This is a genomic window from Streptomyces sp. NPDC001002 (genome assembly GCF_053599215.1).
In genome coordinates, this window is record NZ_JBSFLV010000066.1 from 1 (window position 1) to 50,729 (window position 50,729).

50 protein-coding genes and 1 tRNA gene are annotated in these 50,729 nt (G+C 70.1%); 25 read left to right on the top strand and 26 right to left on the bottom strand.

What is annotated here, in order from left to right:
• Positions 1–129: 129 nt before the first annotated feature.
• From ACWDR3_RS27285 to ACWDR3_RS27320, 8 genes are all read right to left on the bottom strand, one after another.
• On the bottom strand, positions 130–1,017 hold the full coding sequence (locus ACWDR3_RS27285; protein ID WP_401719778.1) for a carbohydrate ABC transporter permease: 888 nt from the start codon (positions 1,015–1,017) through the stop codon (positions 130–132).
• On the bottom strand, positions 1,014–1,994 hold the full coding sequence (locus ACWDR3_RS27290) for a carbohydrate ABC transporter permease (protein WP_401719780.1): 981 nt from the start codon (positions 1,992–1,994) through the stop codon (positions 1,014–1,016). The genes ACWDR3_RS27285 and ACWDR3_RS27290 overlap by 4 nt, the downstream gene beginning before the upstream one ends.
• Before the next feature lie 8 nt (positions 1,995–2,002).
• Positions 2,003–3,319 (bottom strand): ABC transporter substrate-binding protein, encoded by a 1,317-nt coding sequence (locus ACWDR3_RS27295; protein WP_450355214.1) that lies wholly within the window; start codon positions 3,317–3,319, stop codon positions 2,003–2,005.
• 229 nt (positions 3,320–3,548) lie between these two features.
• Positions 3,549–5,333, bottom strand: a complete 1,785-nt coding sequence (locus tag ACWDR3_RS27300; RefSeq protein WP_450355215.1) for a copper resistance CopC/CopD family protein — start codon at positions 5,331–5,333, stop codon at positions 3,549–3,551.
• A gap of 323 nt (positions 5,334–5,656) precedes the next feature.
• The gene (locus ACWDR3_RS27305) at positions 5,657–6,421 is read right to left on the bottom strand and encodes an SDR family NAD(P)-dependent oxidoreductase (RefSeq protein WP_450355216.1); all 765 of its coding nucleotides are present in this window, start codon (positions 6,419–6,421) and stop codon (positions 5,657–5,659) included.
• Positions 6,418–6,891 carry a cupin domain-containing protein gene (locus ACWDR3_RS27310; RefSeq protein ID WP_450355217.1) on the bottom strand — a complete coding sequence of 158 codons (474 nt, stop codon included), beginning with the start codon at positions 6,889–6,891 and terminating at the stop codon, positions 6,418–6,420. Before ACWDR3_RS27310 ends, ACWDR3_RS27305 begins: the two co-directional genes overlap by 4 nt.
• Positions 6,888–7,502: a GNAT family N-acetyltransferase gene (locus tag ACWDR3_RS27315; protein WP_450355218.1), complete on the bottom strand. Its 615-nt coding sequence runs from the start codon at positions 7,500–7,502 to the stop codon at positions 6,888–6,890. The genes ACWDR3_RS27310 and ACWDR3_RS27315 overlap by 4 nt, the downstream gene beginning before the upstream one ends.
• A 38-nt stretch (positions 7,503–7,540) precedes the next feature.
• A complete protein-coding gene (locus ACWDR3_RS27320; RefSeq protein ID WP_450355219.1) occupies positions 7,541–9,934 on the bottom strand; it encodes a penicillin acylase family protein in 2,394 nt (797 codons plus the stop codon).
• Positions 9,935–10,011: 77 nt separating this feature from the next.
• On the opposite strand from ACWDR3_RS27320, the gene ACWDR3_RS27325 reads away from it, so the two are divergent.
• From ACWDR3_RS27325 to ACWDR3_RS27345, 5 genes are all read left to right on the top strand, one after another.
• A complete protein-coding gene (locus tag ACWDR3_RS27325) occupies positions 10,012–10,722 on the top strand; it encodes a siderophore-interacting protein (protein ID WP_450355220.1) in 711 nt (236 codons plus the stop codon).
• Positions 10,723–10,746: 24 nt separating this feature from the next.
• Positions 10,747–11,340: an HhH-GPD-type base excision DNA repair protein gene (locus ACWDR3_RS27330; RefSeq protein WP_450355221.1), complete on the top strand. Its 594-nt coding sequence runs from the start codon at positions 10,747–10,749 to the stop codon at positions 11,338–11,340.
• A gap of 85 nt (positions 11,341–11,425) precedes the next feature.
• The gene (locus ACWDR3_RS27335) at positions 11,426–12,091 is read left to right on the top strand and encodes an HdeD family acid-resistance protein (RefSeq protein ID WP_450355222.1); all 666 of its coding nucleotides are present in this window, start codon (positions 11,426–11,428) and stop codon (positions 12,089–12,091) included.
• A 74-nt stretch (positions 12,092–12,165) separates the two neighbouring features.
• Complete coding sequence (locus ACWDR3_RS27340) at positions 12,166–12,471, top strand: hypothetical protein (RefSeq protein WP_450355223.1); 306 nt, start codon at positions 12,166–12,168, stop codon at positions 12,469–12,471.
• A 57-nt stretch (positions 12,472–12,528) separates the two neighbouring features.
• Positions 12,529–12,663 carry a hypothetical protein gene (locus tag ACWDR3_RS27345; RefSeq protein ID WP_450355224.1) on the top strand — a complete coding sequence of 45 codons (135 nt, stop codon included), beginning with the start codon at positions 12,529–12,531 and terminating at the stop codon, positions 12,661–12,663.
• Positions 12,664–12,684: 21 nt separating this feature from the next.
• Here the strand turns inward: ACWDR3_RS27345 and ACWDR3_RS27350 are convergent, their stop codons facing one another.
• Positions 12,685–14,289 carry a helicase HerA-like domain-containing protein gene (locus ACWDR3_RS27350; RefSeq protein ID WP_450355225.1) on the bottom strand — a complete coding sequence of 535 codons (1,605 nt, stop codon included), beginning with the start codon at positions 14,287–14,289 and terminating at the stop codon, positions 12,685–12,687.
• Positions 14,290–14,394: 105 nt separating this feature from the next.
• On the opposite strand from ACWDR3_RS27350, the gene ACWDR3_RS27355 reads away from it, so the two are divergent.
• Positions 14,395–14,691, top strand: a complete 297-nt coding sequence (locus tag ACWDR3_RS27355; RefSeq protein WP_003999914.1) for a type II toxin-antitoxin system VapB family antitoxin — start codon at positions 14,395–14,397, stop codon at positions 14,689–14,691.
• A 112-nt stretch (positions 14,692–14,803) separates the two neighbouring features.
• Positions 14,804–15,460, top strand: a complete 657-nt coding sequence (locus tag ACWDR3_RS27360; RefSeq protein ID WP_450355226.1) for a LytR C-terminal domain-containing protein — start codon at positions 14,804–14,806, stop codon at positions 15,458–15,460.
• Between the two features lie 92 nt (positions 15,461–15,552).
• Here the strand turns inward: ACWDR3_RS27360 and upp are convergent, their stop codons facing one another.
• On the bottom strand, positions 15,553–16,188 hold the full coding sequence (gene upp, locus ACWDR3_RS27365) for a uracil phosphoribosyltransferase (protein ID WP_450355227.1): 636 nt from the start codon (positions 16,186–16,188) through the stop codon (positions 15,553–15,555).
• 96 nt (positions 16,189–16,284) lie between these two features.
• Here upp and ACWDR3_RS27370 point away from each other — a divergent pair, with 96 nt between their 5' ends.
• The 9 genes from ACWDR3_RS27370 (at position 16,285) to ACWDR3_RS27410 (ending at position 21,688) form a co-directional block, all read left to right on the top strand.
• Positions 16,285–16,503, top strand: a complete 219-nt coding sequence (locus tag ACWDR3_RS27370) for a hypothetical protein (RefSeq protein WP_401719812.1) — start codon at positions 16,285–16,287, stop codon at positions 16,501–16,503.
• Positions 16,504–16,805: 302 nt separating this feature from the next.
• Positions 16,806–17,339, top strand: coding sequence for a tRNA adenosine deaminase-associated protein (locus ACWDR3_RS27375; RefSeq protein ID WP_401719814.1), 534 nt, complete (start codon positions 16,806–16,808; stop codon positions 17,337–17,339).
• A gap of 56 nt (positions 17,340–17,395) precedes the next feature.
• Positions 17,396–17,821, top strand: coding sequence for a tRNA adenosine(34) deaminase TadA (tadA, locus tag ACWDR3_RS27380; protein ID WP_450355228.1), 426 nt, complete (start codon positions 17,396–17,398; stop codon positions 17,819–17,821).
• Between the two features lie 64 nt (positions 17,822–17,885).
• Positions 17,886–17,970 (top strand) — tRNA-Ser (locus ACWDR3_RS27385).
• Between the two features lie 191 nt (positions 17,971–18,161).
• Complete coding sequence (locus ACWDR3_RS27390) at positions 18,162–18,338, top strand: hypothetical protein (RefSeq protein ID WP_450355229.1); 177 nt, start codon at positions 18,162–18,164, stop codon at positions 18,336–18,338.
• 24 nt (positions 18,339–18,362) lie between these two features.
• Positions 18,363–18,656 carry a Dabb family protein gene (locus ACWDR3_RS27395; protein ID WP_450355230.1) on the top strand — a complete coding sequence of 98 codons (294 nt, stop codon included), beginning with the start codon at positions 18,363–18,365 and terminating at the stop codon, positions 18,654–18,656.
• A 194-nt stretch (positions 18,657–18,850) separates the two neighbouring features.
• The gene (locus ACWDR3_RS27400) at positions 18,851–19,684 is read left to right on the top strand and encodes an RNA polymerase sigma factor SigF (RefSeq protein ID WP_123999090.1); all 834 of its coding nucleotides are present in this window, start codon (positions 18,851–18,853) and stop codon (positions 19,682–19,684) included.
• Positions 19,685–19,988: 304 nt separating this feature from the next.
• A complete protein-coding gene (locus tag ACWDR3_RS27405; RefSeq protein WP_450355231.1) occupies positions 19,989–20,885 on the top strand; it encodes an RNA polymerase sigma factor SigF in 897 nt (298 codons plus the stop codon).
• An 80-nt stretch (positions 20,886–20,965) separates the two neighbouring features.
• On the top strand, positions 20,966–21,688 hold the full coding sequence (locus tag ACWDR3_RS27410) for a hypothetical protein (RefSeq protein WP_450355232.1): 723 nt from the start codon (positions 20,966–20,968) through the stop codon (positions 21,686–21,688).
• Between the two features lie 25 nt (positions 21,689–21,713).
• Here the strand turns inward: ACWDR3_RS27410 and ACWDR3_RS27415 are convergent, their stop codons facing one another.
• Positions 21,714–21,911 (bottom strand): hypothetical protein, encoded by a 198-nt coding sequence (locus tag ACWDR3_RS27415; RefSeq protein WP_401719837.1) that lies wholly within the window; start codon positions 21,909–21,911, stop codon positions 21,714–21,716.
• A gap of 205 nt (positions 21,912–22,116) precedes the next feature.
• Here ACWDR3_RS27415 and ACWDR3_RS27420 point away from each other — a divergent pair, with 205 nt between their 5' ends.
• From ACWDR3_RS27420 to ACWDR3_RS27435, 4 genes are all read left to right on the top strand, one after another.
• Entirely contained in the window at positions 22,117–22,614 is a 498-nt protein-coding gene (locus ACWDR3_RS27420) for a MarR family winged helix-turn-helix transcriptional regulator (protein WP_450355233.1), read from the top strand.
• A 13-nt stretch (positions 22,615–22,627) separates the two neighbouring features.
• On the top strand, positions 22,628–25,165 hold the full coding sequence (locus ACWDR3_RS27425; protein ID WP_450355234.1) for an MFS transporter: 2,538 nt from the start codon (positions 22,628–22,630) through the stop codon (positions 25,163–25,165).
• Between the two features lie 95 nt (positions 25,166–25,260).
• Positions 25,261–26,079: a YceI family protein gene (locus ACWDR3_RS27430; protein ID WP_450355235.1), complete on the top strand. Its 819-nt coding sequence runs from the start codon at positions 25,261–25,263 to the stop codon at positions 26,077–26,079.
• Positions 26,080–26,100: 21 nt separating this feature from the next.
• Positions 26,101–26,574, top strand: coding sequence for a PPOX class F420-dependent oxidoreductase (locus tag ACWDR3_RS27435; RefSeq protein ID WP_450355236.1), 474 nt, complete (start codon positions 26,101–26,103; stop codon positions 26,572–26,574).
• A gap of 82 nt (positions 26,575–26,656) precedes the next feature.
• Here ACWDR3_RS27435 and ACWDR3_RS27440 read toward each other — a convergent pair whose 3' ends face one another.
• From ACWDR3_RS27440 to ACWDR3_RS27465, 6 genes are read right to left on the bottom strand one after another with little or no spacing between them, the layout of a single operon-like run.
• On the bottom strand, positions 26,657–27,415 hold the full coding sequence (locus tag ACWDR3_RS27440; RefSeq protein WP_450355237.1) for a TetR/AcrR family transcriptional regulator: 759 nt from the start codon (positions 27,413–27,415) through the stop codon (positions 26,657–26,659).
• Positions 27,416–27,458: 43 nt separating this feature from the next.
• Complete coding sequence (locus ACWDR3_RS27445) at positions 27,459–28,850, bottom strand: MFS transporter (protein ID WP_450355238.1); 1,392 nt, start codon at positions 28,848–28,850, stop codon at positions 27,459–27,461.
• Between the two features lie 52 nt (positions 28,851–28,902).
• On the bottom strand, positions 28,903–31,110 hold the full coding sequence (locus ACWDR3_RS27450) for a glycosyltransferase family 39 protein (protein WP_450355239.1): 2,208 nt from the start codon (positions 31,108–31,110) through the stop codon (positions 28,903–28,905).
• Positions 31,107–32,594 carry a glycosyltransferase gene (locus ACWDR3_RS27455; protein WP_450355240.1) on the bottom strand — a complete coding sequence of 496 codons (1,488 nt, stop codon included), beginning with the start codon at positions 32,592–32,594 and terminating at the stop codon, positions 31,107–31,109. The genes ACWDR3_RS27450 and ACWDR3_RS27455 overlap by 4 nt, the downstream gene beginning before the upstream one ends.
• A gap of 14 nt (positions 32,595–32,608) precedes the next feature.
• Entirely contained in the window at positions 32,609–34,291 is a 1,683-nt protein-coding gene (locus tag ACWDR3_RS27460; RefSeq protein ID WP_450355241.1) for a sensor histidine kinase, read from the bottom strand.
• On the bottom strand, positions 34,288–35,028 hold the full coding sequence (locus ACWDR3_RS27465) for a response regulator transcription factor (protein WP_185146104.1): 741 nt from the start codon (positions 35,026–35,028) through the stop codon (positions 34,288–34,290). Before ACWDR3_RS27465 ends, ACWDR3_RS27460 begins: the two co-directional genes overlap by 4 nt.
• A 263-nt stretch (positions 35,029–35,291) precedes the next feature.
• Here ACWDR3_RS27465 and ACWDR3_RS27470 point away from each other — a divergent pair, with 263 nt between their 5' ends.
• Positions 35,292–36,704, top strand: coding sequence for an outer membrane protein assembly factor BamB family protein (locus tag ACWDR3_RS27470; protein ID WP_450355242.1), 1,413 nt, complete (start codon positions 35,292–35,294; stop codon positions 36,702–36,704).
• 24 nt (positions 36,705–36,728) lie between these two features.
• Here ACWDR3_RS27470 and ACWDR3_RS27475 read toward each other — a convergent pair whose 3' ends face one another.
• From ACWDR3_RS27475 to ACWDR3_RS27485, 3 genes are read right to left on the bottom strand one after another with little or no spacing between them, the layout of a single operon-like run.
• Positions 36,729–37,658, bottom strand: coding sequence for an amidohydrolase family protein (locus tag ACWDR3_RS27475; protein WP_450355243.1), 930 nt, complete (start codon positions 37,656–37,658; stop codon positions 36,729–36,731).
• Between the two features lie 22 nt (positions 37,659–37,680).
• Positions 37,681–38,568 carry a DUF2797 domain-containing protein gene (locus ACWDR3_RS27480; RefSeq protein ID WP_450355244.1) on the bottom strand — a complete coding sequence of 296 codons (888 nt, stop codon included), beginning with the start codon at positions 38,566–38,568 and terminating at the stop codon, positions 37,681–37,683.
• On the bottom strand, positions 38,568–38,933 hold the full coding sequence (locus ACWDR3_RS27485) for an HGxxPAAW family protein (RefSeq protein WP_450355245.1): 366 nt from the start codon (positions 38,931–38,933) through the stop codon (positions 38,568–38,570). Before ACWDR3_RS27485 ends, ACWDR3_RS27480 begins: the two co-directional genes overlap by 1 nt.
• Here ACWDR3_RS27485 and ACWDR3_RS27490 point away from each other — a divergent pair.
• Positions 38,872–39,345 carry a MarR family winged helix-turn-helix transcriptional regulator gene (locus tag ACWDR3_RS27490; protein WP_450355246.1) on the top strand — a complete coding sequence of 158 codons (474 nt, stop codon included), beginning with the start codon at positions 38,872–38,874 and terminating at the stop codon, positions 39,343–39,345. The genes ACWDR3_RS27485 and ACWDR3_RS27490 overlap by 62 nt on opposite strands.
• A gap of 187 nt (positions 39,346–39,532) precedes the next feature.
• Positions 39,533–40,048, top strand: coding sequence for a hypothetical protein (locus ACWDR3_RS27495; protein ID WP_450355247.1), 516 nt, complete (start codon positions 39,533–39,535; stop codon positions 40,046–40,048).
• A gap of 63 nt (positions 40,049–40,111) precedes the next feature.
• Here ACWDR3_RS27495 and ACWDR3_RS27500 read toward each other — a convergent pair whose 3' ends face one another.
• Positions 40,112–40,675, bottom strand: coding sequence for a hypothetical protein (locus ACWDR3_RS27500; RefSeq protein ID WP_450355248.1), 564 nt, complete (start codon positions 40,673–40,675; stop codon positions 40,112–40,114).
• Between the two features lie 147 nt (positions 40,676–40,822).
• Between ACWDR3_RS27500 and ACWDR3_RS27505 the strand changes: the two genes are divergently transcribed.
• On the top strand, positions 40,823–43,888 hold the full coding sequence (locus tag ACWDR3_RS27505; protein ID WP_450355249.1) for an FG-GAP-like repeat-containing protein: 3,066 nt from the start codon (positions 40,823–40,825) through the stop codon (positions 43,886–43,888).
• A 131-nt stretch (positions 43,889–44,019) separates the two neighbouring features.
• Here ACWDR3_RS27505 and ACWDR3_RS27510 read toward each other — a convergent pair whose 3' ends face one another.
• Genes ACWDR3_RS27510 through ACWDR3_RS27520 form a run of 3 tightly spaced genes read right to left on the bottom strand, consistent with a single transcriptional unit; the run spans position 44,020 to position 46,599 of the window.
• The gene (locus ACWDR3_RS27510; protein ID WP_450355250.1) at positions 44,020–45,051 is read right to left on the bottom strand and encodes an ABC transporter permease subunit; all 1,032 of its coding nucleotides are present in this window, start codon (positions 45,049–45,051) and stop codon (positions 44,020–44,022) included.
• Complete coding sequence (locus tag ACWDR3_RS27515; RefSeq protein ID WP_450355251.1) at positions 45,048–46,193, bottom strand: ABC transporter ATP-binding protein; 1,146 nt, start codon at positions 46,191–46,193, stop codon at positions 45,048–45,050. Before ACWDR3_RS27515 ends, ACWDR3_RS27510 begins: the two co-directional genes overlap by 4 nt.
• A 10-nt stretch (positions 46,194–46,203) precedes the next feature.
• Positions 46,204–46,599, bottom strand: a complete 396-nt coding sequence (locus ACWDR3_RS27520) for a GntR family transcriptional regulator (protein WP_450355252.1) — start codon at positions 46,597–46,599, stop codon at positions 46,204–46,206.
• A gap of 211 nt (positions 46,600–46,810) precedes the next feature.
• Between ACWDR3_RS27520 and ACWDR3_RS27525 the strand changes: the two genes are divergently transcribed.
• Positions 46,811–48,505, top strand: a complete 1,695-nt coding sequence (locus ACWDR3_RS27525) for a glycosyltransferase family 39 protein (RefSeq protein WP_450355253.1) — start codon at positions 46,811–46,813, stop codon at positions 48,503–48,505.
• Positions 48,506–48,658: 153 nt separating this feature from the next.
• Here the strand turns inward: ACWDR3_RS27525 and ACWDR3_RS27530 are convergent, their stop codons facing one another.
• Both ACWDR3_RS27530 and ACWDR3_RS27535 read right to left on the bottom strand, forming a co-directional pair.
• The gene (locus ACWDR3_RS27530; protein WP_450355254.1) at positions 48,659–49,129 is read right to left on the bottom strand and encodes a hypothetical protein; all 471 of its coding nucleotides are present in this window, start codon (positions 49,127–49,129) and stop codon (positions 48,659–48,661) included.
• A gap of 734 nt (positions 49,130–49,863) precedes the next feature.
• Positions 49,864–50,729, bottom strand: an 866-nt coding sequence (locus ACWDR3_RS27535; RefSeq protein ID WP_450355255.1) for a tetratricopeptide repeat protein, incomplete at its 5' end; no start/stop codon positions are given.

Below are 50,729 nucleotides of genomic sequence, written 5' to 3' on the forward strand. Positions count from 1 at the left end.
CCCCACCCCTCGTGCCCTCCCCGACGCTCTTCCGATCTGTGGACACGGTCAACGCCCGTGTCCACGAGGAGGGTTGGCAGTCTCCCGGCGGCAGGAGTCGGCTCGGGCCTTCGCCGAGCCCAGGGTCGCTCAGCCCTTCGCGGAGCCCAGGGTCAGGCCGCTGACGAACTGCTTCTGGAGCACGAAGTACACGACCAGCGTCGGGATCGCGGTGAGCAGCGAACCGGCGGCGATCAGGTTCGGGTCGGTGAAGAACTGGCCCGAGAGGTTGTTCAGCGCCGAGGTGATCGGCATGTTCTCACCGGTCGAGATCAGCACCAACGCCCAGAAGAAGTCGTTGTAGATCCAGATCGACAGCAGGGTGCCCAGGGCCGCCATGGCCGGCTTGCACAGCGGCAGGGTGATCTGCCAGTACAGCCGCCACACCGAGGCGCCGTCCACCAGCGCGGCCTCGGTCAACTCGTGCGGCAGCGACCGCATGTAGTTCGACAGCACGAACGCGCAGAACCCGGACTGGAACGCCACATGGATGAGCACCAGACCGAGCGCCGAGTCGTACAGCTTCCCGCTCTCGGTGATGCCCGGGAGGTTGGTCAGCAGGTACATCCGGTACAGCGGGGTGATGATGACCTGCTGCGGCAGCAGGTTGCCCGCCGTGAAGACCAGCAGCAGCGCCAGGTTGACCCGGAAGTCGAAACGGCTGACGTAGAACGCGACCATCGACGACAGGAGCAGCGTGATCAGCACGGCCGGGACCGCGATGATCAACGTGTTCACGAAGTAGTGGGTCATGTCCGATTGCTCGAACGCGTTCTTGAAGTTGTCGAAGTTCAGCGTGTGCGGCCAGGACACATAGCCGCGGTCGCTGGTCTCGCTGTAGGGACGCAGCGCCGAGAAGATCGCCCACAGCAGGGGGGCGACCCACGCCAGAGCCGTGCCGGCCAGGAAGACGTGCAGCAGGACGCGGGCCGGACGGATCGGGGTGCGCTGCTTGGGCGCCGCGCTCACGGTGCTCATGCGCGCCGCTCCTTCCGGAAGGTCGCGATCAGATAGGGAATGATCACGATCAGCGAGATGAACAGCAGCACCACCGCGATCGCCGAGCCGTAACCGATCCGGCTGGACTCACCGATGATGTTGTTGGTCACCAGGATCGACAGCAACTCGGTGCCCTGTGCGCCCTTGTTGAAGACGAAGACCAGGTCGAATGCGCGGAGCGCCTCGATGATGGTGACGACCAGGACGACCGTGTTGGTCGGGCGCAGGGTCGGGAAGATGACGCTCTTGAACGTCTGCCACTCGTTCGCGCCGTCGATCGCCGAGGCCTCCCGCAGCGACGGGTCGACGCTCTTGAGGCCGGCCAGGTACAGGATCATCATGTAGCCGGTGTGCCGCCAGGACGCGGCGACCAGCACGGCCCACAGGTTGAGGTCCGGGTCGCCGATCCAGTCGATGTAGTGGCCCGGCTTGTTGGCGCCGATGAGGCTGTTGATCAGGCCCGTGTCCGGGTTGTAGATCAGCTGCCAGACGAAGCCGATGCACGCCAGCGAGATGACGACGGGCAGGAAGAACGCCGTCTGGTAGACCCGGCTGAACCGGATCTTCTTGTCCAACTGCACGGCCAGGAGCAGGCCGAACGGCGTCGGGATCAGGATCAGCACGACGAACCAGATGACGTTGTGCTCGACGGCCGGCCAGAACTGCGGGTTGTCGGTGAAGAGTTGCTGGAAGTTGTCCAGCCCGACCCATTTGATCGAGTCGAAGCCGATGCCGTCCCAGCTGGTGAAGGCGAGGAGGATAGAGGCCAGGGCGGTCACCCAGACCAGGAGAACGTGCAGGATCGTCGGCACGCCCGCCATGAAGGCGAGCGTGATCCGGTCGCGGCGGGTCAGCAGGCGCTTGTGGCCCCGCGGTACCCGCTTCTTCTCGGACGCGCGCCCAGGAGGCGGCACGGCGGCCGCCTCCTGGGACTTCGTGGGGGTCTCGATTGTCATTCAGCAGCTCACTCGGACGCGAAGATTGTCTTCTTCTGGCGCTCGATGGACGAGAGCAGGCTGTCGATTCCCTTGGGGTTCTGCAGGAACTTCTGCAGACCGGGCTGCATCACCGTGGAGGTGAAGTCCGGGCGGGAGTCGCGGTCCATGAACTGGGTGAGGCTCTTGGCCCCGCCGATCATGTCGTACGCCTTCTTCTGCAGCGGCGTGTACGCCGAGGTGCTGGCCTTGTTGGAGGCCGCCACGACGCTCGGGTCACCCTTGAGGTAGAGCTCCTCGGCGGCCGGAGTGCCGAGGTACTCCAGCAGCTTCACGACACCGTCGTGGTTCTTCGGGGACTTGCTGACCATGAAGCCGTCGGTGGGCGCCTCGACGGTGTCCTGGCCGAACTCGGAGTTGATCTCCGGGAAGGCGAAGAAGTCGAGGTCGTCCAGGTCGGCCTTGTTGGTGAACTGCTGGGCCACGAAGGAGCCGAGGAGGTACATGCCGGACTTCTTCGCCACCAGGGACTGGGCGGCGTCCTGCCAGACGCGGCCCATGAAACCCTCCTGGTGGTAGGGGAGCAGCTCGGCCCAGTGGTCGAAGACGGCCTTGACCTTGGCGTCGGTCCAAGAGGCCTTGCCGCCCATCAGCTCGACGTGGAAGTCGTAGCCGTTGAGGCGGAAGTTGATCTGGTCGAAGGTGCCCATGGCCGGCCAGGCGTCCTTGTCGCCGAAGGCGATCGGGACCAGGCCGTCCTTCTTCATCTGCTTGCACAGGGCGACCAGTTCGTCCCACGTGGCGGGGACGGTGTAGCCCTTCTCCTCGAAGAGGCTCTTGCGGTAGAAGACCGCCCAGGGGTACGTGTTCAGCGGCACGAAGTAGTACTTGCCGTCCGCGCCCTTGCTGAGCTTCTTCATCGCGTCGGGGAAGTTGGCCCCGATCTTCTCCCACACGTCGTCGACCGGGGAGGCCAGGCCCTTCTGCGCGAAGAACTGCATCCGGTAGCCCGCGAACCAGTTGAACACGTCGTCCGGCGTGCCCTGCAGATACGAGTTGATCTGCTCCTGGAAGGTGTTGTGGTCCTTGGTGTTCACCTTGACGGTGAGCCCGGACTGCTTGGTGAAGGCCGTGTAGAGAGCTCCGTAGGCCTTCTTCGGCACGGCGTCGGACTGGTTCGAGCCGACGCTGACCGTCTTCGGGTCGGAGGAGGATCCGCTGTCGCCGCAGGCTGACAGCAGGGGTATACCGGCGCCCGCGAGGAGCGCGGCGCCACCGACACCGCGCAACACACCACGGCGACTTGGACCAGTGAGGGAGAGACCCGAGGGGGAGAGGTCACGCATCAACGGCTCCTGAGGGCTGGGTTCGGTCTCGGAGATACTGCCGCGTCGAAAAAAAGTCGAAACCGACCAGAAACCAACTCGACCGAACATCGTGGCGGTAATAACAGCCCCATGCCAGGTCATGGGTCAAGGGGTCACGTCCACATTTGTGGAAACGTGACCGACACAACGATGATCGTTTCGTCCGAACCCTCGAACAACGGCGGGTGAGTTGGCCGCCGAAATGGCGCTAACCGACGATGCGTACCGATTTGGTCGCACTTACCTGGTCGAGTTCGGTGACCCTGACCGTGATCTTCATCTCCCAGGTCCCGGCGATGGGGACGGTGAGATTGTCGCTGCCCCAGTAGCCGCCGCGGTCGGTGAGACGGGCGTCGAGCGGACCGATCTTCTGGGCGGGCAGGGTCAGGGACAGGCGCAGTTCGGGGACGGTGGAGATGCCGCCGTCGGGGCCGAACACCACGGCCTGCACGGCGTTGTCGCCGACCCGGCCCGGGTCGAGGGTGATCTGCACCTTGCCCCTGCCGTTCGGGGTGCCGACGTCGAAGGGGATGGTCGTGACGGACGCGGCGGGCAGCCCGGCCTCCGTCGCGGGCTGCGCGGCCGCCTCGGCCGCCGCCCGGCCCGGCAGCGTGCCGGTGAGGATCGTCGTGACCACCAGCACCACCACACCGACGGCAACTTCGGCCAGCACGGACCGCCGCAGCCCACGCCGGTGCGCGTCGGACGCGGACGGCTCCGCCGGCCCCTCGGGCTCCCCCGGCGAGGGCAGCGCGGGCCCGCCCACGGTCTGCGGAACCTTCTCCCGTACGCCCTCTCGTACGACCGTCTCCGCGGCCGTCCCGACCTCCGCGCCGGCCGTCGTCATCGCGGCCGTCCAGCGGCGCGAGATGCCGGCCGCCATGAGCAGCAGGACGACCGCGAACAGCTTGGCGACCAGCAGGCGGCCGTACGTCGTCTCCGTGAAGGCGCTCCAGGAGCCGAGGCCCCGCCAGGACTGGTAGACGCCGGTCACGACCAGGACGGTCACCGAGACGAAGGCGAGCCGGGAGAAGCGGGCGACGGTGGCCGCGGGCAGCGAGGAGGCGCGGTACAGGGACAGCAGCAGGGCGGTGAGCCCGCCCAGCCACAGGGCCATCGCCAGCAGGTGCAGCACCGAGGACGCCATCGCCACCGGCACCTGGATACCGGCCGACGCGTGCTCGGCGGCGGCCCAGGTGAGCGCGAGGCCTACGGCGAGTGCGGTACCCGCGGCGAGCGCCGGACGTGAGAAGGTCTCACGCCCGCGCAGGCGTACGGCGAGCACGGCGATGACCGCGAGCAGCGCCAGGCGGGCCAGCAGAGCGAGCCCAGGACGGCCCGTGAAGGTGCGGCTGAGGGCCTCGGAGTCGAAGGCGGTCCCTGGGCCCGTACCCGTCTCGTACGGAGCGCGCAGGACCAGCAGAGCGATCGTGGAACCCACCAGAGTCCACCACCCCACCACGAGCGGCCGGCGCAACGGCGTCCGGTCGGTCGGACGGCACAGCGCGATGAACGCGGCGGTGCCGATGAGGAGGGCGGCGGCGAGGTAGGCGAGGTAGCGGCCGATGTTGTACAGGCTGCCGGTCGCCGGGTCCTCGACCGGTCCCGCGTCCGCCACGGCCGCCGTCGGGGACGCCTTGCCGATGGAGAAGGTCAGCGCGCCCGACACCGGGTGGCTGTCCGCGGACACGACCCGCCATGCCACGACGTACGTGCCCTGGGCGAGCCCCTTGGGCAGTGTCACGTGGGCCGTGTCGGAGCCACCGGGCCCGTGCCCGGCCTCGCCGATCTTCACCCGGCGGTTGTCCGGGTCCAGGACGCGGAAGGAGTCGTCCAGCAGACCGACGGACTCGGTGAAGGTCAGAGTGATGTCGCCGGGGGCGGACTTGAGGATGCTTCCGTCGGCGGGATCGGTGCCTTTGAGGGCGGCATGGGCCGACGCGGGTCCCGCCCCGCCGAGGACGAGCAGGACCAGCAGGGAGCCCAGCAGCACCAGCCCTTGAACTCTCCGGTGCCCGAAGAGTCCTCGACGCCCTTGCCGTCCACTGCGTCCACCGTCACACCCCACGCCACACTCCGTCTTGGGACTTGCCACCGTCCCGATAGGTACGCAGGGGAACCGACGAACACTCACCAGGGTCTCCGGCGGCAGGACGGCACGCTCCCGGCGCCCGGCACGCGCGCGAGGGCCCGGGGACACCGGACGGCGAACGCCCGTCACGCGCGCGAGGCGCGCGGGAAACCGCGATGAAGAGCCAGGGGGCGTGGCGGCCCCGCAGGCGCACGCAAAGGGCGCGGACGACATCCCATCGGCACTCACCACGTCGGTCGTGCCGACACCCCGCCGTCCACCACCAGGTCGTGGCCCGTGACCCAGGACGCGAGCCGGGAGGCGAGGAAGACGCAGGCGTCGCCGATGTCCTCGGGGCGGCCCAGGCGGGCCGTCGGTGCCGCGTCCAGCCATCTCCGCACTCCCTCCGGCCAGGACTCCGTCAGTCCCTCCCGGTCGATCAGGCCCGGCGAGACCGTGTTGACCCGGACACCGTACGGGCCGTACTCCAGGGCGGCGGCACGCGCGTGCATGACGACGGCCGCCTTGGACGCGCTGTAGTGCGCGTGCAGGGGCGCCGGCTGCCGGGCCTCGATCGACGCGATGTGCGTCACGGAACCCCCGCTCTCCTGCCCCCGCATGACCTCCGCGGCAGCCTGCGTGCACGCGAACACGCTCGACAGGTTGGCGTCGAGGACCGCCCGCCACTCGTCCGCCGTCATGCCCGGCAGCGGCTGTACGGGCTGTACGCCCGCGTTGTTGACCAGTGCCGTCAACCGGCCGCCGCCCCACTCGGCCGCCTCGCCGACCAGCCGCGCGCACGCGTCCGCGTCGGTGAGATCGGCGCGCAGGACGACGGCCCGGCCGCCCTTCTCCTCGATGCGCGCGGCCACTTCACCGGCCGCCTCCACCGCCGTACGGCAGTGCACGGCGACCGCCGCGCCCTCCTCGGCGAAGCGCAGCGCGATGCCCCGGCCGATGCCGCCGCCCGCGCCGGTGACCAGGGCGGTCTGTCCTTCCAGCAAGCTCATGGACGGCACAGTCCCGCGATCCGGTCGGCCCGGTCGGGATACCGCGCCGTGAGAGCGGCCGCGTCCCCGTGCTCGTACCCCTCGTAGGTGAACCCGGGCGCCATCGTGCACCCGAAGAACGACCACGCGCCGCCCGCGACGACCCGCCCGCCCATCCAGGTCCCGGCCGGAATGGTGAGCTGGGGGTGCTGTCCGCCGAGCACGTCCGGGCCGAGGACCGCCGTGCCGGAGGTCCCGTCCGGGGCGAGGAGGAGGAGTTCCAGCGGGTCGCCGAGGTAGAAGTGCCAGATCTCGTCGGTGGGCAGGCGGTGGAGCGCGGAGTAGTCGTCCGCCGTCAGCAGGGCGACGATCGCGGTGCCCGCCGGCCGGCCGTCCGCGCGCTCCGGGCCCGCCCAGGTCTGTCTGAACAGCCCGCCCTCGCGCGGAATCGGTTCCAGTCCGTAGTGGGCGACGAGGTCCTCTGGAGTCATCCGGGGAAGGCTACCTCCCGCGTGAGAAACGCCAGCTGGGCCTTCTTCTCCGGCAGATACACGTCCGGCAGATCGACCTCGGGCAGCACGACCACCGGCCCCGCCTCGAACCCGTGCCGCAGAAACCGCGCGATCGCCTTCTCGTTGCGCACGTCCGGATCGACGACGACCCGCGGCCGGTCGAGCGTGCGCAGCACATACGTCGATACGGCCCCCAGCAGCGCCGCCGTCCAGCCGTTCCGCGCGCCGCCGGGCCCTGCGGGGGCGAGCAGCACGTGGAGGCCGATGTCACCGGCCCGGACCTCGTAGCACTCGCTCACGCGGTCGGCCTCGGGCTCGTAGGTCTGCAGCAGTGCGGCCGGTTCGGCGTCCTTGAGGACGAGGAAGGCGTGATGGGTGTCGAGGGTGTCCATGTGCGCGTAGATCTCGGCTACTTGGTCGCGCGTGAGCCCGGTCATGCCCCAGAAGGCGGCGCGTTCCTCGGCCACCCAGGCGTGCACCACGTCCGCGTCGGCGGGCGGGTCGAGGGGCAGCACGCGGACGGTGCCGAAGCCGTCGACGTCCTGCTCGTGGACGGCGGGACGGGAACGGTAGGGGTCGGGATCAGACATCGGTCTCATCGGTCTCCTAGAGGTTTTCCTCGGTGATCTCATTCGGTGGTCTCTTGGGTGAGGTGGTCGAAGTCGGTGACGACCGGGACGAGATCTCCCTTGAGCCACAAGGGGAGTTGATCGCGGTGATGGGCCGAACCGGGCACACCCGAGGCCCCGAACGGCACCACCCACCGGCTGTTCTCGCGCCGCGCCAGATCCCACACGTACCGGGCGGCCGGCCCGCGCGCGCTCAGGTCGGTCAGCCCGGGCACGGCCGAGGTGCACAGCACGCAGTCGTGATCGCCGGACAACCCCGGTTCGTCGTACGGGACTTGCGGGAGCGCCCGCCAGGGAGCGAGGCGGTGGGTGGCGCCCCAGGGCACGTCGGCGTGCGCTCCGGCCACTTCCTCCAACGCCTCCCGCACGACCGCCGCCCGGTCGATCCCGTACAACTCCTCGGCCCGCAGCAGGTGTTCGAGCGCGAAGGCGACGCGGGGGAGCAGGGCGAGCCAGGGCTGGAAGACGTCGGGGTAGGCGGGCGGCACGGCGAGCCCGGCGAACACGTCCTGCTCCGCGAGCCGCCGTACGACCGCGCCGCGCACGGCCGCGTAGGCCCCCGCGTCGGCGCCGGCCGCGTCCATACGGCGGTCCCAGCGCAGGAGCCGGTCCCGGAGGGCGCGGGCCTCGGGAGACAGGTCGGTGAGGGCGGCGAGGTGGTCCAACAGGGGCCCGGCGGAACCGAGATGGGTGTCCATGTGGATGCTCGCCATGTCCCCGGGCGCCCACTGTTCCTTCTCCCCCAGCAGGTCGGTGATCCGGTCGGCGCGGTGGGGTGCGGCGAACTCGACGCCGAGCGGGGTGGCGGGGCCGCGCTGGTTGGCCATCACGGCGATACCGCCGCTGAGTCCGGCGCGGGGCATCTCATGCCACCCCTGCCACTCGTGCCCGGGCTCCCAGGCGTTGACGAGCCGCACGCGATTGGCCTCGGCCCGCAACGGAACCCGCCCGGCGACCCGATGCAGGGTGCCGCCGTCGGTATCGGCGGCTTGAACGACGTTGACGGGCTCGGCCCAGAGGTCGACGGCCTGGTCGACGTCGGCGACGCTGCGGGCTCGGAGGAGGGGGAGCAGAGCGCTGAAGCCGAGGTCGGAGGTGACTCGGGGTGGGTAGCGGAGGGCGAGGGCGAGGGGGATGGAGAGGGGGGTGGGTCCGGGTGCCTGCGGCGCGACGGATGAGGCGGGGCCGGGTGCTTGGCGCCCAGCGGGCGAGGCGCCGTCTGCTGGTCGCGCCCCGACCGGGACGGCGCCGCCGAGGATCTCCGCTGCGCTCTGGGAGGCGGTGATGCCAGACGCCTCGGGGCCGGCAGGGGTCTTGTCTCCCTCGGAGGCACCGGCAGGGGCGGCCCCGCCGGAAGACCGGGGCCCGGTAGAACCCCCGTCCTCCACGCAGACACCCGCAGGGGCAGGCACGCCCGAAGACCGCGGCTCGGCAGAACCCCCGTCCTCCACTAGCCCCTCGTCCAGTCCCTCCGGGCCGCCCGCGATCACCGGTCCCCGTTCCGTCTCGATGACCTCGATCTCGATCGGGGGCTCGCCGGCCACCTCCACCGTCTCCGTGTGCCGGGAGGCCCGGTGCCAGTGGCCGTCGGGGCCGAGGGCCTCGATGCCGGCGCCGGTGCGGCGGAGGCGTTCGCGATAGAGGTCCTGGTAGTCGGACATGGCGTTGGTGATGGCCCAGGCGACCGTGCCGGTGTGTCCGAAGTGGGCGATGCCGGGGATGCCGGGGACGGCGAGGCCGACGACGTCGAACTCGGGGCAGGAGAGGTGGATCTGCTGGTAGACGCCGGGGTCCTCGATGAACCGGTGGGGGTCACCGGCGATCACCGCGTGACCGGTCGTCGTCCGCGCCCCGCTCACCAGCCAGCCGTTGCTCCCGGAGGTACCGGGACCATCGGTCGCGAACAACCCGACCGCCTCCTCACCCAACTCCCGCACCGCCTCCTCCCGCCAGAGCTTGGCCGGAAAACCGGCGAACAGAATGTGCGTGGCGAGCCAGACGGCGAGGGGGGTCCAGGGCTCCCAACGACCGGGGGAGAGGCCGGCGCGGGTGAACTCGGGGGCCGTGGACCCACCGTCGGCCGCCAGCCCCTCGTTCACCCCGGCCACGTACGCCCGTACCCACTCCGCCGTCTCCGGGTCTCGTTGCTCCAGGGACTCAAAGCAGCGCTTTGCCGTGTCCGTCAAGCGGGCGCGGCGGGCGAAGACGTCCCAGGCCACCGCCTCCTGGCCCAGGAAGGACGCCGAGGTGCCTTGGGCTCGATGGCGTTCCGTCTCCAGTTGCCAGGCTCGGTCGTAGGCCGTCGTGCGGCCCTGGGCCCGGGCCAGTTCGAGGGCGGTGTCGGCGCGCAGGTGGGGGATGCCCCATGCGTCTCGGTAGATCTCGGTCCCCACCTGTATCCTCACTGTTCTTTAGGTTAGGCTTACCTAAGTAAGTCGTGGAGAAAGCGTACGCGAGGGGTGGAGACGGCATGGCGCAGGGGCGGGGCTGGGAGGGCACGGTCCTTCGGCTGATGCGGGCCAAGGACTTCACGCTGACGGTGACCCGCGCCGAGGACGTCACACCCGAGTACCGCCGGCTGCGCCTCACCGACGGCGGTCTGCTCGCCGCGACCGGCGTCCACCCGACCATGTGGGTCCGGCTGTGGTTCACCAACGCGGGCAAGCCGCACCAGCGGGCGTACACCCTGGTCGACCCCGACCCGGAGACCGGCACCTTCGGCCTGGAGTTCGCCCTGCACGAGGGCGCCGCCAGCGACTGGGCCCAGGCCGCACAGCCCGGCGACACCATCGACGCCACCGTCCAGGGCACCGGCTTCGAGGAGCCCGCGCCCACGCCCACCCACGTCCTCGCGATCGGCGACCCGGCCTCGCTGCCCGCGATCAACTCCCTGCTCGGCGCGTTCGGTTCGGTCCCGGCGACGGTCTGGTTCGAGGGCGGCGCGGACGACCTGCCCTTCCGCACCGACCCCGGCCGGCACGAGGTGCGGCGGCTGCGGCGGGGCGAATTGGTCGACCGAGTGCGTGCCGATCTGCCGAAGGCGCTGGCGGACACCGACTCGCCGTACGTCTGGATCGCCTGCGACACGCGGACCACCCGCGCGCTCTCCGCCTACGTGCGCAAAGAGCTGGGCGTGCCGAAGGAACGGACGCACGCGCTCGGGTACTGGCGCGCGAGCTGACGGCGTACGGAGGAAAATCGGGGCATGGACGTCACCCTGCACCTCGCCCAGGACCCCGAGGCCGACGAACTCCTCGGCCGGTCCCCGCTCGCCGCGCTGACCGGGATGCTGCTGGACCAGCAGGTTCCGATGGAGTGGGCGTTCAAGGGACCGCGCACGATCGCGGACCGGCTCGGCGCCGCCGATCTGGACGCGCACGAGATCGCCGCCCAGGACCCGGATGCCTTCGCCGCGCTGCTCTCCGAGAAGCCGGCCGTGCACCGCTACCCGGGCTCCATGGCCAAGCGGATCCAGCAGCTGTGCCAGTACCTCGTCGAGCACTACGACGGCAACGCCGAGCTCGTCTGGAAGGGCGTCGCCGACGGGCGTGAGCTGCTGCGGCGCCTTGGGGATCTGCCCGGCTTCGGCAAGCAGAAGGCACAGATCTTCCTGGCGCTGCTCGGCAAGCAGTTGGACGTACAGCCCAAGGGGTGGCGGGAGGCGGCCGGCGCGTACGGCGAGACGAAGTCCTTCCGCTCGGTCGCCGACATCACCGGCCCGGAATCGCTGGCCAAGGTGCGTGCGCACAAGCAAGAGATGAAGGCGGCGGCAAAGGCGGCCAAGGCCGCCGGGAAATAGGTGTCCGCGAGCGGCCTCCGTACCCGCGTCAGCCGAGTGGGTCCCAGGGGTGGCGCCGTGGGGGCGGACGGTCCAAACATGGAATATGACTGAGCCGAGTGCTTCCTCCCGAGGCCCGGAGTACGACGACCGCAAGGTCCACGCGGCCGCCGCCCACGCGCCGGGCCGAACCGAACCCGAACCGCCCTTCGAAGGGCCCCTGCACGCCCTCTCCCGCGCCGCCTGGCAGGCCGTCCTGGCCACCGGCATCGCGTCCCTGATCCTCGGCGTCCTGGTGCTGGTCTGGCCGGGCGCCTCGTTGCTCGCGGCCGGCGTCCTGTTCGGCCTCTACCTCGTGATCAGCGGCATCTTCCAGCTCGCCTCCGCCTTCGGCACCCACAAGACGACCTCGCTGCGCGTACTGGCCTTCATCAGCGGCGCCCTGTCGATCCTGCTGGGCCTGTTCTGCTTCCGCGGCCCGATGCAGTCGATCCTGCTGCTCGCCCTGTGGATCGGCATCGGCTGGCTCATCCGCGGCATCACCCAGACCCTGGCCGCCGCGTCCGACCCGCACATGCCCGCCCGCGGCTGGCAGGTCTTCCTGGGGATCCTCACCTTCGTCGCCGGCATCGTCCTGATCGACTCCCCCTTCGAGTCCGTCGCCGTCCTCACCCTGGTCGGCGGCATCTGGCTGGTCGCGGTCGGCGTGGTCGAGATCATGACCGCGATCCGGATCAAGGGGCGCGCCCAGGAAGTGCCGCACACGGTGTAACAAGGCGTACGCCAAGTGGGCGTATATCGCGGGTGACGTCACGTATCGGGCGTTTCCCCGGGGACACCCCCATCATGAGCACCGCACGCCGTCACCCGCACAGCCGCACCTGGCTGCGGGTGCTCATGCTGCTCCTCGTGCTCCTCGTCCCCGGGGAGACGGCCACGGCCGCGCCGGCTCCGGTGGCGGTCGAGAGCGTCGAGTACGACGCCGTCGAGGCGGCCCTGCCGCCCCTGGTCCGCACGGCAGCCCGGCGACCGGACGTACCCCTGCCCCTGGCACCCCCTCGGGCCCCGGCGCCGTACCGCCCCAAGGCCCGCTCCTCCGCCGTACCCCCGCACGTCCCGGACGTCCTGCGCACGGTGGTCCTGCGCTGCTGACAGACCCGCTCCCCCACGCGAGCCAGGTCCCTCAGTACGACGCAAGGAACTTCAGCCATGCCCACAGACCCGTACGCGATCCTGCGCGCCCTGCTGCGCGCCGAAGCCGTCCGCAGCGAGCCGAAACCGGCCGCCGTACCGGCCGTGAAGAAACCCCAGCCCGAGCGGTCCCCGGCGAAACGGGAGCGCTGACCCGCGGGCCCGGCGGAGCCGCTACCGCCTCCGCCGGGCCGTCCCGAACAGCGAGCGCGTGATCTCCCGGCCGATCTGGGTGCCGACCGAGCGCGCCAGCGACTTGAACATCCCGCTGCCGACGACCTGTTCGACCATGGACGGCGGTTCCTTGGGAGCCTTGGGGGTGGTGGAGGTCTTGGACGCCTGCGTCTTGGACGCGGGGGCCTCGGGTGCCGCCGTCGCCTGCGCCGCCGTCAGCTTCTCGTACGCCGACTCTCTGTCCACAGCCTGTGCGTAACGTCCGTGCAGCGGCGAGGACTTGACCGCCGCGTCCAGGGCCGTCGCCTCGATCGGGCCCATCAGGGACTCCGGCGCGCGCAGCCGGGTCGCGGCGACCGGGGTCGGGGCGCCCTTCTCGCTGAGCACGGTGACCACGGCCTCGCCGGTGCCGAGCCCGGTGAGCAACTCCTCAAGGTCGTAGGCAGAGTTCGGGAAGGTCTTCACCGTGGCCTTCAGCGCCTTCTGGTCGTCCGGGGTGAAGGCCCTGAGCGCGTGCTGGACACGGTTGCCGAGCTGGGCGAGGACGTCGGACGGTACGTCCTTGGGGGTCTGCGTGACGAAGAAGACGCCGACCCCTTTCGAGCGAATCAGCCGGACGGTCTGCGTGATCGAGTCCAGGAAGGCCTTCGAGGCGTCGTTGAAGAGCAGATGCGCCTCGTCGAAGAAGAAGACCAGCTTCGGCTTGTCGGCGTCGCCGACCTCCGGGAGGTCGTGGAAGAGGTCGGCCAGCAGCCACATCAGGAAGGTGGAGAAGAGCTGCGGTTTGTCCTGGACGGCGGGCAGTTCGAGGACCGAGACCATGCCGCGCCCGTCGGCCGCCGTACGAAGGAACTCGCTCGTGTCGAACTCCGGCTCCCCGAAGAAGTCGGACATCCCCTGCGCCTCGAAGGCGGTGAGGGAGCGCAGGATCACGCCGGCCGTGGCGGTGGAGAGGCCGCCGATGTTCTTGAGCTCCGCCTTGCCCTCGTCCGAGGTCAGGAAGGCGACGACCGCGCGCAGGTCCTTGAGGTCGAGCAGCTCCAGGCCCTTGGTGTCGGCGTAGTGGAAGATCAGGCCGAGCGACTGCTCCTGGGTCTGGTTGAGCTGGAGCACCTTGGAGAGCAGGACCGGGCCGAAGCTGGTGATCGTGGCCCGCAGCGGGATGCCGTGGCCGAGGCCGCCGAGCGCGTAGAACTCGGCCGGGAAGCCGGTCGCCGTCCACTCCTGGTGGACCTCGCCGGCCCGTCCCCGCACCTTGTCGTTCGCCTCCCCCGGCGCCGACATCCCGGACAGGTCGCCCTTCACGTCGGCCAGGAACACCGGGACGCCCTGGGCCGACAGCTGCTCGGCGATGAGCTGGAGCGTCTTGGTCTTGCCGGTGCCGGTGGCGCCCGCGACCAGGCCGTGGCGGTTCAGCATGGGCAGCGGGATGCGGATCTGCGCGTCCGGCAGGCACCGCCCGTCCCACATGAGGGCGCCCAGGTCGAGCGCCGGTCCGGTGAAGGCGTACCCGGCGGCGATCTCCAGGGCGCCCTGCGGAAGTGCGGGAGCGCTCCCTACTGACTCGCCGGTCGTGGCCGCGGGCACGGTCTCGCTGTCGCTCATGTCGGACCCCTGTTCCCGGTTTGCCCTGTTTCGACACGTCTTTTCCAGCGTCGCACTCCGTCGCCATGGCTGCGCCCGGAACGTCTCGACCGGTAGGCTTTCCGTGTGATCTTCAAGCGCATCGGAAACGGCCGTCCGTACCCCGACCACGGCCGGGAGAGCACCCGGCAGTGGGCGGACGTCGCGCCGCGCCCGGTCCGCCTGGACCAGTTGGTGACCACCAAGGGGCAGCTCGACCTGGAGACCCTCCTCGCCGAGGACTCGACGTTCTACGGCGACCTCTTCGCGCATGTCGTGAAGTGGCAGGGCGACCTGTACCTGGAGGACGGACTGCACCGCGCGGTACGGGCGGCACTCCAGCAGCGTCAGGTGCTGCACGCGCGCGTCCTCGAACTGGACTGACTCGCGCTTTTCAGAAGCCTGTCGGTAAAGGCTTGGCCCTTTCGGGTTCACCTGCGTGGCGTCTAATGATCATCTAGTAGGCATCGCCGCTCGGGCGCACTACGCTGCGCTCATGAGCATGCTGACTCCCCCAGGCATGGGCGGCAAGTACCGGATCACGGGGGACAAATACCCGCGTATGCGCCGGCGCCGGCGGCGCGGTCGGCTCGCGGTCACGGTGGTGGCGTCCGCGGCGGCGCTCGGTCTGCTGGGCTGGGGCACGTTGCAGCTCATCGATGTCTTCACCGGGGGTGGGGACAAGGCGTCCGCGGCCGGCTCCAAGGCGGAGTGCGGGGGCACGGCGAGTCCGTCTCCGGGGGTGAGCGGGGCGACGAAGTCGGTCTCCGTGCCGAAGCCGGGGCAGATCACCGTGAATGTCTACAACGCGACGGCTCGTAGTGGGCTGGCCAAGGACACCGCGGATGCGTTGAAGAAGCGCGGGTTCAAGATCGGGGACGTGGGCAACGCCAGCAAGGAGTTCGACAAGAAGGTGAAGGGGAGCGGGATACTGCTCGGGCCTTCGTCGGCGTTGAAGACTTCTTTGCCGGTGCTGGGTACGCAGCTCTCTACTGCTGAGCAGCGTGCGGTGGCGTCCCGCAAGGGCGCGGAGCTCGATCTGATCGTCGGGGACGGGTTCAAGGCGCTTACGCCGAAGGCGGCCGCGGACAGGGCGTTGGCCTTGCTGGCCAAGCCGGCGTCTACGACCGCCTCGACGAAGAAGAGTTGCTGAGGGGCGCGGTTTCGCCGTAGGGGTGCGGATTGGTTTGCGGGTGCGCGCCCGTTGTGGCTGATCGCGCAGTTCCCCGCGCCCCTTAGGGCGTTCTACTCGGCGGCGCCATAAAGGCGGTCCCCCGCGTCCCCCAGCCCCGGCACGATGTAGCCGTGTTCGTTGAGGTGGTCGTCGATGGCTGCCGTTACGACCGTTACCGGGGTGCCTGCCAAGTCGCGTTCCATGACCTCGACGCCCTCGGGGGCGGCCAGGAGGACCACCGCCATGACGTCGTCCGCGCCTCGCTTGATCAGTTCGCGGATCGCCGCCACCAAGGTGCCGCCCGTGGCCAGCATGGGGTCCAGGACGTAGACCTGGCGGCCGGAGAGGTCCTCCGGCATGCGGGTGGCGTACGTGGAGGCCTGGAGGGTCTCCTCGTCGCGGACCATGCCCATGAAGCCCACCTCGGCGGTGGGGAGCAGGCGCATCATGCCGTCGAGCATGCCGAGGCCCGCGCGGAGGATCGGGACCACCAGGGGGCGGGGGTAGGAGAGCTTGACGCCCGTGGTGGAGGCGACCGGCGTCGTGATGTCGACCTGTTCGGTGCGCACGTCGCGGGTGGCCTCGTAGGCGAGCAGGGTGACCAGCTCGTCGGCGAGGCGGCGGAAGGTCGCGGAGTCGGTGCGCTGGTCGCGCAGCGTGGTGAGCTTGTGGGCGACCAGGGGGTGGTCGACGACGTGGAGACGCATGTCCACAACAGTAGCCGCCGCTCCGTCCCTGCTCGCGCTGGCATCAAACCGCCCGTCCGGGGGAAAGTGGGAGGGACGGACTGGGGTGGTGAACCGATGACTGACCTGCCGAATCGGGAGACCGATCAGAATCCGTCCCCGCCGGGACCGCCCCCGCAGGGGTCGCAGGAGACCGACGCGGAGCGCCGACGACGCCGCGCCCGGTTTCTCCGCGAACTCACCGAGGCCCGCGAACTGCGCGACCGTGTCCAGCCCCGGCGCGCGAAGACGGCCCGACTGCGACACGCGATGCGGATGCGCACGTTCCGTTGGTAGGTGGCCCGACGCGGAAGATCAAGCGCAGTACGGGTGTTGACCAGGTGGCCGTGCGTGGCCACATGGAAAAGCCGCGTACGATCCGCTGTTGGCGGCAACGAGTGTGCTGGTGAGTGCTGGGCGACGCGCACGCGTGCGTGCGATCAAAACCACCGGACACAGGGAGCCGAAGACGTCCCCTGAACGCCTTGTTTCTGCCACGATTCCGAGTGGGCGGGGCTCGGAGCACAGCTCTCCCCACCCGAAGACCTCCGCCGGGGGGACCCCCAACCGGCACGCCTAAGACCAGTGGGAGAGTCACGGTGTACTTCGCCGCACTGCTCGCGCGCACCGAAGACGGGTGGGAAGCGAGCGACACAGAGCTCGACGATGTGGAGACGCTGTCGGATCTTGCCGATCTGGCGCGGGAGTCCTCCGGTGAGGAGGACGAGACCGTTCTCGTCTTCATCGAGCAGGAGGATTCGTGGTTCGGCATCGTCCGCGTGGACGGTGAGGAGGACCCGCGCGTCTACGTCTCCGACGCCGCCGCCGCCAGCCGCAGTTCGTACGGGGAGCTGCTGCTCACCGACGAACTGCTCGGGAGGGATCCCGGCGACGACGGTCCCGACCTGGACGCCCTCGACCTCGACGGCACCGAGGACGGTGAGGACGAGGACGACGACAGCGACGAGGAGACCCCGTCCGCCGACGCGGTGCCGCAGGGTCCCGTGGGCGACAGCGAGATCCTCGACGACCTCGGTGTCAGCCCGAAGCAACTGCGTGCCCTGGACGAGGACGCGCTCAACTCGATCGCCGAGGCGCTGGGCGCCTCCGAGGTCCTGGAGACCGTCCGCTGACCTCGCCGACCGCGGCCGGCGGTCCCGACCCGGTACGGGACCGCTGGCGGGCCTCGATGCGGCTCGCCCTGGACGAGGCCCGCAAGACCGGTACGGACGTGCCCGTGGGCGCGGTCGTACTGGCCCCGGACGGTACGACGGTGCTCGCGGGCGGGCACAACGAGCGGGAGGCCACCGGGGATCCGACCGCGCACGCGGAGGTCCTGGCGCTCCGCCGGGCCGCGGCGCGGCTGGGTGAGTGGCGGCTGGCCGGCTGCACGCTGGTGGTCACCCTGGAGCCATGCACGATGTGTGCGGGCGCGCTCGTCCAGTCCCGGGTGGACCGGGTCGTCTACGGCGCCCGCGACGAGAAGGCCGGCGCGGCCGGCTCGCTCTTCGACGTCGTGCGCGACCGCCGGCTCAACCACCGGCCCGAGGTGATCGAAGGTGTGCTCGCGGACGAGTGCGCCCGGCTGTTGACCGACTTCTTCCGGGACCGCTGACCTCCCCGGGGGCCGTCGAATACCGATTTCAAAGCACGGCCCACCGTGCGGTAAGGTCTCTCTCGGTAGCGTGTCCGAGCGGCCGAAGGAGCTCGCCTCGAAAGCGAGTGTGGCGCAAGTCACCGAGGGTTCAAATCCCTCCGCTACCGCTTCTGAAGGGCCCCGTCGAGAGACGGGGCCCTTCGTGCGTTCGCTTCGTGCATGCGGCCGCCGGTCGGCCCGTAGGTCGCGAAAGCCCTACGACCTGCGAGCCGTTGGTCATATAAGAGGCTCTGACGGTTACACTCACCGCCGGCAACAGGCGCCCCGCGGGGCACTTCAGTCTCAGGGGGAGGCCGCGGTGGCGGTGAATTCGAAGAAGATCGCCGTCTACGTGCTCGTGGTCTTCGCGCTGTACGTGATCATCACCGACCCCGCCAAGGCCGCGGACTACGTCCAGATAGGGTTCGAGGGCATATCGGACGCCGCCAAGGCCATCGGCGACTTCTTCACCTGGCTCGCCGACGGGGCGCACTGAGACCGGCCCGACCAAGGAGCGCGCATGATCCGCCACCTCGTCCTCTTCAAGCTCGCCGAGGGCGTCGACCGTACCGACCCCAGGGTCGTCGAGGGCTACGAGGCCTTCCGGTCGCTGGACGGGAAGATCCCCGAGATCCGCTTCTGGGAACTGGGGTGGAACCTCAGCGACCGGCCCATCGCCTACGACTTCGCCATCAACTCCGGCTTCGAGGACGCGGACGCCCTGCGCCGCTATGTGGAGCACCCTGAGCACCAGGCGGGGGTGGCGCTCTGGAAGGAGTTCGCCACCTGGGTGATCGCCGATTACGCGTACTGACCGGGACCTTTCTGGGCCCTCCGCCGGGAACGGCTGGGGGCCTTTTCGCGTCTTACGCCCCAACTCGCCCTCAACACGGTGTTATGCGGTGCTTGCACACAGTGCACATGTCTTGTGATGCTATGACCGCTTTTGACGGATGAGTTGACCGATGGGTCGACCCGAGCGTTGACCGAAGCAGAACCGATGAAGAGGTGGCGTTGACCGTGTCGGCCAGTACTGCGCCGCCCCAGGAAGAGGCGCCCGTCCAGACCCCCGAGCGGCGCCGCGGCGCGGACACCCGGGCCCTCACCCAGGTGCTCTTCGGGGAGCTCAAGGAGCTCAGGCCCGGTACGCCGGAGCACAACCGGGTGCGCGGGGCACTGATCGAGGCGAACCTCCCGCTCGTGCGCTACGCCGCCGCCCGCTTCCGCTCCCGCAACGAGCCGATGGAGGACGTGATCCAGGTCGGCACCATCGGCCTGATCAACGCCATCGACCGCTTCGACCCGGACCGGGGCGTGCAGTTCCCGACCTTCGCGATGCCCACGGTCATCGGCGAGATCAAGCGCTACTTCCGCGACAACGTCCGCACCGTCCACGTCCCGCGCCGGCTGCACGAACTGTGGGTGCAGGTCAACGGCGCGACCGAGGACCTGACGACCGCGTTCGGGCGCATCCCCACCACCGCCGAGATCGCCGAGCGCCTCCGCATCTCCGAGGACGAGGTGCTGTCCTGCATCGAGGCCGGCCGGTCGTACCACGCGACCTCGCTGGAGGCCGCCCAGGAGGGCGACGGACTGCCGGGCCTGCTCGACCGCCTCGGCTACGAGGACCCGGCCCTGGACGGCGTGGAGCACCGCGATCTGGTCCGCCATCTCCTGGTCCAACTCCCGGAACGCGAACAGCGAATCCTGCTGCTGCGCTACTACAGCAATCTCACCCAGTCGCAGATCAGTGCGGAACTCGGTGTGTCACAGATGCATGTATCCCGGCTACTCGCGCGTAGCTTCCAGCGGCTGCGATCCGCCAATCGGATCGAGGCATAAGAGGCGCACGGGCGCACACTCCGGAACACCGCAGTTCGCACGCGGGGTCGAGTTGTCACCGTCACGAGCGAATCGCTCACCAGGGCGCTTCCCTGCGGTTCTGCGCCTATAAAGCCTCAGACCCCCTCTTTCCAGGGCCGTTTCGGCTCCTACTTGTCGACATGTCACTACAGCGTGTTGCCGACATGTGACATTCTGCCGGAAGAGCGTTTGCCGGGGCTTCGGCTCCGGTATTCAGGTGAAGGCTGAACTCCTCATCAGGGGAACATCGGCCACGACCGTCCCGCGACCCAGAGGGGGTGGCATGTCCGCAGACCAGGGCAGCTCCAAGGTGCTCACGCTCACGAAGAGCGAGTCCGCGCCCGACGCCGTTCTCAACGACGTCACGGCCCTTGAGGCCGTACCGGCCCCGGCGGCCCTCCCGACCACGTCGGGAGCCATCGACACCCGCACCCTGTCCCGCTCCCTTTTCCTGCGGCTCGCCGCACTGGACGAGAACAGCCCCGAACGCGGCTACGTCCGGGACACCCTGATCGAGCTCAACCTCCCGCTGGTGCGTTACGCCGCCGCGCGTTTCCGCTCCCGCAACGAGCCGATGGAGGACATCGTCCAGGTCGGCACCATCGGCCTGATCAAGGCGATCGACCGCTTCGACTGCGAACGGGGGGTGGAGTTCCCGACGTTCGCGATGCCGACGGTGGTCGGCGAGATCAAGCGGTTCTTCCGCGACACCTCGTGGTCGGTGCGCGTGCCGCGCCGGCTCCAGGAGCTGCGCCTGGCCCTCACCAAGGCCAGCGACGAGCTCTCGCAGAAGCTGGACCGCTCCCCGACCGTCCCCGAACTCGCCGCGGTCCTGGGCGTGTCCGAGGAGGACGTGGTCGACGGCCTCGCGGTCGGCAACGCGTACACGGCCTCCTCGCTGGACTCCCCGGCCCCGGAGGACGACGGCGGCGAGGGCTCCCTGGCCGACCGGCTCGGCTACGAGGACACCGCGCTGGAAGGCGTGGAGTACCGCGAGTCCCTGAAGCCGCTGCTGGCCAAACTCCCGCCCCGCGAGCGGCAGATCATCATGCTCCGCTTCTTCGCCAACATGACCCAGTCGCAGATCGGCGAGGAGGTCGGCATCTCCCAGATGCACGTCTCCCGGCTGCTGACCCGGACCCTGGCGCAGCTGCGGGAAGGCCTGCTGATCTCCGACTGAGAGCGACCGAGAGCACCCGAAAGGTGCTCAAGGGGCTCCTGAGGGTTCCTATTTGACGGAGTGTCAGCCACCATGGCGCGATGCTTCGGACGACACGGACACATGGCCGTCGAGGTGCCGTACTCGGTACGTCGGCGGCCGTCGTCTGTCTGGGCGCCGCGCTGGCCGCGTGCGGGAGCGGCGGGGGCGAGGGATACGTCGCCACCGGCTCGGCGGGCGGCACACCTCAGGCGTCCGGTACGGCGACGGCACCCACCGGCGAGGTGACGCTGGTGCCGCTGGACGGACCGCGCGGGGAGGGCAACGCCCCTGTCGGGAGCGGGACTTCTCCGGGGACGTCGGCGATCCCGGCACCCGGCGCGGACGGCAGCACCCCGGGCGACTCCGCCGGCGCCCCTGTCGGCGACGGCGCCAAGTCCGGCCGTACGACCGGGAATTCACCGGTCCCGACACCTACCCCGACAGGCGCACCCACCCCCACCGGCTCGTCCGCCGGTCCCGCCGCGTTGAGTTGGGGCGAGCCGAGCCGTGCGGCCACCGACGAGCGGTGGTGCGAGGACGTGACCGTCGCCTTTGCCAACTCGGGGGGAAGTGCGGTGCGTTCGGGGTCGGTGACCTTCGGGACGCATGTCATCGGCGCGCTCGGCATCGACTGGGCGACGGTCGAGTCGACCGAGGCGCTGCCGGTGCCGATCGCGGCGGGTGCGCGCACGACAAAGACCTGGACGGTGTGTCTCGACGCCTGGCGCGTGCCGCTCGGCATGCACATCGAGACGCGGGACGTCACCGTCCAGTGGAAGTAGCGGGCCGGGGCCCGACTTGAGCGAGTTACATGAGGGCGAGCCAGGCCACCGCGGCCACGATCGCGACAGCGACGACGACGCCCACGATCAGGCCGATACGGGGACCGGCCGCCGCGACCGGCTCCGGCTGCCGGCCCTGCGGGCCCTCGTCGACGAACGCGCGGAACATCTGGGTGCTGCCGGCGGGGTCGTGGTTGCCCTGGGGGTTCTGGGGGTTAGCCATAGCCCGAGACCCTAGCGAATGCGCGGGGGAGACCCAAGTGGGGGGAGGTGGGTGACCGCGAGCGACCCGCGGCCGACCCCACCTGCACGTTTACGTTCGCAATACTTGCCTTTGCCAAGTTTTTATCCCGTTCACAGACTTCTTGTTTGCCTGTAGCAACCAACAACTCTTATGGTTGCCCAGAGCAACAAATGCGGGAGGTGTGATGGCCGAACGGGCGCAGTACGAGGAACTGCTCCAGCAGTTCAGTGCTTTCGGAGCGGTGAAACGGGAGCTCGGGCGGGTGCTGCCCGCCGAGTGTCCGGGCGGCAGCGTCGCCGTCCTCACCCTGCTCGGACGGTACGGCGACATGCGCATGAGCAAGCTCTCGGAGCTGCTCGCGGTGGACATGTCGGTCACCAGCAGGCATGCCGCGCACCTCGCGGAGCGGGGCTGGATCGACCGGTCCCCCGACCCCGCGGACAAGAGGTCCAGGATTCTGCACCTCACCGCGCCGGGCCAGGCCCAGCTGGAAGCGCTCTTCGAGCGCACCACGGAGCTGCTGGCCGACCGGCTGAGCGACTGGAGCGACGAAGAGGTCGCCCAGCTCACCCGGCTCATGGCCCGGCTGCGGACCAGCTTCGACGACCACCGCGCCCCGCCGCCCCGGCTGCCACCCCCGCATCTGCTCGCACCGACCACCCGTACACCCGCGACCACTTGAGATAAGGAAGCCCATGGCTACGACCACACCAGCCGGTGTGCGGGCTCATGCCAAGCACGGGGGAGGCTCCACCGAGTACGCCCCGATGTCGCACCGGCAGATCATGGAGGCCATCTCCGGCCTGCTGCTCGGCATGTTCGTGGCGATCCTGTCCTCCACGATCGTCACCAACGCCCTGCCGCACATCATCAGCGACCTCGGCGGCGGCCAGTCCGCCTACTCCTGGGTCGTCACCGCGTCCCTGCTGGCGATGACCGCGACCACGCCCCTGTGGGGCAAGCTCTCGGACCTCTACAGCAAGAAGGCGCTCGTCCAGATAGCCCTGATCATCTATGTGCTGGGCTCCGCCGCGGCGGGCCTGTCGCAGAACGCCGGCATGCTGATCGCCTGCCGTGTCGTCCAGGGCGTCGGCGTCGGCGGTCTGTCCGCCCTCGCCCAGATCGTCATGGCCGCGATGATCTCCCCGCGTGAGCGCGGCCGTTACTCCGGCTACCTCGGCGCCACCTTCGCCGTCGCCACCGTCGGCGGCCCGCTGCTGGGCGGTGTCATCACCGACACCAGCTGGCTGGGCTGGCGCTGGTGCTTCTACGTCGGTGTCCCCTTCGCCGTCATCGCGCTGATCGTGCTGCAGAAGACCCTGCACCTGCCCGTCGTGAAGCGGGACGTCAAGGTCGACTGGGCCGGCGCCACCTTCGTCGCCGCCGCCGTCTCGCTGCTGCTGGTCTGGGTCACCTTCGCCGGTGACAAGTACGACTGGATCTCCTGGCAGACGTACGCGATGGTCGGCGGTTCGATCGCGCTGGGTCTGCTCTTCGTGCTGATCGAGTCCAAGGCACGCGAACCGATCATCCCGCTGCGGCTGTTCCGCAACCGGACCATCACGCTGGCCTCGCTCGCGTCGCTGTTCGTCGGTGTCGCGATGTTCACCGGCACGGTCTTCTTCAGCCAGTACTTCCAGCTGGCCCGCGACAAGTCCCCGACGATGTCCGGGGTCATGACGATCCCGATGATCGGCGGACTGTTCATCTCCTCGACCGTGTCGGGGCAGTTCATCACCCGCACCGGCCGCTGGAAGGCGTGGCTGGTCAGCGGTGGCGTGCTGGTGACGGCGGGCCTGGGCCTGCTCGGGACCATCCGGTACGACACGGACTACTGGAAGATGGGCATCTTCATGGCCCTGCTGGGTCTCGGCATCGGCATGATGATGCAGAACCTGGTGCTGTGCACGCAGAACCAGGTCGACCCGAGCGACCTCGGCTCCGCCAGCTCGACGGTCACCTTCTTCCGCTCCCTCGGCGGCGCGGTCGGCGTCTCCGCCCTCGGCGCGGTGATGTCCCACCGGATCTCGCACTACGTCACCGACGGCATCGCCTCCCTCGACCCCAAGTACCGGGCGGCCCTCGCCGGTTCGAGCTCCTCCACCGACAGCATCCCGGACCTGGCCAAGCTGCCCGCCCCGGTGCGCACGCTCATGGAGAGCTCCTACGGTCATGGCATCGCCGACGTCTTCATGATCGCCGGCGCCCTGGCGGCCGTCGCGTTCCTGATCACCCTGTTCATCAAGGAGGTCCCGTTGCGGACCAAGGGCGCGCTGGCGCAGGCCGCGGGCGAGCAGGAGACCCCGGCCACGGAGACCCCCGCCGCGGCCACCGCTCCGGTCGCCGCCGACGCACCGGCCGCCGAACACGTCCCCACCTGGGCCGTGTCGGAGACCGAACCCGCCACCGACGGCACGCAGCGGCTCTCCGCCGTGGCGACGATCGCGCGGCCGGAGGAATCGGCCGGCTCGGGCGGGATCCCGGTACGGGGCTTCGTGCGCGGCAACGAGAGCGCGCCCGTCCCGCAGGCCGCCGTCACGCTGATCTCGCTGGCCGGCCGCCAGTTGGGCCGGTCGATGACCCAGGCCGACGGCTCCTACGCCGTCGAGGCGCCGAGCGTCGGGTCGTACGTGCTGATCGCGTCCGCCGACGGGTTCCAGCCGCAGGCGTCCACGGTCGTCGTGAACGGTGAGCCGCTCGCGTACGACGTGCTGCTCAGTGGGACCAGTGGGCTGAACGGGCTGGTGCGGGCCGCGGAGAGCGGGCTCGCGGTCAAGGACGCGATGGTCGTCGTGACCGATGTGCGCGGGGATCTGCTGGCCACCCAGAAGACCGGTGAGCAGGGCGAGTTCGCCTTCGGCGAGCTGGTGCCCGGCCCGGTGACCGTCGCGGTGAACGCCGACGGGTACCGGCCGCGCGCGCTGCCCGTCGAGGTCGGCGGCACCGGGGTCACCCGGGTCGAGATCGACCTGGACTCGGGCGCTCAGCTCCAGGGTGTCGTACGGGCCCCGCACGGCCCGCTGGCCGACGCGCGCGTGACCCTCGTTGACGCGGCGGGCAACGTGGTCGGCACGGCCACCACCGGGTCGGACGGGGCGTACGCCTTCACCGATCTCAACGGCGGCGAGTACACGGTCATCGCGACGGGATACCCGCCGGTGGCCAGCGCGTTGACCGTCAACGGTCGCGGTGTCGACGACCACGACATCGAACTCGCCCACCCCGGCGAGTAGTTGGAACACCCCCGGCCCGTGGCGGGCGCACGCTCTGAGCGGAGGTGCGGCCGCCGCGGGCCGGATTCACGCGTACGGCAAGGAGTTTGAGGAACATGGGACTGACCGCGAGGATCCGTACCCGCGACGGGTGGGCCGTGTCGCACGCCGTCGTCACGGTGACCGACATGACCGGCACCCAGGTGCTGCGCGCGGAGGCCGACGCCGAGGGGGCCGTACGGGACGCCACCGAGCTGGCGCCCGGCCCGTACACCGTCATCGTCACGGCCGTCGGGTACGCGCCCACCGCCGCCACCGCGATCGTCACCGCGAGCGGCCGGGCCGAGGTCGGGGCGGTGACCCTGGGCCGCCAGGGCGGCACCGAACTGCCGCCGCCCGGGCCCTGGACCGTCGACCCCGCGCACTCCTCCGTCGCCGCGGTCGCCCAGCACCTCGGCATCTCCAGCGTGCACGGCCGCTTCACCGACTTCGCGGCGCGGATCGAGATCGCTCCGGACGAGGTGGCCAAGTCCCGGGTGGAGGCGGTGATCCGGGCCGCGTCCATCGATACGGGCAACGGCATGCGGGACGATCATCTGCGCTCGGCGGACTTTCTGGACGTCGAGAAGTACCCGGAGATCACGTACCGCTCGACGGGTGTCGTGGCTGCGGCGGGCACGGACCGGTGGACGGTGCGTGGGGAGCTGACGCTGCACGGGGTGGTGCGGGAGGTCGATCTGGACCTCGCGTATCTGGGGACCGGGGCCGATCCGTGGGGCGGGACCCGGGCCGCGTTCCGGGCCACCGCCGAGCTGCGGCGGGAGGACTTCGCCATGAACTACAACCAGGTGGTGCAGGCGGGGATCGCGGCGATCGGGACGACGTTGAAGGTGGAACTGGATGTGCAGGCGGTGCAGGGCGAGGCGTTGCCGTAGGGCTGGACATAGGCTGGTCGTATGGCACCGAACATCGCTAGTAACACCCGGGTATCCCTGGAAGAGCTGCTGGAGTTTGTGCGGCCCCGGCATCATGCGCTGCTGTTGACGCGGCGGGCGGACGGGAGTCCGCAGGCTTCGCCGTTGACGTGCGGGGTCGACGACTCGGGGCGGATTGTTGTCTCTACGTATCCCGAGCGCGCGAAGACGCGGAACGCGAAGCGGGACGAGCGGGTCAGTGTCGTCGTGCTGAGCGACGACTGGAACGGGCCGTGGGTGCAGGTTGACGGCGTCGCTGAGGTGATTGATCCTCCGGAGTCCGTGGAGCCGCTGGTGGAGTACTACCGGAATATCGCCGGGGAGCATCCGGACTGGGACGAGTACCGTGCGGCGATGGTGAAGCAGGGGAAGTCGATTATTCGGGTTACGCCGGAGAAGTGGGGTCCGGTGGCGACCGGGGGGTTCCCTGCGAGGCTTTCTTCGCCGGACGCCTAAGAGCTCGGGGGGTGCGGTTGTGTTGCGGGTGCGGGCCCGATGTGGCTGGTCGCGCAGTTCCCCGCACCCCTGACGGGGCGATTCAGTCGCCGTTTCTCATTACCATCGCCTCGATTCCTGCCACCAAGAGCTCCAGGGCGAAGGTGAAGTCTCGTTCTCGCATTTCCTCTACCGTGTCTCCGCCCCTCGCCGCCATGAGGTCCGCCGACTCCTGGATGACCTCGGCAGCTGACGGGGACTGGTTCACCGCTGTCATCGCGTGGCGGAAGTATTCGTCCTGGGTCATGCCGGCGGCGGCCGTGCGGGCGATGAAGTGGCCCTCGATCGTGCCGAAGCCGTAGACGAACTGGAAGACGGCCGAGATCGCGCCCGTGAGGCCGGATGCGGGTAGGCCCGTCTTGCGGATGACCTGCTGGACGACCCTGGAGAAGGCCAGTGAGTTCGGGCCGATGTTCAGGAACGTGCCGGCCAGCGGGGAGAGCCAGGGGTGGCGGACCAGGAGGGAGCGGTACTCCCTTGCCAGGGTGCGGAGTTGGTCGCGCCAGTCCTCGTCGGTCTCCGGGTCGGGCAGGGGGAGTTCCCCGAAGGCCGCGTCGAGGGCGAGTTCGAGGAGGTCGTCCTTGGTGTCGACGTACCAGTAGACGGACATCGCCGTGACGTTCAGATCGGCGGCGAGACGGCGCATGGAGAACTTGGCCATGCCCTCGGCGTCCAGCAGTCGCACGGTCGCCCCGGTGATGCGGTCCCGGTCCAGCCCGGACGGCTGCCCGCCTCGACCCCGGCGGACCTTGCCCTCCAGCCACACACTGGTCCGCGCCGCCCCTTCGGCCGACCTAGCCATCAGCGCACGCACCTTTCTGGCTGTCCGGTAGCTATTCAAGATCCTAAACGGCAGTCACCAATTCCGAGTCTGCCCGCTCCGCCCGACGCAACAACGCCGCCGCCACGAACCCACCGAGCAGTACCGCCGCCGCTCCCACCAACTGACCCGATCTCAGTCCTTCGGCGAGCCCTCCGGAAGAGCTGAGGACCGCGCCGAGCACGGCAACACCCAAACCGTTGCCGAACTCCGCCAGCGTTCCGTTCACCCCGGCCCCCACTCCCGCCTTCGCCGGAGGAATCGCGCTCATGATCGCGTGCGCCATCGCCGGGCTGGCGATCGCGCCTCCCGCGCCGATGAGCAGCAGGCCCACCAGCGTGCCCGCATATCCCCCCGTCGCCAGCACCGCGATCGACGCCAGACCCGCCGACATCAGCACCATGCCCGACGCGATGGACACCGGCGTACCCAGCCTCGCCGACCACTTCGCCGACAGGCCCGTGAAGTTGAGGGCGACGATCGTCAAGGCCAGCGGAGCGGTCCGCAGGCCCGCCTCCAACGGGCCGTAGCCCAGGACGAATTGGAGGTGCTGGGTGAGCAGGAAGAGGGAGCCGCCCATGCCGAAGGCGATGAGCACCGCACCCGCCACCGCACCCGTGAAGCGGCGGTCGCGGAAGAAGTGCGGGTCGAGCATGGGGTACGGGATGCGGTTCTCCCAATAGGCGAAGGCGCCCAGCGATACGGCGGCTACCGTCGCCGGCAGCAGGACCCGGGCCGATGTCCAGCCGTGTGCCGGGCCCGAGATGATCGCGAAGACCAGGGACGCCATGCCGATCGTGGAGAGCAGCGCGCCGGGGAGGTCGGGGCGGTCGCCGGTGGGGTTTTTCGACTCCGGGACCAGGGCCACGACCGCCACCAGGCCCAGCGCCGCCACCGGCAGGTTGATCAGAAAGATCGCGCCCCACCAGAAGTGGTTCAGCATGAAGCCGCCGAGGAGCGGGCCGATCGCGAAGCCGAGCGCGTTGACGGCCGCCCAGATGCCGATCGCCCTCGGCTGTTCCTCGGGCGTGAAGATCTGCATCGCCACCGCGAGGGTGGTGGTCATCAGCAGCGCGCCGCCGACGCCCATGCCCGCGCGGGCCGCGATCAGTTGGCCCGTGGAGCCGGCCAGGCCCGCCGCCAGCGAACCGATGCCGAAGAGGGCGAGTCCGGCCAGCAGCATCTTCTTGCGGCCGTAGCGGTCGGCCGCGCTGCCGGCGGTGAGCAGCAGGCCGGACTGGACGAGCGAGTACGCGTTGATCATCCACTGGATGTCCGAGGTCTCGGCGTGCAACTCCCGGGTGAGGGAGGGGATCGCCACGTTCAGCACGGTGTTGTCGAGCAGCACGGTCAGCTGGGCGAGACAGATGACACCGAGGATCAGCCAGCGCTGGGGGTGGCCTTGGGAAACGGACATGCTGTACACCGTATGGCGCCAACCATACGGTGTACAGCAAGTTTCCCTTCTGTCAGCTGCTCGTCTTCTGCGTGAGGTCGTAGAAGGTCGACGAACCGACCGTCACCTTCTTGAAGTTCTTCTCGACCCACGAGGTGATCTGCGAGGACGTGCCGGTGCTGCTGCCGCCCATGCCGCCACCCGTGCCGCTGGAGATGAAGTAGTGGATCTTGCCGTCGGCCACGTACTTCTCGAACTGCGCCAGCGTCGGGGACGGGTCGGTGCCGTTGAAGCCGCCGATCGCCATCACCGCGTCACCCGTGGCGAGTTGGTAGCTCGCCGCGTTCTGGGCGCCGATCGCGGCCGCCGCCCAGGTGTAGTCGCCGGCGTCGGTCTGCAGCAGCTTCTTGGCCTCGGCGCTGACGGTCGCGCCGTTCAGCAGGCCGCCGACGCCACCGCCGCCGCCCATGCCGCCGCCGTCACCGGTCGTGCCACCGGGGCCGCCCTGCTGGCCCTGGGTGCTGCCGTTGCCGTTCTGCCCCGGCATACCGCCCGTGCCGCCGCCCGGGAAGCCGCCGCCGCCCTGCTGGTTCTGGGTGTTGCCGTTGCCGTTCTGCTGCTGGCCCGGCATGCCACCGCCGCCGAAGCCGCCGCGTCCGCCGCCACCGCCGGGGCCACCGCCCCGGCCGCCCATCATGCTCGCGCCCGCCGGACCGGCCGTCGGGATGGAGCCGGTGTGCGCCGAGTCGACCGTGCTGAGGGTGTACGCCGTCGGCCCTGCCAGGGAGGCCACGATGCCCAAGCCCACTGCCGCGAGCGCGAGTTGGCGGCCCAGCTTGGCCACGAAGATCACGCCTAGCGCGGAGGCCAGGCCGCCGATCAGGACCAGCCAGCGCAGCCAGGGCAGGTAGTCGGGCGTGCGGTTGAGGAGTACGTAACCCCAGACCGCGCCCGCCACGATCGCCGCCGCGAGGGTGAGCGAGGCCCACGTCTCGGCGCGCTTCTCCCACAGGGTTCCGGCGCCCATGCCGATCACGGCGGCGATGTAGGGGGCCAGCGCGATCGTGTAGTACTGGTGGAAGATGCCCGCCATGTAGCTGAAGACGAGCAGGGTGATCAGCAGCGAGCCGCCCCACACCAGGAACGAACCGCGGGTCACCGAGGTCCGCTTGAGCTTGCGGGTGGCCACCAGGCCCGCGACGAGCAGGATCAGCGCGGCCGGCAGCAGCCAGGAGATCTGGCTGCCGATCTCGGAGTTGAACATCCGGTCCCAGCCGGTCTCGCCCCACTGCCCGGTGCCGCCCGCGCCACCGCCGCCGCCGACACTGCCGGTCTCGTCGCCGTTGATGCGGCCGAGGCCGTTGTAGCCGAAGGTCAGCTCAAGGAAGCTGTTGTTCTGCGAACCGCCGATGTAGGGGCGGGAGGAGGCCGGCCACAGCTCGACGATCGCGACCCACCAGCCGCCGGAGACGATCAACGCGAGCGTGCCCGCGGCCAGTTGACCGCACCGCTTCTTCAGCGAGACCGGCGCGCAGACGGCGTAGACGATCGCCAGCGGCGGCAGGATCAGGAAGGCCTGGAGGGTCTTGCCGAGGAACGCGAAGCCGATCGCGACACCGCACCACACCAGCCACTTGGTGCGGCCGTCCTCCAGGGCGCGGACCACGAAGTAGCAGGCCAGCGCCATGAGGAGGGCGAGCATCGCGTCCGGGTTGTTGAACCGGAACATCAGCGCGGCGACCGGGGTGAGCGCGAGCACCGCGCCCGCGATCAGGCCGGACGCGGGGCTGAAGCGGCGGCGCACCGAGGCGTAGACGACGGCGACCGTGCCGACGCCCATGAGGACCTCGGGGCCCAGGATCGTCCAGGTGTTGAGGCCGAAGATCCGGGCCGCGATCTCCATCGGCCACAGGAACGCCGAGGGCTTGTCGACGGTGATGGCGTTGCCCGCGTCCAGCGAGCCGAAGAACATCGCCTTCCAGCTCTGGGTGCCGGCCTGGACGGCCGCCGAGTAGAAGGAGTTGGAGTAGCCGTTGACGCCCAGGTTCCAGAAGTAGAGCACCGCGGTGGCGACCAGCAGGCCGAGGAAGGCCGGGCGGGCCCAGCGGGGGTCCTCCGGACGGCCGCGCCACAGTCTGCGGACGAAGGGCTGCTTGGGCTCGCCGCCCGAGGGGGCCGGTGCGTGCGGCGGCCGCTGCGAGTCCACCACGTCGGGTGCGGGGCCCGAGGGGGTGGGAGCCGCACCTCCCTGGTAGGTCGGCTGGTCGTAGTGGGTGGTCATCGGGTGTCCCCCGGATCGGTGTCGTAAGGGCGCATCGGCCGGAACTGCATCGTGGAGTCCCGCCAGGTGCCGTCCGCGGCTTCACCGGCGCGGAACTGGGAGGTCTGGTGCGGCTGTTGCGACTGCTGCGCGTACTGCTGCGGGTACGGCTGCTGCTGGTACGACTGCTGCTGGTACGGCGTGGTCGAGTACGTCGGTGACGACGGGGTGTGCGTGGCGACCACCGTCGAGCCCGCGTCACTGTCCCGGCGGTCCGGGAAGACCCACGCCCTGAAGAGCAGGAAGCGCAGGACGGTCGCCGCGAGGTTGGCGGCGATCAGCACCGCAAGCTCGGTGGAGTGCGCGGGGTTGCTGCTGGCCGCGTTCAGGGCGGCGAGCGAGCCGCTGGTCAGCGCCAGGCCGATGCCGAAGACGACCAGGCCCTGCGCCTGGTGCCGGACCGCGCCGCCGCGCCCGCGCACCCCGAAGGTCAGCCGCCGGTTGGCCGCCGTGTTGGCGACCGCGGAGACCAGCAGGGCGAGCGCGTTGGCGATCTGGGAGCCGGTGAAGGAGCGGAAGGCGCTGTAGAGGACCAGGTAGAACAGGGTCGACAGGCCGCCGACCACGCAGAACCCGACGAGCTGGCGGGCCAGGCCCTTCGGCACGTCCTGGATGTCGCGGTCGCGCGGGTCGTCGCCGAAGGGGCGGGTGATCCGGTCCAGCGGCAGCGAGCCGCTGGCCAGGGCCTTGCCCACGCGCCACACGCCCTTGAGGTCCTCGGTGGCCGTCTTGACGATGTGCACCGTCGAGTCCGGGTCGTCGACCCAGTCGACCGGCACCTCGTGGATCCTGAGGCCCGCGCGCTCGGCGATGACCAGCATCTCGGTGTCGAAGAACCAGCCGGTGTCCTCGACCAGCGGCAGCAGCACCTGCGCCACATCACGCCGGATCGCCTTGAATCCGCACTGCGCGTCCGAGAAGCGGGCCTGCAGCGAGCCGCGCAGGATGAGGTTGTACGAGCGGCTGATGAACTCCCGCTTGGCGCCGCGCACCACGCGCGACGAGCGGGCCAGCCGGGAACCGATCGCCAGGTCGGAGTGGCCGGAGATGAGCGGTGCCACCAGGGGCAGCAGGGCGTTCAGGTCGGTCGACAGGTCCACGTCCATGTAGGCGAGGATCGGAGCGTCCGAGGCGGACCAGACGGTCCGCAGCGCCCGGCCGCGGCCCTTCTGCTCCAGCCGGAAGGCCTTGACCTCCGGAAGCTCCGCCGCCAGCCGCGCGGACACCTGGGGAGTGGTGTCCGTCGACGCGTTGTCCGCGATCGTGATGCGGAACGCGTAGGGGAACGTGCGCTTGAGATGGTCGTGCAGTCTCAGCACACACGGCTGGAGGTCCTTCTCCTCGTTGTAAACGGGGATCACTACGTCCAGAACAGGCGTACCGGCGTCGCCGGCCGGGAGGTGCTCCCGCGCCGGCAGGGTGCCGGGAGAAGAGTCGGTTCGCATGGGAACGACTCTTGTCAAGCGCCCTGTTGCACCCATGTGGTGGCACTGTGCTGTGCCTGTGAGTGCGATTGCCAATTCGTTTCGGGGGCCGGCTGAGGCAGCTGCGGAGCGAGCGCGGGCAGGTGCACGGTGAAGACCGTACGGCCCGGAACGCTGTCCACGGTCACCGCGCCGCCGTGCGCGCTCGCGACGGCCTGCACGATCGCCAGACCGAGCCCGGTCGAGCCGGTGGACCGCGAGCGCGCCGAGTCTCCGCGGGCGAACCGCTCGAAGACGTGCGGGAGCAGGTCGGGCGGGATGCCCTGGCCGTTGTCCTCGACGTCCACGCACATCCACGGGCCGCGCCGCTGCACACGTGCGGTGACGGTCGTGCCCGGTGGGGTGTGCTTGCGGGCGTTGCCGAGCAGGTTGATGAGGACCTGCTGGAGGCGGGCCGCGTCGCCGGAGACGGCGGCGGGTTCGTCGGGCAGGTCGAGGCGCCAGTTGTGGTCCATGCCGGCCGCGCGGGCGTCGCTGATGGTGTCGACGACCAGCGGGATGAGGTCGGTCTGCTCGAACTGGAGCGGCCGGCCGGCATCCAGCCGGGCGAGCAGCAGCAGGTCCTCCACGAGCAGCGTCATACGGCTCGCCTCGGACTCGATACGGCCCAGGGCGTGCCGGGTGTCCGGGCCGACCTGCTCTCTGCCGCGCCGGGTCAGCTCGGCGTACCCGCGGATGGAGGCGAGCGGAGTGCGCAGCTCGTGGCTGGCGTCCGCGACGAACTGCCGTACCCGCATCTCGCTCTGCTGGCGGGCGTGCAGGGCGCCGTGGACGTGGTTCAGCATCCGGTTGAGCGCGGCGCCGACCTGGCCGACCTCGGTGTGCGGGTCGGTCTCGGACTCCGGGACGCGCTCGCTGAGGTTCACCTCGCCGGTGTGCAGCGGGAGTTCGGAGACGCGGGTGGCGGTGCTGGCGACTCGGCGCAACGGGCGGGTGGCGACGCCGACGAGGACGTACCCGGCGATACCTGCGGCGACGAGGCCGGCGGCGGTGACGCTCAGCTCCACGAGGATGAGGGTGTTGACGGTGCTGTCGACGTCGGCGGTGGGCAGGGCGACGTAGAAGCCCTCGGTGGGGGTTTCGGAGTTCGTGGCGTACTTGACCCGGTAGCTCCCGAGCCCGGGAATCGTGACGGTGTGCGTCTTCCCATCCCTCGACACGGACGCGAGGGCCTGACTCTGCGCCGTGGAGAGGTTGACGCCGGTCATTCCCTTGAACGCGCCGTTGGTGTCGTTCTGCTGCTTGCTGTACGCCGCGCTGGCGATCGAGCCGTTCTGCACGTACGCGGCGACGGTGTTGGCCTGCGTCGGGCCGGTGGTGAGGACCTTGTTGACCTTGCCGGAGGCCGAGACGGGCGTGTCGCTGCCGAGGGCCTTGCCACCCGACGTGGACGTGCCGTTCTGGGTCCCGGGGAGGTTGCCCGGGCCATTGCCCTGGTTGTCGCCCAGGGGACGGCCCGCCGCGCGCATGGCGGTCTCCTGCACCTTGCCGTCCAACTGGTCGTACAGATGCGAGCGCAGCGCGAGCGTGGTCACCGTGCCGATCACCGCGCACACCACGGCGATCAGTGTCACGGACGCGACGACGAGCCGGGTCCGCAGGGTGCGCGGCTTACCCGCTCGTCGCTTCTGCGCACGCGGCCGTCGTCGCCCGCTCATGAGGCCGCGGGCTTGATCAGGTAGCCGGCCCCACGCCGGGTGTGGATCATCGGCTCACGTCCGGCGTCGATCTTCCGGCGGAGGTAGGAGATGTAGAGCTCGACCACGTTGGCCTGGCCGCCGAAGTCGTAGGACCACACCCGGTCGAGGATCTGCGCCTTGCTGAGTACACGCCGTGGATTACGCATGAGGAAGCGCAGTAGTTCGAACTCGGTCGCGGTGAGATGGATGCCCTCGCCGGCCCGCGACACCTCGTGGCTGTCCTCGTCGAGGGTGAGGTCACCCACGACCAGCACGGAGTCGGAGCGGCGGTCGGCGGCACCGGAGCGGCGGATGAGCCCGCGCAGCCGGGCGACGACCTCTTCTAGGCTGAACGGCTTGGTGACGTAGTCGTCGCCGCCGGCGGTGAGCCCGGCGATACGGTCCTCGACGGCGTCCTTCGCCGTCAGGAACAGCACCGGCACGTCCGGCAGTTCGCGGCGCATGCGGCCCAGGACGGTGAGGCCGTCCATGTCGGGCAGCATCATGTCCAGGACGACGGCGTCGGGCCGGAACTCCCGCGCGGTCTGGATGGCACCCGTGCCATCACCCGCACTCCGGATCTGCCAGCCCTCATAGCGAAGGGCCATGGACAGCAGTTCGGTGATCGACATTTCGTCGTCCACCACAAGCACTCGGACGGGGCTCCCGTCCGGCCTCAGCAGTTCGGTGCGCCCCTGGGGCGAGGTCGTGGTCATAGTGAGCACACTGTCGGGATCCTCTGAGAGCACGCTTTCGACAACCTGTGATTTCCCTAAGAAACTCACAGGGGCCTCTCAGGCAACCCCTTGGAACCGCTTGCTGGAAGCGGTTGCTGTGGTGGGGGAGACGGAGGGGGCGCGGGGGTGCCTGCCTCGGAGGGCCTCGCAGGGCCTCGCGGAGAGCAAGTGCTTGCCTCGCGGGGAACCGGCGGGACAAGATCCCTCATCTGTTCAAGACGACGGGGGACACGGGGGCTGTGGTGACAGGCAGGGACAGTGGGGGCGGCAGAGGCAACGCGGGCATATCCATCCGGCTGCCGGGGGAACCGGATCCCAACGAGTGGCGCCGGCTGACGCTCTACCTGGTGGCGTACGTGACCGCGGTCCTCTTCAGCCTCACCGGCCAGGAGCCCTGGCACGAGACCTCGACGCCGAAACCCGACGTGGTCACCGGCGCGCAGGGCGCCTTCCCGGCTCCGCTCGGTTCGACGGCACCGCCCACCCCGAACCACGTCCTGCGCCGGACGACCGTCGACGAGACCGTGATGCACGGGCTGTCGATCCGGGCGACGGCGGTGGGCGTGCGGGCCGTGAACCTACGGACCGGCTCGGAGTACTGGCGCTATGAGCGGGGCGGCTACGGGGACGAGGGCGAGGACACGGACGGGAGCTTCTACGCCCCCGCGCTCAATGTGTCCGCGCGCACGGTGCTGGCGGACTTCGCGGACGGCCGGCTCACGGCGATCGACCTGCGCTCGGGCCGGATCCTGTGGCACCGGAACATCGCGGAGGGCGAGAGCCACCAAGGCATGTCCGCCCTGCTCAGCGGCGGCCGCTTCATCACGAACGCCCCCGCCGGCATCCTCGCCCTCGCCGAACGCACCGGCCGCATCCTGTGGACGGCGCGCCGACCGGCCGAGTGCGACGAGACACGGGTCGAGACGGTGTACGACTTCCCGGACCACCTCGTCACGGCTTCGGCGAGCTGCGACGTACTGGGCCCCAAGGAACGCATCGCGGGCTACGACATCGCCCCTTCCGTCGCCAAGAGCACGGACCTGCTCCTCGGCATCGACGACCGCACGGGCAAGATCCTCTGGCGGCAACAGCACGCGGAGCCGTACGACGACCTCCTCCGCGCCGACACCCACACGCTGGCGGCCGTCGGCCCCGAACGCCGTACCCCGCGCCCGGTCCGTCTCCTGGACGTGAGCCGCGAGGGAGCACCGGTACTGGCCACCTTCTCCATCCACCTCCTGGCCGAGGTCACCACGGCCGACGGCATCGCGGTCACCACGGTCGACCCGCACATCTACTACACCGGCTCCCCCACCCTCCTCAGCGCCTACGACACCGGAACGGGCCGCCTGCGCTGGAAACTCCGCGCACCGACCGGCCAGAAGTACGGCGATCCCGTGGTCGCGGACGGCCGGGTGTACGTCGTCCGCCAACCGAACTTCCGGTACGCCGACGCCGGCCACGGCACCTCGGCCGAGCTGCTGGTCCTCGACGCGCGGACGGGACGTTCGGCGCATGTGCTGGAGCTGACGGGGTTGACGGTGCCGAGGGACGTCAACGCGTATGCCTCGCTGGACGTGGGCGAGGTGGGGGACGGCGCGGTCACGGTCAGGTGGCGGGGCGGGCGGAAGGAGGAGCTGTTGCTGACGGGGTGACTCGTACGAGGTCCGCCGCTCACGTCACACCCCGAACAGCCTCGCCCCGTTGTCGTGACACACGGCCCGCAGCCAGTCGTCGCCGAGCTCCAGCCGGTCCAGTGCCTCCAGCTGATGGACGTACGGATAAGGGATGTTGGGGAAGTCGCTGCCGAGCAGGATCCGGTCGCCGAGGTCGGCCAGCCGGGGCAGTGCCCTCCGGGGGAAGGGCGCGAACCGGTCGCTGAAGTCCGTGAACGACATCGTCGTGTCCAGCCGCACCTCGGTGTACCGCTCGGCCAGGTCGAGGAAGTCCTCGTACTCCGTCATCCCCATGTGCGCGACGATCAGCCGCAGTCGGGGATGGCGGGCGAGCACGCGTTCGATCGGCTCGGGTCCGGTGAACTTGCCCGGCATGGGCCCGGAACCGCAGTGGATCACGACCGGCACCCCGGCCTCGGCGAGCAACCCCCAAGCCCCGTCCAGGAGTTCATCGGCCGGGTCGTACGCCCCCACCTGCACATGCGCCTTGAAGACCCGCGCCCCCGCCTCGACGGCCTCCCGGACATAGCCCTCGACCCCCGGCTCCGGGAACAGGGTCGAGGTGTGCAGACAGTCGGGGGTGCGGCGCGCGAAGTCGACGGCCCAGCCGTTGAGCCACTCGGCCATGCCCGCCTTGTGCGGGTAGAGCATCGCGGTGAAGGCACGGACGCCGAACTCCCGGATCAGGGCGACCCGTTCGGCCTCCTCGGCCCGGTAGGTGATGGGCCACTCGACACCACCGGTGAGCGGGCCGAGCGCGTCGAAGTAGCCCCAGACCTTGTGGAGGACGCGCTCGGGCATGAAGTGGGTGTGGACGTCGACGAGGCCGGGGAGCCCGAGGCGCTGCCAGAAGCGGCGGATCTGGTCCTTCTCCTCGACTTCCGTCGCCTCGGCTTCCGTCGCCTCGATCTCCCGACCGTCCATGGTGCCCATCCGTCGTCGACCTTCCGAATCCTCAGAACAGCTCGTCCTGCACCGCCGACACGCCTCTGAACTCCCGCAGGGGAAAGGCCGGTCGGCCCCCGTCCGCAGGTCCCAGCTCCCACCCTGTCATCAGCCGGGTGTCGAGCATGAGGATCTTCCGCTCCTCGTCACCGTCCCCGACCGCGAGATGCAGATCAGGCCCGGCAGCCGCGACCAACTCCCCGCTCACCGCCCCACCGGCGATCAACTCACTCACCTCGCCGACGGCACCCGGCAGATCCGTGAGCCCGAACGCGCCGACATGGTCGACCGGCCGGCACGGCTCCCGGGTGAGCGACTCGGGCCAGTCGGCGAGCGCGACCGCCCGGGCGTGCAACTCCACGACCTCGGCCGCCCGTTCGCTCTCCGCCCCGGGCAGCTCCGCACGCACCGCCCGCTTGTCGGCGTACGGAATCCGATCAGGCACCCGGAGCGCGGCCCGCAACAGCTCTTCGGTCCGGCGGGCGGCCATCAACGGACCGGTGCCGAGCCAGCTGAAGCACACCGCCCCCTGCTCCAGCAGCCGGGCCGACCCCCGCTCGACCGCCGTGATCCCGACCTTGACCATGCCGGGTCCGAACCACGCCAGATATACGCGGTACGGCCGCGGGTCGTCGGCGATCGTGTCGGCGGCCACGGAGTGCGCCCGGTCCAGCCGCGCGCACTCCTCGCACCGCGCCCCCGTACTCCGCCCCGACACCCCCGCCCGCACCGGACACGCGTGCCCCCGCGCTCCCACACACGTCCGCACACCCCCGTCCGCGACCCCGAAGGCCACCCGCTTCCCCCAGGCCAGCGCACTGCGCCGCCCGCCGTCCCACACCAGCACGGGGCCACCGTCCACCCACCGCAGCCCCGAACACTTCCATTCCTGTGCCATCACTCACGAGAGTAGGAGACGGCACTGACAACGGCTGTCGGGGAGGGCGACCGCCTGCGCTCGGGGTTCCGCCCCGCCAACCGGCACCCCACACATCCCGCATGCCCCTCCCGCGCGGTCAGGTCCCGGACCCGCCACGCCCACTGCTCCCGCGGTCGCAGCCCGGGCGCTTTCCCCCACCCGGCGAGGTGCAGAACCCAGGTGACCAGGACACTCACGACGACGATCCCAAGGCCCCCGGCCAGCAGTGCGACCGACGTGGTGCACACGCCGAGTCCCAGCACCGCCGTTCCGACGGTCGCGATGCCGAAGCCGGTCCAGCCCGCCACCCCGGCCGAGGCGCTGGGCGCGATGGACCACCTCATCGCGACGAGCATGATCGGCCAGCAGGAGATGGCTCAGCGGGTGGGCATGAACGTCACCGATCTGACCTGCTTCGGCTACGTCCTCGAAGCCGGCGAGAACCTCCTCACCGCCGGCGACCTGGCGGCCCGCGCCCACGTCACGACGGGCGCGGTGACCGGCATCCTCAACCGCCTGGAACGCGCCGGCTACGTCACCCGCCGCCCCGACCCGACCGACCGCCGCCGGGTCCGCGTGGCCGCCCAACCGGACGCGGAGGCCCGAGTCCGCGAGCTGTACGAGCCGTACTACGCCCGTCTGCACGCCCTGTTCGCCGAGTACTCGCCCGCCGAAGTCGCCGTACTGACCGACTGGTTCACGCGCGCGGGCACCCTCGCGGCGGCCTACATGGAGGAACACCGCCGCACGGACTGACCGGCTTCACCGGCCTTCCCCCCGGTCGCCCCGACCGTGGGGGTAGGGCTGGCTACACCCCCGGTTCGGTAGGACGCTCCATCGTTCCGGCGGGCGAATCACGGAATCGTGGACGCCAGTTGATCCACGACTCCCCGAGACGCAGACGGCTCACGCGTCTCACCGCCCGCCCGGAAGGAACCGCGCCATGGACGCCGTACGGCAGACCCCGACCGCCGGCCCCGGCCCGTTCGCCTCCTTCGTGCGGTTCGTGGTGTGCGGGGGCGGTGTCGGCGTCCTGTCCAGCGCGGCCGTACCGCTGCTGGCGCTGCTGATGCCGTGGGCCCTGTCGAACGCGGTGATCACGATCGCCTCGACGATCCTGTGCACCGAGCTCCACGCCCTGTTCACCTTCGGCACCGGCAAGCGCGCCGGCTGGCGCGAGCACTGGCAGTCGGCGGGTTCGGCGGCCGTCGCCTACGCGGTGACCAGCACGGCGGTACTCGTACTCCACGCCGTCCAGTCCGCACCTTCACTGCTGACCGAACAGACCGTCTACCTCACCGCGTCCGGCCTGGCGGGCCTCGGCCGCTTCCTGGTCCTGCGCCTGTTCGTCTTCGCGACGGAGACCCGGAAGCCGCGGCGCCCGGTCACGACCGCCCGACGGCAGCCGGCCTGGTTCGGTACGAGGACGCCGGCGGCGGCACTGTCACAGGCGGCGTGAGGACGGACGCGGAAGTCGCCCGGCTGCGGGGCGAGTTCGCCTTGCAGCTCTGGCGAGACCCGCTCAACCGCTCGCGCCGGACTTCCCCCCGGCCGGAGTGACCGCGTGCCACTGGCCGTCCTTGCCCTGCCCGTTCACCTGTCCGGCCGCGGTGTCGCCGCTGTACCTGTACAACGGCCAACCGGCGAGGGTGAGTTGCGGCTTGCCGTCGCGGTGGACCGTACCGAGAAGAGTCTTCTCCACGCCGGTGGTCCGCACGGAGTCCTGAGGGGAGTCCGACACGATGACGGGTATCCACGTGTTCGTACACGCCCCGGAACACGTCCACTTGGACGGATCGGACTCGTCCTTGTCGTAGCGGTACAGGGTCATCCCATTGCCGTCGCTGACGACATCACCCGTACCGCCGACCGCGGCGGCGATCAGCGCGGTGGTCGTGCCGGTGCCCCCGTCGCCGGCCGGGGCCGAACTCGCGGACTCCGACGCGGCCGTGGCGACCGGCGCGATCGAGGCGACGCCGCCGGGGCTCGTACCGACGGCGTTGTCGGTCGAGGAGTCGCAGGCCGCCAGCAGCAGCGCGGAGACGAGGCCTGCGACCGAGGCGAGGACGATGCGGTGCGGGATCACGTGGTTGCCCTTCGGGAGTCGCCGTCCACTTACTCCCTAGTACGTGGGGCAGCCCCCGCACTCTCATCGACGACCGCAACCTTGTCGCCCGTTGGTGAGTCTTGGTCGTGCAATTGTCTTCTCTTTGCACTCCCGTGGAGGACCCAAGTGGGCAGACGTGCCCTCATCCGTGGCGGTTTGGCCGTCACCACCTCGCTGACTCTCGCCATGAGCCTCGGCCCGCTGACCGCCGAGGCCCACGCGGCCGGCGCCGCCGAGGTGGTCATCCCGGCACAGACTTCGCTGCTGCCGCAGACCGCGCTGTTCAGCGCCGGACCTTCGGGGTTCCTGCGCTACGAACCCGGCCGTGGCCATGTGTGGACCACCTACACGGGCGAGGACACGGTGGTGGACGCCTCGGCCGACGAGGTCTGGGGCATGCCGGAGTTCGGCGCCGGTTCGGACGTGGTCGCCCGCCACGACGACGGCACGCGGACCGTGACGCTGCGGGACATGGGGGCCGGCGGCGCGGTCACGACGATCGCGCTCCCCCAGGGCCACACCTACCGGGGGACGCTCGGGCGGACCGTCCTCACGACCGCCTGGACGGACGACCGGCTGACCTGGCACCTGCTCGACCTCCAGGACGACGGCACCGTGGGCGACCGCGCGGTCTCCGGCGTCCCGGCCGACGTCTCCTCGGTGAGCTCCGGCAACTCGCCCGTGGCCGACGCCCACGGCACGGTGGTGCAGTACTGGACGGGCAGCACGAACCGCAGCGGCTGGATAGACGCCGACAAGGGCACGTTCGTCGGGCTGCCGTACAACCCGACCGTCACCACGACCGGACGTGTGGTCCTCACCCCCACCCACCTGCTGTCGTGGGACGGGAACAACACCGTCTCCGTCTACTCCCGCGCCGACCTGACCACGGCCGTCCGTACCGTGCCGCTGGAGAACGACTACGCGACCCACCTGCTGGGCATGGTCGGCGACCAGCTCCTGGTCTCCCGCTACGACTCCTCGCTGGGCGCCAAGGACGGCGGCCTGCCCGTGTGGCGGGTCGACGCGCTCGCCCCCGACGGCTCGACGACCAAGGCCGTGCTGGCCCGCTCGGAGAGCCTCGCCCTCGCCGTCCCCACCCCCGACGGCGGGCTCCTCGTGCCCGGCGGCGGCGCCGACACCGCCGACTTCGGGGTGAACCTGGTCCGCGCGGGCGCCGACGGCATCCCCGTCGCCGAGAAGGTCGCCGCCTCCGTACTGAACCCGGTGGCCGACCCCGTACCCCAACTCACCTTGGACAACGGCCGGTTGACCGTGACGGAACGGGACCGCGAGACCGGCCGTACCTCCATGTACAGCCGGACGATCGGCACTACCGGCGACACCCTCACGGTCGGCCCCCGCACCTCCCAGGGCCTCGTCACCACCTCGGCGCCCAGCCTCCTGGGCACCGGGGACGGCCGTACGGTCGTCTGGAACTCGTACCTCTCGGGCGACGACCGCGTCCCCCGGGTCGTCCAGCCGACGGGCACGCTGCCCGGCACGGCGATCGACCCCCAGCACGACTACGTGGTGGTGTCCGAAGCCCAGGGCCGGCACGTCGCGATGGTCACCGCGTACACGGCGGCGACCGGTTCGCAGACGCGGGTGGTCGACCTCGACACCGGCTCCACGGTGCTCACCTCGGCGACGTACGGCAAGGCGCTGTGGGGCACCACCCTGTGGGTGGCGGACGGCAACGACAGCGCCGTGCCGGTCGACGTCCGCACCGGCAAGCGCGGCGAATCGGTGTGGTTCGGCCGGAACTGCCTGCTGGAGGACCTCCAGGCGGTGGGGCGCCTGCTGCTGTGGTCGTGCGTCGGCTCGGCCGAGAGCCAGGGCGTCTACGACACCGTCACCCAGACCAGGACCACCCTCACGCAGGGCGCTTGGGACACCGCCAAGCTCGGCGACGGCTTCGTCGTCACCAGCGCCGGCGGCGAGTTGAAGGTGACCGACGTCCGCGGTGCCACGCCGGTGACGCACTCGGTGGCCACCCTCTCGGGCGGGGAGCCCTGGGACGTCGACCCGTACACCGGCCTGATCGCGTATGTCGACGCCAAGGCGAACACCCACGTGGTGCCCAGCGGCGTCCCCGTCTCAGCGCTGTCCCAGCTCGACGCCTCGGTCGCGGGCTCGGTCGACGTCAAGACCGCGACCTGGAACCCGCGTTGGTGGCTGTCGAAGCAGGTCGCGTCCTGGACGCTCACCCTCAGGAACAAGGCGACCGGTACGACCGTCCGCACCCTCTCCGGCGGTACGGCACAGGGCGCGCTCCAGACCTCCTGGAACGGCAAGGACACGGCCAGCAGGCTCGTAGCCAACGGCGCCTACACCTGGACGCTGACCGCCACCCCGGCCGACGGCCAGGGCGCGGCCCTCACCAGGACCGGCACGCTCAAGGTCACCGGCGCGACCCCGGTCCGACGGGACTTCGCCACCGCGGACGGCTTCGGCGAGGTGCTCACCCTCAACGGCTCGGGCGGACTGACGTACCAGTACGGCACCGGCAGCGGCACCCTGACCGCCAAGAAGACGGGCTCCGGCTGGCCGACGAGCGCGAAGTTCGTGCCGTACGGCGACCTCAACGGCGACCGGTGCAACGACGTCCTCGTGCGCTACGCCAGCGGTGCGCTGCGCGCCTACCGGCCCGCGTGCGGGGCGGCGGTGACCCCGTCGACGCCGTACACCTCGCTGGGCACCAGCGGCTGGACGCAGTACGACGTGCTGACCTCGCCCGGGGACGTCAGCGGTGACGGCCGCGCGGACCTGATCGCCCGCCAGGCCTCCACCGGGGACGTCTACCTCTACAAGGCGACGAGCGCGGGCAAGCTGTCGGCGCGGACGAAGATCGCCTCCAAGTGGACGGGCTACAAGAAGATCGTGGGCGCCGGCGACCTCAACGGCGACGGCCACGGCGACCTGCTGGCGCAGGACAAGTCGAACGAGCTGTGGCGCTACGACGGCACCGCGACGGGCAAGTTCAAGAGCCGGGTGAAGGTCTTCAACGACTGGGGAGCCTCGTACAACGTCATCGTCGGCGTGGGCGACATCACCGGCGACGGCAAGGCGGACCTCGTCTCCCGCGACACGAGCGGGAACGTGTGGCGCACCAACGGCAACGGCAAGGGGTCGTTCGGCGGCCGCACCAAGATCGCCACCGGCTGGCAGAACTACAAGGGCGTGTTCTGAGGCACGCGACAGGCCTTCTTCCCCGGCGGGGCGAACTCCCCGCCGGGGAAGGAGTCGCCGGGGAAGGAGTCGACGGAGAAGGAGTCGCCGGGGTCAGCTCACCGTGGTGATCGGGCGACGGGCTCGTGTCCTCACCGAGCCCTGATCCGGCGGACGTGGACAAGGCAGAACGCGGCCAGGAGTGCCGCCGCCGTGAGGCAGATTCCCGTCTCGACCCATTGGAGGGTGAGGAACTGCTGCGGGTCGAGGTCGCGGGTGTACTTGCCGGTGAGGTGCTGCGTGCGCTCGCACCGCTTCAAGGCCTCCCAGTTGCTGGGCAGGCACGAGAACATGTCGGTGAATGAGCCGTTCGCGCGGGTGTAGCCCTCGTCGAGATGCCAGGCGTTGGGGGTCCGTTCCGGGTACGCGGTGAGGGGGATTCGCTTCACCGTCGGGGTGAGCAGATGGGGCCTCAGCTTCTCCAGGCCGGTCTGGAGGGCGAGGACGGCACCGGCGGATACGGCGACCGCGGCGAGGACGCGACGCAGCAGCAGCCCGACGGCCGCGCCGGTGACGAGCGCGAGAAGCAGGTGCGCGACGCCGGCGGGGCCCGTGAAGGGCAGGTAGGACCAGTCGCTCTGCGGGGTGTTCTCGTGCCAGGCCGTGCCGAGCGAGCCGCCGGCGGTGCGTCCGTGCCGGATGGTGTACCACCACCAGGTGACCGGCGCGGTGATCAGCAGCGCGGCGACGGCGGTGACGGCCGCGGCGACGCCCAGTCTGGCGGCGGCCCATCGACGGCGGCTGACGGACTGGGTCCAGGCGAGCCGGTGGGTGCCGTCCTGGAGTGTCTGCGCGAACAGCGGGGCGCCGAGCAGCGCGCCGACGGCAACCGGCAGGTAGCGCAGGGGTGTTGAGGCCGTGGTCATGACGGTGTCCACGGCGCCGGGTGCGGTGTTGCAGACGGACGGCTCGTCGGGGGTGTAGAGGTGACCTCGCGGGCATGCCGTCGCCCAGTTCTCCACCGCGTCGACGAGCTGACCGTGCTGCCGGACGGCCCAGATCGCGGCCAGGGCGGCGAGCGCGAGTGTCGTCCAGAGAGCCACGCGGTGCTGCCGCCAGGCGAGCCAGACGAGTCCCGCGGTCGGGCAGTCGGCCAGGCGGCGCATGCCGATGCGTGCGTTCATCGGGTCGGCCGGTCCTGACTGCCCCGGGAATCGGGGGCCGGGGCCTCGGCCGCGAGACCGCCGGCGATCAGCGGTGGGGTCTGCGGATTGCGCAGATAGGCCAGCAGGATTTCTTCCAGGGACGGTACGGAGGTGCTCGCGGCGCCGTCGGTGGAGAGGGGAAAACGGACCAGCGCGCTGAGCACCCGTCCGCTGCGGCGCGCCTCGATCACCGTCCCCAGCTGCGGGGGTATCTCCGGTGTGGCGGAGTCGGAACAGGTGAAGGTCATGAGGCTGTGCGCCGCCTCCACGAACTCCGTGTCGTCGGCGACGAGTACGCGTCCGCGGGCCATCAACACGACGTGGTCGCACACCAGATGCAGCTCCGAGATCGCGTGGGACGACATCACGATGGTGGTGCCGTGCTCCGCGGCGCGGGTCATGAGCACGCCGGTCAGGGCGAGACGGCGCTGGGGATCGAGATCGGCCATCGGCTCGTCGAGCAGCAGCAGTTCGGGCTGTTTGCCCAGCGCCAGGGCGAGGGCGACACAGGTGCGCTGACCGGCGGAGAGCCGGCCGACCCGAGCCCTGAGGGGTATGTCGCAGTCGTCGATGATCGCGCGGGCGTCCCTTTCACTCCACCCAGGGTTGAGCCCCCGCCCCAGGCGCAACGTCTCCGCGACGGTGAACCCCCTTTCCAGCGGGCGGTCTTGGAGCAGCACTCCGACGCGAGGCAGGACGGCGGGGGTCCCGGGGGCATGGCCGAGGACACGCAGAGTTCCCGCATCCGCAGGCCGCAGCCCGGCCGCCACGGCGAGCAGGGCGGTCTTGCCGGCGCCGTTGGGCCCGACGAGACCGACGACGCGTCCGCGGGGAACGGCGAAGTCACCGCCCCGCAGAGCCCACCCGTCCCGACCACGGAGCCCGAGGCCTAGGGCCTCAAGTGCGGGCGGGGGGCCGGTAGTTACGTCACGGTCGTAAGAGCCGCGGTCGTAGGAGCGGCTGTCGTAAGAGCCGCCGTCGTAAGAGCCGCCGTCGTGGGAGCGGCCGTCGTAAGAGCGGCCGTCGTAGGAGCCGTCGCTGTCATGGCCGCCGTCGTCATGGCCGCCGTCGTCAGGGGCACCGTCCCCGTGCGCGGCGGACGGGTCGAAGGGGTGGCTCATCGCTCCCCGATCACCGCGAGCCGACCGGCCGGGGGAAGAAGACGTCGAGTTCGGCGGCCAACAACGCGGCCACGTCCTCGCGTTCGAGTCCGCCGGCCCGGGCGGTGGCCATCCAGACGCGCAGCCCGTCCCGCAGGGGGGAGCCCGCCTCCGTGCCCGGCTGCGCGAGTGACGCCCGTACGAACGTCCCTCGCCCCTGCCGGGTGTCCACCAACCCCTCCCGCTCCAGCTCCCGATAGGCCTTCAGGACGGTGTTCGGATTGACGGCCGTCGCAGCGACCACCGCCGAGGCCGACGGCAGCATGTCGCCGGGCACGAGCTGACCGAGCCGCAAGGCCTGCTTGGTCTGCTGAATGATCTGCTGATACGGAGCCACGCCGTTGTGCCGCTCGATTCGATACTCCACGGGTCCACTATCTCACCACTAGCTGAGTAGTGGACCTGTGTTGAGCCGCCATATTTCTCGGCGCCCTCCCTCTCTGAACCATACACCGCAGCTCACTTGGCCTTTCGGTCGCGCGAACCGGTGCCGCACGGAAAGTGTTTGACACGAACGCGGCTCCCACCTAAGACTCACTCCACTAACTAGGTAGTGGACTGATCGAGGGAGCTCTGCCATGCCCACGGACACGGACCGTCCCCTGCGAACGCTGAGTGCTCTCGTCCCGGCGACCACTCGCGCGAACACGGCCGAGGTCGCCCCGGCACCACCCCCGATCCGTCCACGGACCCGGACGCGCACCACCCGCCCCCGCCCTCGCCCCCGCCCCCGCCCCCGAGTCACCGAGGCGGTCCTGCTCTGCCTGCTGGCCCTGGCGGTGCGGCTGCCGTCCTTCCACCGCCCGTTCTGGAGCCCGGACGAGGGCTACCTCGCCACACAGGCGGCGATGCTGCGCAACGGAGGTCACCTGTACGACGACGTCGTGGACCGCAAGCCGCCGCTGCTGCCATGGCTGTACGAGGCGTGCTTCGCCGTCGCGGGCAACGACAACGGACTGGCAGCGGTACGAGTCGCGGCGGTCGTTGCGCTAGGCGTCACCGCGATCCTCACCGCGCGGACGGCGAGCCGCCTGCTGGGCACCTGGGCCGCGCTGCCCGCCGGGGTGATGACGGTGGCGGCCTCCGCGGCCCTGCCCGCGCCGGACGCGATGGCCGCCACCTTCGAGATCTTCATGCTTCCCGCGACCGCGGCCGCCCTCTACTTCGGGATCAGGGGCCGCTTCCTGCTCGCGGGACTGGCCGTCGCCGTCGCCGCCCTGACCAAACAGGTCGGCTTCGCACCCCTGTTGCCCCTGATACCGCTCGCCCTCAGCGGCCCTCGGCGATGGCGGAACACGGCTGCCCTGACCGTGGGAACGGCGGCCCCCGTGACGATCTGCGCCCTCACCCTCGGAACCCACCGCTTCACCTTCTGGGTGTTTCTCTCCTCGGGTTCGTACGCGACATCACCGCTCGACGCGCTGCACGTCGCGAGCCGAGCGGCAGCCGGCCTCGGCAACCTGCTGACCGCGGTCGCCGCGGTGGCGATCCTGCTCCCGCTACTGCCCTGGCGCCGTCGTCCACACGCTCATCCGATACGGCTCCGGCGGGAGCGGACGATGTGGCCGCGAGGTGGTAGGGGTCCCGAGGCCGGGCCCTCCCGCAGCGCCGACCGTCTACTCATCGGATGGCTGCTCGCGTCGGCGATGGCGGTCGCGGTGGGCTGGCACTTCTACGGCCACTACTTCCTCCAACTCGTACCGCCCGTAGTGCTGTTGGCGCTGCGAGTGGTGGATGCGGCCTGCGGGAACCCGCTCGCCGGGCCGACGCTGCTCCGCCGCCAGGTCGCCCGGGCCGGAAGGTCGGCAACCGCTCTGGCCGTGGCGTCATGCTCCCTGCTGGCAGCCGCCTGCTGGACGACTGGCGCGTGGCAGGCACGGCCCCCGCAGATGGAGAAGTCGGTCGCGGTGGCGGCGTTCGTGCGGGACCACAGCGCGCCAGGACAGCCCGTCTTCGTATGGGGCATGCACCCCGAGACCTACTGGCTCTCCGACCGCCCTCCCTCCAGCCGCTACCTCACGGCAGGACTGCTGACGAACTTCAGCGGCGGCGGCGACGTCCGCCGCGTCGGCCCCGCCTACGCGGTCCCCGGCAGCTGGCCCACCTTCCGCCAAGAACTGACCCGCACACCACCGTGCGTCCTGGTGGACGACTCACACGGCACGCCGTACCCGCTCGCGGCCTATCCGGAACTCCGCACGCTGTTGACCGACGGCTACCGACAGGTTGCCGAGATCGAGGGGGCGCGGGTGTATCGCAGGGAGGCTTGCTGAACGGGGGTTTGAGTCGATCGTGGCCGGACTTCTGAAACGCCGAAGGCCCCGGAGTCATCCGAGGCCGGCCATAGATCACGGCTGGTCGCTGATCACTGGTCACTGGTCACTGGTCACTGGGGTTGCTGTACTGCGTTGCCGTACAGCAACGGGTCAGGGCTCCAGTGCCGCCAGGTCCTGTCGGAAGACCGTACGTGCCGCCCGGGTCGCGTCTCCGTGAGCCTGCCTGGCGGCCTGGTACTCATCTGACGTCACCGTGCATCCAGACGCGAGTGCTTCTCGAACCCGACGCAAGGAGTGGTACGAAGCGTCCACGGCTTCCGATACGTCGGTGGTCGCCGTTAGAACGAGCCGTTCTCGTGCCTCATCACACCCCGACGCCTGGAACGCCTGCCGGATCTTGGCTGCCCTCGTCTGTGGATCCGCGTAGTCCTCGTCGGCGGCCAACCGCATAGCCTCGTGCGCACGACGAAGGGCCACCAAGCAGTCCGCGTAGGTAGTTCGGCGGTCCTGCAGCCTGTTGTCCCTGACGGTCCGCCGCCACCGCAAGTGCTCGCCCGCCAGCGTCGCCCCGATCCCGAGCACCGCTCCAAGCGCTGTCCCGACAAGCGTTCCCCACTCCACGCGGAGGATCGTGCCACAAGGCTCCGCCTCACGGCCTCTCCCCCGGGCTCTCAATGCCGGCATCAACCACGCATCGCTCCGCAGGAGTTGTGTGCGCTTCCCAACTGTGGGGGTGGGGTGGTGGCACTCGTACGGAGGCGTTCACCTGCGTTCAAGGTCGGCTGGTCGCCGAGATGGTTTGGCCCCTTGGCTCCTTCTGAACGGCGGTAAACGTGGCTGAATGAGACGGAAACTGAGACGGGCCCCGGGTGCCGGCACCGTAGGGTCTTGGGAATCACCATCAAGTTCGGACCGGCCTACGCCGTCAGGGAGTGACCATGTCGAGTGGCCTGGAGCTACAGCCAGGGGACACTGTCCTGGTAATTGATGGCCCCTTCGCGCAGCTCACGGGGCGGTGCGCGCGGTTGACCAGGAGCGCCACCGCGTACAGCTGATTGTGTAGATCTTCGGAGACGACACTGGTATCGATGTACCTCTCGACGCGGCCGAGAGGCTACCCGACGTCTGAGTGCTGTCCCTCAGCTCGGGAAGCTGCGTTCATGCGGGGGCGCTTCGATCACTGACCTGGGCGTATAGCTGCGTCGCGTCATCGTCAGCCTCGACTGGAGTCACCGTGATTTCCCACTGTTCCCCGTCTCAACTGGTGCGCCTGCGGTGCGGTTGCCCGGCACCCCGCACAGCTGCACTTTCTGATCCGTAGCTCTATATCGGTGAGGCGCTGACGGTCAAAGAGGTCACTCTGAAGCCTCTGAGGGGCGTCGCTCGTCGGGAGTTGCTCTGGTTGCTTTACTTAGTTGCTGTATGGCGTGAGCGGCACGATACGCGCGGGCAAGGTTTTTGCGGCTGATCAAAGTGTGCGGGTGAGCGTCGCCGAACACCTGTTTACGCTGAGCCAAGGTGGCCTCGTACAACGGGATCGCCCGCCTTAGATCCCCCGCCGACTCGTAGCCGAAAGCGAGGTTGTTGCGGCTGGCCAGGGTGTAGGGGTGGGTGTCACCCAGAACCTGCTCGCACTGGGCGAGGGTCGCCTCGTACAGCGGGATCGCCCGCCCCAGATCCCCCGCCGCCCGGTACGCACCGGCGAGGTTGTTGCGGCTCGTCAGGGTATCGGGATGAGTGTCACCCAGTACCCGTTCACGCTGGGCCAAGGTGGCCTCGAGTAGCGAGATTGCCCGCTCCAGATCGCCTGCCGCAAGATAGGCGCTGGCGAGGTTGCAGCGGGTGCTCAGGGTCCCAGGGTGGGTATTGCCTAGGACGTGCTCAGCCTGGGCGAGGGTCGCCTCGTACAGCGGGATCGCCCGCCCCAGATCCCCCGCCGACTGGAAGGCGTAGGCGAGGTTGTTGCGGCTTTGCAGGGTGTCGGGGTGGGTGTCACCCAGAACCTGCTCACGCTGGGCCAAGGTGGCCTCATACAACAGGACGGCCCGCCCCAGATCGCCCGATGACTCGTAGGCACTGGCGAGGTTGTTGCGGCTGATCAGCGTGTGCGGGTGGGTGTCACCCAGAATCTGCTCACGCTGGGCCAAGGTGGCCTCATACAACGGGATCGCCCGCCCCAGATCCCCCGCCGACTGGAAGGCGTAGGCGAGGTTGCTGCGGC

Bases quoted from the DNA above. Each gene is read 5' to 3' on its own strand.
- ACWDR3_RS27285 (WP_401719778.1), bottom strand. From the start codon at position 1,017: ATGAGCACCGTGAGCGCGGCGCCCAAGCAGCGCACCCCGATCCGTCCG.
- ACWDR3_RS27290 (WP_401719780.1), bottom strand. From the start codon at position 1,994: ATGACAATCGAGACCCCCACGAAGTCCCAGGAGGCGGCCGCCGTGCCG.
- ACWDR3_RS27295 (WP_450355214.1), bottom strand. From the start codon at position 3,319: ATGCGTGACCTCTCCCCCTCGGGTCTCTCCCTCACTGGTCCAAGTCGC.
- ACWDR3_RS27305 (WP_450355216.1), bottom strand. From the start codon at position 6,421: ATGAGCTTGCTGGAAGGACAGACCGCCCTGGTCACCGGCGCGGGCGGC.
- ACWDR3_RS27310 (WP_450355217.1), bottom strand. From the start codon at position 6,891: ATGACTCCAGAGGACCTCGTCGCCCACTACGGACTGGAACCGATTCCG.
- ACWDR3_RS27315 (WP_450355218.1), bottom strand. From the start codon at position 7,502: ATGTCTGATCCCGACCCCTACCGTTCCCGTCCCGCCGTCCACGAGCAG.
- ACWDR3_RS27325 (WP_450355220.1), top strand. From the start codon at position 10,012: ATGGCGCAGGGGCGGGGCTGGGAGGGCACGGTCCTTCGGCTGATGCGG.
- ACWDR3_RS27330 (WP_450355221.1), top strand. From the start codon at position 10,747: ATGGACGTCACCCTGCACCTCGCCCAGGACCCCGAGGCCGACGAACTC.
- ACWDR3_RS27335 (WP_450355222.1), top strand. From the start codon at position 11,426: ATGACTGAGCCGAGTGCTTCCTCCCGAGGCCCGGAGTACGACGACCGC.
- ACWDR3_RS27340 (WP_450355223.1), top strand. From the start codon at position 12,166: ATGAGCACCGCACGCCGTCACCCGCACAGCCGCACCTGGCTGCGGGTG.
- ACWDR3_RS27345 (WP_450355224.1), top strand. From the start codon at position 12,529: ATGCCCACAGACCCGTACGCGATCCTGCGCGCCCTGCTGCGCGCCGAA.
- ACWDR3_RS27350 (WP_450355225.1), bottom strand. From the start codon at position 14,289: ATGAGCGACAGCGAGACCGTGCCCGCGGCCACGACCGGCGAGTCAGTA.
- ACWDR3_RS27360 (WP_450355226.1), top strand. From the start codon at position 14,804: ATGAGCATGCTGACTCCCCCAGGCATGGGCGGCAAGTACCGGATCACG.
- upp (WP_450355227.1), bottom strand. From the start codon at position 16,188: ATGCGTCTCCACGTCGTCGACCACCCCCTGGTCGCCCACAAGCTCACC.
- ACWDR3_RS27370 (WP_401719812.1), top strand. From the start codon at position 16,285: ATGACTGACCTGCCGAATCGGGAGACCGATCAGAATCCGTCCCCGCCG.
- tadA (WP_450355228.1), top strand. From the start codon at position 17,396: ATGCGGCTCGCCCTGGACGAGGCCCGCAAGACCGGTACGGACGTGCCC.
- ACWDR3_RS27395 (WP_450355230.1), top strand. From the start codon at position 18,363: ATGATCCGCCACCTCGTCCTCTTCAAGCTCGCCGAGGGCGTCGACCGT.
- ACWDR3_RS27405 (WP_450355231.1), top strand. From the start codon at position 19,989: ATGTCCGCAGACCAGGGCAGCTCCAAGGTGCTCACGCTCACGAAGAGC.
- ACWDR3_RS27410 (WP_450355232.1), top strand. From the start codon at position 20,966: ATGCTTCGGACGACACGGACACATGGCCGTCGAGGTGCCGTACTCGGT.
- ACWDR3_RS27415 (WP_401719837.1), bottom strand. From the start codon at position 21,911: ATGGCTAACCCCCAGAACCCCCAGGGCAACCACGACCCCGCCGGCAGC.
- ACWDR3_RS27420 (WP_450355233.1), top strand. From the start codon at position 22,117: ATGGCCGAACGGGCGCAGTACGAGGAACTGCTCCAGCAGTTCAGTGCT.
- ACWDR3_RS27425 (WP_450355234.1), top strand. From the start codon at position 22,628: ATGGCTACGACCACACCAGCCGGTGTGCGGGCTCATGCCAAGCACGGG.
- ACWDR3_RS27430 (WP_450355235.1), top strand. From the start codon at position 25,261: ATGGGACTGACCGCGAGGATCCGTACCCGCGACGGGTGGGCCGTGTCG.
- ACWDR3_RS27435 (WP_450355236.1), top strand. From the start codon at position 26,101: ATGGCACCGAACATCGCTAGTAACACCCGGGTATCCCTGGAAGAGCTG.
- ACWDR3_RS27440 (WP_450355237.1), bottom strand. From the start codon at position 27,415: ATGGCTAGGTCGGCCGAAGGGGCGGCGCGGACCAGTGTGTGGCTGGAG.
- ACWDR3_RS27445 (WP_450355238.1), bottom strand. From the start codon at position 28,850: ATGTCCGTTTCCCAAGGCCACCCCCAGCGCTGGCTGATCCTCGGTGTC.
- ACWDR3_RS27450 (WP_450355239.1), bottom strand. From the start codon at position 31,110: ATGACCACCCACTACGACCAGCCGACCTACCAGGGAGGTGCGGCTCCC.
- ACWDR3_RS27455 (WP_450355240.1), bottom strand. From the start codon at position 32,594: ATGCGAACCGACTCTTCTCCCGGCACCCTGCCGGCGCGGGAGCACCTC.
- ACWDR3_RS27460 (WP_450355241.1), bottom strand. From the start codon at position 34,291: ATGAGCGGGCGACGACGGCCGCGTGCGCAGAAGCGACGAGCGGGTAAG.
- ACWDR3_RS27465 (WP_185146104.1), bottom strand. From the start codon at position 35,028: ATGACCACGACCTCGCCCCAGGGGCGCACCGAACTGCTGAGGCCGGAC.
- ACWDR3_RS27475 (WP_450355243.1), bottom strand. From the start codon at position 37,658: ATGGGCACCATGGACGGTCGGGAGATCGAGGCGACGGAAGCCGAGGCG.
- ACWDR3_RS27480 (WP_450355244.1), bottom strand. From the start codon at position 38,568: ATGGCACAGGAATGGAAGTGTTCGGGGCTGCGGTGGGTGGACGGTGGC.
- ACWDR3_RS27490 (WP_450355246.1), top strand. From the start codon at position 38,872: ATGCCGAAGCCGGTCCAGCCCGCCACCCCGGCCGAGGCGCTGGGCGCG.
- ACWDR3_RS27485 (WP_450355245.1), bottom strand. From the start codon at position 38,933: ATGAGGTGGTCCATCGCGCCCAGCGCCTCGGCCGGGGTGGCGGGCTGG.
- ACWDR3_RS27495 (WP_450355247.1), top strand. From the start codon at position 39,533: ATGGACGCCGTACGGCAGACCCCGACCGCCGGCCCCGGCCCGTTCGCC.
- ACWDR3_RS27510 (WP_450355250.1), bottom strand. From the start codon at position 45,051: ATGAACGCACGCATCGGCATGCGCCGCCTGGCCGACTGCCCGACCGCG.
- ACWDR3_RS27515 (WP_450355251.1), bottom strand. From the start codon at position 46,193: ATGAGCCACCCCTTCGACCCGTCCGCCGCGCACGGGGACGGTGCCCCT.
- ACWDR3_RS27525 (WP_450355253.1), top strand. From the start codon at position 46,811: ATGCCCACGGACACGGACCGTCCCCTGCGAACGCTGAGTGCTCTCGTC.